The following is a 57,671-nucleotide window of genomic DNA, read 5'->3' as shown; positions in this document are numbered from 1 at the left end:
ACCGACCAGGCGATCGCCTTCGGTGAAGGCAAGGTCATGGCCGCCGATGTGCGAGCGATGCTTGGTACCCTCGACCATGGCCAGGTTTTCGATGTGTTGCAGGCGTTGATCGATGGCGATGCCAAGGCCCTGCTCGAAGCTGTTCGGCATTTGGCCGAACAGGGACCGGACTGGAATGGCGTGTTGTCGGAAATCCTCAATGTGCTGCACCGGGTGGCGATTGCCCAGGCGTTGCCGGAGGGTGTCGACAATGGTCATGGCGACCGTGACCGTGTGTTGGCGCTGGCCCAGGCCCTGCCGGCCGAAGATGTGCAGTTTTATTACCAGATGGGCTTGATCGGCCGACGCGATTTGCCGTTGGCGCCGGACCCGCGAGGCGGTTTCGAAATGGTCCTGCTGCGCATGCTGGCGTTCCGCCCAGCGGACAGCACGGCGCCGCCGAGACCGCCGCTAAAGCCAGTGGGGATCAGCCAGGCCACAGTTGATTCCGCACGGAGCGTGGCTGGCGCAGCTATGTCCGCGCCAGCCACCCCTGTGGCGCCGGTGGTCGCAACCGTTGTCGAGACGCCGGTGGCAGCCCCCGTGCCCGTCGAGGTCGCGCCGTCGCTGGTCGCGCCACCCGCGCCCGTTGTTGCAGCCGTCGCGGTCGCGCCAGTGGCGGCTGTGAGGGTGGCCGAGGTCGCGCCGCCGGCCGCTCCAGTTGCTCCGCTGGTGGATGCCGTGGATCTGCCGTGGAACGATCCGATCGAGACCGAAGAGGTTGTGCAGGAGCCCGCTGCCGCACCGCTGCTGGAAACCGTGGCTGAGCAGCCGGAACTGGCCGCGATGCCACTGCCGACCCCGGACAGTGTGGTCCCGGATGCGCCGGAATGGGTCGCCGCGAGCCTGCCCGAGCCGACGCCCGACCAGGTTGATGCCGCGACACCGGGGCTGGATCCGGACGACGAGCCGCCGCTGGATGAAGACTATATCGAGCCGGACATGGATTCGGCCTACAGCTACCTCGACGAGTTGGCCAGTGAGCACGCCGCCGATCCGGCACCGGAGCCCGAGCCGCAACCGGCTGCGGCACCGGCCACCGGCTTGGCGCTGGAGTGGCTGGAACTGTTCCCGAAACTGCCGGTTTCCGGCATGACCGGCAGCATTGCGGCCAACTGCACGCTGATGGCGGTCAGCGGTGACGACTGGCTGCTGCACCTGGACCCGGCCCACAGCGCCTTGTTCAACGCCACGCAGCAGCGTCGTCTCAACGACGCCTTGAACCAGTATCACGGGCGTCCCCTGAAGCTGACCATCGAGTTGATCAAGCCCGAGCAGGAAACCCCGGCCCAGGCGGCTTCCCGTCGGCGCCACGAGCGTCAGGACGAAGCGGTGGCGTCGATTCATGCCGACCCGCTCATCCAGCAGATGATGCAACAGTTCGGCGCGGTGATCCGTGGCGATACAATCGAACCTGTCGATGCCCTGGTGGTCCAGGGCTAATAACTGAACGATGTCAGGCCCTGGGCCTTGCGTCTCTTTGTACATGTAACTCTTGAGGTGATTCCCATGATGAAAGGTGGCATGGCCGGCCTGATGAAGCAGGCACAGCAGATGCAGGAAAAAATGGCCAAGATGCAGGAAGAGCTGGCCAACGCCGAAGTGACCGGCCAATCCGGCGCCGGCCTGGTGTCCGTGGTGATGACCGGTCGTCACGACGTCAAGCGCGTCAGCATCGACCCGAGCCTGAAGGACGAAGACCTGGAGGTGCTGGAAGACCTGATCGCCGCGGCGTTCAACGACGCTACGCGCAAGATCGAAAGCAACAGCCAGGACAAGATGTCCGGCATGACCGCCGGCATGCAACTGCCGCCAGGTTTCAAGATGCCATTCTAAGGCTTTTTGCGTTTTATCCTGTGGGGCCGGCCTGCATTGCGATGGGATGACAATTCATCGTGGTCATCGCGGTAGGTCGGTACCTGCCAGTTTCAGTGTTCCAGCGTTCCCCCTGGACGTTGGTTGGAGGCGCGGGTATAAACCGCGTCTCGTGTTCTGTCGGACCCTTTGCCATGAGCTTCAGCCCCCTGATTCGCCAACTGATCGATGCCCTGCGGGTACTCCCGGGCGTCGGCCAGAAAACCGCCCAGCGCATGGCCCTGCAACTGCTCGAGCGTGATCGCAGTGGCGGTTCGCGTCTGGCCCTGGCCCTCGGCCAGGCCATGGAAGGGGTTGGGCATTGTCGCCAGTGCCGTACCCTCACCGAAGACGATCTTTGCCCGCAGTGCGCCGACCCTCGGCGTGATGACAGTCTGTTGTGCGTGGTCGAAGGGCCGATGGATGTCTATGCGGTGGAGCAGACGGGCTACCGTGGCCGCTATTTTGTGCTCAAGGGGCACCTGTCGCCGCTCGATGGCCTCGGCCCGGAAGCCATCGGTATTCCGCAACTACTGGCGCGAATTGAAGCTCAGGGCAGTTTTACCGAGATCATCCTCGCCACCAACCCGACCGTCGAAGGCGAAGCCACGGCTCATTACATTGCCCAGTTGCTGAGCAACAAGGGCCTGATCACCTCGCGTATCGCCCATGGCGTGCCGCTGGGTGGAGAGCTGGAATTGGTGGACGGTGGAACCCTGGCGCATTCGTTTGCCGGACGTAAGCCGATTTCGTTGTAAGCCAGCCAGGCGTTGTCCACAATGCGTGAGGCCTCCTGGTGCCCTGTCGCGTCCCAGCGACGCGACAGGGGGAACGGGGAGGTGTCAGGAGGTCAGCAACAGCAGGATCTGATCCATGCGATTGTTGGCTATCCAGGCCAGGGGCGCGCCGATCACCGCGGCGGCACCGGCCATGTAGGTCAGTCGGCTCTTGATGGATTTGACATCGTTGCGTACCTCGTTCAGGTCGCGGTGGATGTATTCGAAGCGGGTTTCCAGCTCTGTGATTCGGGGTTCCATAGCATCGCCTCCAGGGGTACGGGTCGTCTTGGCCTTGTCATGGCGGGGCGGGAATTGCGGTTTGGCGTCGTGATGGCCCGGCTCGTGGGCCGAAGCGCTCAAGTGCGGTGCCGCGCAGTGCTGTAGCTCGACTTCCATGTGAATATGCTTCCTCGATGGTTCAGGTCCAGAGTGTTATTCGCTCGATAAAAAGAGCTTGAAGAAGTTCGCCTTATTTCGCCTCCGGGTCAATTGAGGCTGTTCTCTGATGGTTATCGGAAAAGTCCTCGGCGTTTGAAGGCTCTGCCCAATCAGGCATCCGGGCTGTCCCAGTAGCGTTTGTACATGCCCAGGTTCTTTTTCAGCCGCCTGGGCAGATGCCGCTCTTGCTGGCTCAGTTTGTAGGCGAGCAGTTTCACCGCGTTGCGCCACAGCGAGCCAGGCCAGGAACGGCCGGGGCCGAGGAACTTTAGTTCCGAAACAACGTAGCGCGGGCCCTCGCCGCCGGCTCCGCCGAACTGCTGGCGAATCCACGGTTCGCGGGCGTGGAAGACGCCGATATCGAAGTAACATCGGAACTCTTCAGCGAGGCTGTCGTTATGGGAATGGCGGCAGCGCGCACTGCCTTCGTAGGCGACCTTCCAGCCGGCCTGGAGCATTTTCGCCGCGACAGGTGTTTCAGGTCTTGCTGGTTTCGGCGGGAGCCCGCCCATAAATGTCGTTGAACCGGACGATATCGTCTTCGCTGAGGTACTCGCCGCTCTGAACTTCGATCATCACCAGATCGATCACCCCGGGGTTGGCCAGCCGGTGTGGTTTTCCCGGTTTGATAAAGGTCGACTCATTGGTGTCGAGCATGAATTCATTGTCGCCGTTGGTGACCTGCGCCATACCGCTGACCACGATCCAGTGTTCGCTGCGGTGGTGGTGCATCTGCAGCGACAGCGAGGCGTTGGGCTGGACCACGATGCGCTTGATCTTGAAGTGCTTGCCTTCCTCGAGCACGGTGTAGGTGCCCCACGGACGGCTTACGGTGCGGTGCAGGCGATAGGCATCGTGGCCCTGGCGCTTGAGTTCCTGGGCGATCAACCTGACATCCTGGCTGCGCTTGCCGTCGGCGATCAGCAGGGCGTCCGGGGTGTCGATGATGATCAGGTCGTTGAGACCGACCCCGCCAACCAGGCGCTTTGGCGAATCAATGTAGCAGTTGCTAACGTCGTGCAGCACGGTCTCGCCGTTGCACTGGTTGCCCTGGGCATCGGCAGGTGTCAGTTCACGCACCGCCTGCCACGAGCCGATATCGCTCCAACCGAGTTGGCAGGGCACCACCGCGACTTTGCGCGAGCGCTCCATCAGCGCGTAGTCGATGGAAATGTCCGGCACCCGGGCCAGGCTCTTGCCATCCAGTTCCAGTTGCAGCTCCTGGCTGCCTTCGCGGCTGTGGCTGTGGGCCAGGCACTCGGTCATGGCGTCGAGGACGTCCGGGGCGTGTTCGCGCAGTTCGCTCAGCACGGCGTCGGCCCGCAGGCAGAACATGCCGGCGTTCCACAGGTGCTGGCCACCGTCGAGGTATTGCTGTGCGGTCTTCGCATCGGGTTTCTCGACAAAGCGCGCGACCTGGAAACCGTCGCTGCCCAGGGCTTGGCCTTTTTCGATATAACCGAAGCCGGTCTCGGGCTGGGTCGGCACCAGGCCGAAGGTCACCAGCCAGCCCCGGTCGGCCAGGAGTCGGGCGCTGTCGACCGCCTTGGCGAAGGCGTCCAGGTCCTTGATCAGGTGATCGGCCGGCAGCACCAGCAGCTGTGCGTCGTCGCCGTAGAGCCTGGCTACATGCAGGGCCGCCACGGCGATGGCCGGGGCGGTGTTGCGGCCAAAGGGTTCGAGGATGAAGTCCAGCGCTGCTTCGCGCTTGTTCAGCGGGCGGTAGTCATCGAGGGTACGAAAGAACACCTCGCGATTGGTCACCGTCAGCACCCGCTGGACATCGGCCAACCCGGTGGCCCGGCTGAAGGTCTTCTGCAGCAGGCTTTCGCCATCGGGCAGGCGCATGAAGGGTTTCGGCATGGCCTCGCGTGAGACCGGCCACAGACGGGTGCCGGCGCCACCGGCGATGATGCAGGGAATGAGGATTCTCATTCAGAAGGCCTCGCGGGTCATGAGCACTGCCGGAACAGTGCGGAACAGGATGTAGAGGTCGAACCAGATCGACCAGTTTTCGATGTACTCCAGGTCGAACTCGACACGTTTCTCGATTTTTTCCAGGGTATCGGTTTCACCTCGGTAGCTGTTGATCTGTGCCAGCCCGGTGATTCCTGGCTTGACCCGGTGGCGCGAGGTGTATTCCTTGACGACCTCTTCGAACAGGATACCCGCCGCTTTGGTGGCCGTGGTGTGGGGCACGGGCCGACCATCGACATGCTACCGATGAAGACATTGAACAGTTGTGGCCGTTCGTCGAGGCTGGTCTTGCGGATAAAACGTCCGACCCGGGTGATCCGGGGATCACCACGGGTGGTTTGTGTTGCGGCGGTGGCATCGCTCTGGCGCTGGTGCATCGAGCGGAATTTGAAGACTTCGATCAGGCGGTTGTTATAGCCGTAACGCTTCTGGCGGAACGGCACCGGGCCCGGCGAGTTGATTTTGATCGCCAGGGGGGGTCAACCTCCTTCAAGGCCATTTTTAAGAGAAATAGGTCCCATGAGCGAGCGCAAGGCGTGATTGATTCTGCATGACAAGTAAACCCTCGACGAAGAAGTGCTGGCCGCCGTCGCAGGCAAGCGGGCCAAGGGCTCGCCGCGGCTCAGTCGTCGAGGCTGATGATGTGCTCGCGCACCGCGAACAGCACCAGGCCGGCGACGTCGAAGATCTGTAAGCGCTTCATGATCTGCGAGCGGTGGGTTTCCACGGTCTTGATGCTCAGCCCCAAGCCATTGGCGATTTCCCGGGTCGACTTGCCGCGCACGATCAGTCGCAGGATCTCCAACTGACGTCCGGTCAGGTTATGGGTCTCGGCCCGTTCGGCCGGCAGGTTGCGCTGGACCTGGGTCAGGGCCTGGTTGATCACCGTGTGGGCGATGGCCGGGCTCAGGTAGCGTTCGTTGCTGCGCAGGGCATCGAGGGCCTGGGCCAGTTCGGTGGCCGTGGTGTCCTTGAGCAGGTAGCCGTGGGCGCCGATTTCCAGGGCCTGCATGATCAACTGCGGGTCGGTGTGCATCGACAGGATCAGCACCTTGCTCTGGGGGCGCACGGCCTTGAGTTTGCGCAACGCATCCAGGCCACCGGTTTCGCGCATGGACAGGTCGAGCAGGATGATGTCCGGGTTCAGCCGTTCCACGGCGTCGAGCAACTGCGCGCCATCGCTGGCTTCGCCGATCACGGTGTAACCCGGGATATCCAGTACCAGGGCGCGGACACCGGCCCGGATCAGTGAGTGGTCATCCACCAGAAGTAGGGTGCAGGTCATGGAGCCTTATTCTTGCTGGCGCGTTCCAGGGCGCGCGGCGCCCAGGGCAGCAGTGCTTCGATCTGCGTACCTTTGCCGGGTCCGCTGGTGACTGTCAATGTTCCGCCCGCCTGTTCGATGCGCTCAGCCATGCCGGCCATGCCGCGTTGGCCGGCCGCGCCGGGATTGCCGAGCGGCGAAAAGCCCTGGCCGTCGTCGACGATATGCAGGGACAGACCTTCGGGCAAGCGCTCGATACGTACCAGCAGGTTACGCGCCTGGGCATGGCGCAGCATGTTGGTGACGGCTTCCTGGGTCACGCGGAACGCGGTCAGCGCCATCTCTTCGGGGATGCCGGTCAGCCGCTGGTGGCACTCCAGGCTCCAGAGCACGTTGGCGTTTTCCAGGGTTTTGAGCAAATGCGCGCGCAGGCTGGCTTCCAGGCCAAGGCTGGTCAACTGGCGGGGATTGAGAATGGCCGAGACGTTGCGGACCTTGGCCAGGGTTTCGTCGAGGGTGTTGTCCAGGGTCTTGAAGTGGCTTTGCAGGTCGTCGGGCAGGCGCCGTTGCAACCACTGGGCCTGGAGTTTGGCCGCCGTGAGCAACTGGCCGATGTCGTCATGCAGTTCGCGGCTGAGGCGATGCCGTTCGTTCTCCTGCACCTGGAGCAGACGATCGGCCAGCTCCTGCGGCTGGAACTGGATGGAGGTGCTGGAGTTACGGTGCTGGAGCCAGACGCTGGCCAGTGCGGCCAGGTTGAGGATCAGCAACCCCGAAGGGAAGGCGGCGCCGGTGCTGTAGATGAACAGGCTGGCAATGGCCGAGCCGATGCACAGCACGGCGGTCAGCCGGCGGGCATTTTTGCGAGAGGGGAGCCAAGGCTTGAATGACTTGAGGCTGGCGTACATAGCGTATGGAGCCAATGAATGTTCGCTACGGGTAGACCGTCAGGACAACCGACAGGCCAAGTTTGAAAAACAGGTACGGTTTAATGGGTGCGTTCGAGGTGAAACAGTGTCAGGGTGAGAAACTTTGCGCAATGATGTCATTTTGATATCTATTGGTAAAATTACTAAGCCGTACAAGTACATATGCGAATCGCAGGCATAGTAGCACGCCATCTGGGGCTGGTCGCTCTCGGCTGATATATGTCCGAGCGGTCAACTTTTTTCGTACGTTTGTTCCATAAAGCGCTGTTAAGCCTGCCTACTCTAACTGAAGTCAGAACGCTGTTCCGGTACTTTGGTCGCGTAGACACTAGTTATTCTTTTCGCATTAAAAAACCACAGCCTGGAACCGGAAAGTTCGAGGTGAGTTGTTATTGTCGTTTTTGGCTATGAAGAGGGCGGATCGAAGGTGCGAGGTTGGCGAGCGGTTCAAGCGGACCGTTCAGGGAAGGTGATCAGGGTGAAGGCCTTCGCTCCGGTGGCTGATCCGTATTGGCCGGTCTGGATCGCGAGAGCGGTGATCAATTCGGACTCTTCGTCGTCGTCCAGGCCCAGTTGGCCGGTCTGCGGGTCGATCAGTTCGACCTGCCAGGCCAGCAGCGTCAGGCAGTTGCGCAAGGCCAGCAAGGCGTCTTCATGCAGGTTGAGCGGGTCCTGGGGCTGGCTCAGGAGGGCGTGGATCTGTCGCGAGAACCGGGCCATGCAGCGCACGCCCAGGCCTTGCGCGCAATTGGCCAGGGTGTGCAGCGAGACGAGGAGGCAATCAATGGCATCCTTGTCGTTGCGGATCAGTTCCAGGTGTTGGCAGCACTCCTGCATCTTCGTTTGCAGGGCCTGGGCCTCCACCAGGAATTCCGGCAGGTTGGCTTGCCACTCTTTACCGTTCAGCATGCTTTATCTCCTTGATTGCATAGGCAGGCGATAGAAGGTCGCGCGGGGCGAACGGTTTTGAAGTTAATGCCGACAGGCCGTGTGTGTCTGTAGTCTGTTTCTGATTGTTTCGAATTGCCGTTATTGCATTTCGTTCTCAAATGCAGGCTTGCGGGCGCCAAAAGGCCTTGCGGGCAGGCTCGCAGAAAATCACCGAAAGTGGCGGTCCAGAGGGCTTGAGCATGGTCGGTGAAGGTTTTCACCTGGCTGGCTGGCCGTGGTCCTGCGATCAAAGGCAAAAGCCTGACTCCATTCATGCAATGAGAATGGCGTCACATTAATGGCTATTGGATATCGCGAATATCAGGTTGGGCCTGATTGTCACTAGGGGATTCCCCTACTATGGGGAACTATAGCTGAAATCCGTGGTCGCGCTTGGCGTTGCCTGGCGACGGCGAGGGGGTGAACTGAGTAAAGCATGATGCTAATGTGACATCAATGCTTTTGGCAGGCATTTGGTCGGAGGGTCAAGGTCCGATGTTTTCCGCCGATAACCTATTCAATGTCACTTTCAGCAGCAAGCCCAGGAGTCATTAATGGCCGGCATTCTCGACACAGTAGATCAACGTACGCAACTGGTGGGTGAGAACCGGCTGGAAATTCTCATGTTTCGCCTGGCGGGGCGCCAACTGTTTGCGATCAACGTGTTCAAGGTCCAGGAAGTGCTGCAACTGCCCAAGTTGACCTTGATGCCCCAGCGCCATCCGTTCGTCTGCGGGGTGGTCAACCTGCGCGGTCAGACGTTGCCGGTGATCGACCTGTCCCAGGCGATCGGCATGCGCCCACTGGTGCCGGGGCCTGACAGCACCATTATCGTCACCGAGTACAACCGTTCGGTGCAGGCGTTCCTGGTCGGTGGCGTGGACCGCATCGTCAACATGAACTGGGAAGCCATCCTGCCGCCGCCGACCAGCGCCGGTCGCCAGCATTACCTGACCGCCATCAGCAAGGTGGACGATCAGTTGGTGGAAATCATCGACGTGGAGAAGGTCCTGGCCGAGATTGTGCCGTACAACGCCAAGGTGTCCCGCGAAAAACTCGACGATCCGATCATGGAGCAGGCCCGTGGTCGCGAGGTGTTGCTGGTCGACGACTCCAATGTGGCCCTGTCCCAGCTGCGCGATACCCTCGGGCAACTGGGGGTGAAAATGCATATCGCCAGCGACGGCTTGAAGGCCTTGAACATGCTCAAGGGCTGGGCGGATGGCGGCGCGGTCATGACCGATAAATTGCTGATGGTCTTCACCGATGCGGAAATGCCGGAAATGGACGGTTATCGCCTGACCACCGAAATTCGCAACGACCCTCGCTTGCGCGGGTTGTATGTGGTCCTGCACACCTCGTTGTCCGGCAGTTTCAACGATGCCATGGTGAAGAAGGTCGGTTGCGACAACTTCCTCTCCAAGTTCCAGCCGGACAAACTGGTGGACGTGGTGCGCCAGCGCTTGATGCTGGATATCACCTGATCCCCGTACAAGCTGGCTTGTTGGACGCTGCATCGCCGCGCTGAGGCCCGTGAGCCTTGCTTGACCTTGCGGGCGCCATCGCCGGCAAGCCGGTTCCCACAAAACCGCGTTCCAGCACAAAATACCGTCGTGCCCACCCTGCTGTAGAATCGCTGTTTTGATTCTTCAGGAGCTGGGCATGTTGCGTCTGAGCGCGCTGTATCGATATCCGTTGAAGTCCGCCCGGGGCGAGGCCTTGCGCCAGAGCCCAGTGGATGAACTGGGCCTGGCCGGTGATCGGCGCTGGATGTTGGTGGACGAGGCCAGCGGGCGCTTTCTGACCCAGCGCGCGGTGGGCAAGATGAGCCAGTTGTCGGCGCTGTGGAATCTCGCCGGTGGCCTGACCCTGAGTGCTCCTGGCTATTCGGCGCTGGACGTGGCCTTGCCCGGGAAGGGCGATATCCTGCGTGGTGTGACCATCTGGAGCGACACCTTGCGCGTGCCGGATGCCGGTGACGAGGCGGCGGCCTGGCTCGGCGAATTTATCGGCAAGCCGACGCGCCTGGTACATGTGCCGCTGGAGCGAGCTCGCCTCACCGAGGCTGGCTACGGCAAGGAAGAGGATCGCGTGGCGTTTGCCGATGGCTTCCCCCTGCTGCTGATCGGCCAGGCTTCCCTGGATGACTTGTCGCAGAAGGTCGGGCGTGAGCTGGAAATGCTGCGCTTTCGACCAAACCTGGTGATCGAGGGCGGCGATGCCTTTGCCGAAGACAGCTGGAAGCGTATTCGTATCGGCGATGTCGAGTTTCGGGTAGTGAAACCCTGTTCCCGCTGCGTCCTGACCACCCTCGATCCGCAGACCGGTGAGCGCAGTGCCGACCGTGAGCCGTTGACGACCCTCAAGACCTACCGCGAGCAGGATGGCGATGTGATGTTCGGGCAGAACCTGGTCAATGATGGCCTGGGGCTGCTGGAGGTCGGGATGGCGGTAACGGTGCTCGAATAGCGGGGCTTCACAGTCTTGACCTTATCACTCGGTCACTGTGGGAGCCGGCTTGTCGGCGATGAGGCCCTGGAGTCTTGCATTGATCTCGCGGACGCCATCGCCGGCAAGCCGGCCCCACACAAAGCCAATCATTGGTCGTCGAAATAGCGCTCGTGCCAATCCACCAGTGGTTGCGGCACATTGAGCTTCTGGCCGTAGATCACCGAGTACGACAATACGTTCTGCACATACTGGCGGGTTTCGTCGAACGGAATACTTTCCACCCAGACGTCGAAGCCCAGGTGGTTGGCGCCCTTGAGCCACTGCCTGACACGGCTGGGGCCGGCGTTGTAGGCGGCCGTCGCGAGCACGCGGTTGCCATTGAACTGCCCATGCACCTGGCTCAGGTAGGCCGCGCCCAGCTCTATGTTCTTGTCCGGGTCCAGGACTTGCTGCGGCGAGGCCAACGGAATGCTGAACTTGCGTGCGGTTTCCTTGGCCGTCCCCGGCATCAGTTGCATCAGGCCGCTGGCGCCTACGCCTGAGCGGGCATCATCCATGAACGCGCTTTCCTGGCGGGTGATGGCGAATACCCAGCTCGAATGCAGCCCGCGTACCTTGGCTTCGCGCACCAGGGTGTCGCGGTGGGCCATGGGGAAGCGGATATCCAGGTCGTCCCAGTATTGCGCCTGGCTGATGGTGCGAATGGCTGGGAAATACCATTGCAGGTCATAGGCCAGCCGCGCCTGGGCGACCATTTCATCACGGCTGAACAGGCGGCTGGCGTGGTACCACTCGCGGCGCCCGTCGACGATCTGGCCGCGCTCATGTAACTCCAACGCACGGCGTATGCCGGGGGTGTTACGGACCTTGTTCATTATTTGCGGGCTGAGCACCAACGGGCGGTTGGCCAGTTGGTAGGGGGACTGGGAGCGGTCGGCTGCCAGGAAACCGTAGAAGTCACGCTCGCGGGCGACGTTCTTCAGCAGGACCATGGCTTGCGGGTTCTGCGGCTCTGCCAGCTCCAGGCTGCGGGCCTGCCAGTAGCGCCAGCGATTGGTGGTCGCCAGATCCTGTGGCAGCCGGCGTGTCAGTTGGTAGGCATCCTCCCAGCGGGCCAGGCGCAGCAACAGGCGCAGGCGCCATTCGGTCACGGTGTTGTCCCGCAGTTCCGGATCGTACTGGGTCATGATGTCCAGTGCGCGGCCGTCGTAGCGACGGGCCAGGGTCAGGCTGATTTCGCGGGCGATCGCAACCTTTTCGTCACGGGAGAAGTGCATGCTCGCGGCATAGCTGTCAAGCAGCGGCATGGCCCTGTCCGGGTCCTGGCGGGCCAGGCGGCGCAGGCCGAGGCCGACCACGTCGGACATGGCCTCGTCCGCCGGAAGGAAGCGGGAGGGCTGGCTCAGCAGGTCAGGTTTCTGGGCAACCTCGATCAGCAGTCGGCCGGGTACGGCGAGGGTGGTCAAGCCGCTGACCAGGCTGCTGGCCAGGCCATAGTTGCGTGCATCGGCCGCCAGTTTCAGGCGCTGCCAGCGTTTCTGTTCGGTCAGTTGGCCGTCGGCGGCCCAGCTGCCGAACAGGGCGTCGCAGGCACTCGGTTGGGTCTTGCCGGTCAGCCAGAGTTTTTCCGCCGTGGCATAACCCTCGGCACGCAGGTTGTGGCTGAGCTGGTACTGGCCGTTGAGGCAGTCCAGTTCGGTGAAGTTCAGCTTGGGGTCGTAGTACTTGACGAAGGGCTGCCAGTCGCCGCGCTCGGCCAGCCAGCGCAACCAGCGCAACTTCATCCAGTTGGCCTGGGGCAGGTCGCCATGTTCGGCGAGGAATTGCTCGATCTCGGCGTTGCTCGCGGTTTTCAGACGCGCGGTCAACTCGTCGTAGGCCAGGTAGGGCTCCAGCGGATAGTCCCGCAGGGCGTCCTGATAACGGAAATAGGGCCCCGAGTCACCTTTGGCAAGCGCACGCTTGGCTTCATCGTAAAACTGGCGTTGCTGGGAGAGCTCTACCGCCTGGGCAGCATGGACAGCGCAGGTAGAAAGAAGCAGGCACGATAAAAAATTGAACAGACGGCTGCGCATGGGAGTTCCGAAAAAATAAAACCTGACAAACCGTGGAAAATTCCGCGGCTGATTACTACTAGCTTAGCTGTTTGCCCACTCTGGGAGAACGTTTTAGCGGCCGCTGTACGCAACTTGATACTAATTGTCATCTTGAACCGAGGTGTCGATAAAAATGCCGGCCGCCTCCTGGCCCAAGTCAGGTAGAATGCGCGCCCGGTTTTTGGAGAAGCTCATGACCCTGCTCAAATTCAGCGATGTGTCCCTTGCCTTCGGCGCCATGCCGTTGTTGGACAAGGTGTCGTGGCAGATCGCCCGTGGTGAGCGGGTGTGCATCATCGGCCGCAACGGCACAGGCAAGTCCAGCATGTTGAAGCTGGTCAAGGGCATACAGAAGCCCGATGACGGCTCCGTCTGGCGTGCCCCCGGACTCAAGATCGGCGAGTTGCCGCAAGAGTTGCCGCTGGCCGACGACCGCACCGTGTTCGATGTGGTTGCCGAAGGCCTGGACGGTGTCGGCGCGTTGCTCGCCGAGTACCATCACCTGAGCCAGAACATCGTCACCGATGCCGACCTGGACAAGCTCATGCACGTCCAGCACGACCTCGAAGCCCGCGATGGCTGGCGTTTGCAGACCCTGGTCGACAGCACCCTGAGCCGCCTGCAACTGCCGGCCGACAAGACCCTCGCCGAGTTGTCCGGCGGTTGGCGTCGGCGGGTCCTGCTGGCCCAGGCACTGGTTTCCGAACCGGACCTGCTGCTGCTCGACGAACCGACCAACCACCTGGACATCGGTGCAATCGCCTGGCTGGAAGAAGCCTTGAAGGATTTCCAGGGCGCGGTGTTGTTCATCACCCACGACCGTTCCTTCCTGCAGAACCTGGCAACGCGCATCCTGGAACTGGATCGCGGCGGCCTGATCGACTGGAATGGCGACTACGCCAGCTTCCTGGTGCACAAGGAAGCCACGCTGGCCGCCGAGGAAACCGCCAACGCGCTGTTCGACAAGCGCCTGGCCCAGGAAGAAGTCTGGATCCGCCAGGGCATCAAGGCCCGCCGTACCCGTAACGAAGGCCGTGTACGGGCGTTGAAAGCCCTGCGCGTGGAGCGTAGCGAGCGTCGCGAGCGTACCGGTAAGGCGAATATCCTGCTCGACACCGCCGACAAGTCCGGCAAGCAGGTGATGGTGCTGGAAAACGTCAGCTTCGCGCACCCGGGTGGCCCGTTCCTGATCAAGGACTTCTCCATGGTCCTGCAGCGTGGCGATCGGATCGGCTTGCTTGGGGCCAACGGTACCGGCAAGACCACCTTGCTCAAGCTGATGCTCAATGGTTTGCAGCCGACCAGCGGCACGGTGGAAGAGGGCACGCGGATCGATGTGGCCTACTTCGACCAGTTGCGCCATCAGTTGGACCTGGAAAAGACCGTGATCGACAACGTCGCCGAAGGTCGCGACTTTATCGACATCGATGGCCAGAGCCGTCACGTGCTGAGCTACCTGGGCGACTTCCTGTTCAGCCCGCAGCGCGCCCGTACGCCGGTCAAGGCCTTGTCCGGTGGTGAGCGCGCGCGCCTGCTGCTGGCCAAGCTGTTCAGCAAGCCGTCCAACCTGCTGGTGCTCGACGAACCGACCAACGACCTCGATGTGGAAACCCTCGAGTTGCTGGAAGAAGTGTTGCTGACGTTCAGCGGTACCGTACTGATGGTCAGCCACGACCGGGCCTTCCTCGACAACGTGGTCACCAGCACCCTGGTCTTTGAAGGCGAGGGCAAGGTGCGCGAGTACGTCGGTGGTTACCAGGACTGGCTGCGCCAGGGCGGTTCGCCGCGTTTGCTCGGTGTGACCGAGAACAAATCCGGCAAGGCCGAGCTCAACTCCGCGGTAGTGGCGGCGCCGGCACCGGCGGCAGCTGTCGAGCAGCCTGTGGCGAAGAAAAAGCTCAGCTACAAGTTGCAGCGCGAGTTGGAAGCGTTGCCGGGCGAGATCGAGGCCAAGGAACAGCAGATTGCCGCTGTCGAGGCGGAAATGGCCGAGGCGGGGTTCTATCAGCGCCCTGCGGCGGAGACCGCCGCAGTCATTGCTGGGCTGGAAAAGCTCCAGGCCGAGCTGGATGTGATGGTGGAACGTTGGGCCGAGCTGGACGCCTGAGCGATCGCTGAGTAACGAAAAGCCCGGCCCCAACTTGTGTGGGTGCCGGGCTTTTCATTGGTGTCGGCGATATTTTATGGCGTGCACGAATACCTGTAGGAGCTGGCTTGCCAGCGATGACGATGTTGGATTCACCGCCGCTATCGCTGGCAAGCCAGCTCCTACAGGTGCGTGTTCCAGGATCAGTTCGGGCGTTTGACCAGGTGCACCGCCAGTACATCGCAGGGCGCGCCGTGGAGGACGTCATTGGCGGTGGAGCCCAGCAGCAGCGCCAGGCCGTGGCGACCATGGCTGCCGACCACGATCAGGTCGCAATGCTGCTCCTTGGCCAGGTGGTGGATTTCCTGGCGCGGCTGGCCGTAGGTCAGGTGGCAGTTGTCTTTCGAGAGTTCCGGGTACTTGACGATCAGGCGATCAAGGCGCTCCTTGGCCTGGTCGAATTGCTGTTGTTGCAACTGCGAAAGGTCCATGGGCACGTCGCCACCGAAGGCCATGGCCATGGGTTCGACGATATGCACCAGTGATAGCCTGGCTTCGCTGCTGACCGACAGTTCGCGTGCGCGTTTGATGACCGGGTCGCATTCTTCTGTCAGGTCGACAGCTACCAGAATGTGTTCGTAGCTCATGAAAGGCACTCCTGAGGATCGCGATAGCGTTAAGTATGGCTGGTTTCAAGCGGATTGGCTCATTGGCGGGCCAATCGCTCATCAAGAATCGAGAGAGTTAGAGATATGACGGTATGGATAGTGGTGTCAATCCTGGCGCTGGTCTTGAGCCCTTTGGCCTGGTTGCGTCCTTCGCGCCGCCAGAGCGGGATGATGGCTGTGCGCATGGAGGCGCGGCGCATTGGCCTGGGCATGCAGCTGGCGCCCCAGGAGTGGCCGCACTGGCTGCCTCATGAGCCACCAAGCCCCTGTGCGCAATACCACCGGCCACGTCTGCGTGCCGACAGCCCTTGTTGGTGCTACTGGCAAACCGCCCCCGGAGTCTGGGCCAACCAATGGCGGGAAACCTTGACCGACGACAAGCTGCTGATGCATCTGCGGACATTGCCGGACAACGCCTACAAGATCGAGGCGGACAAGCAGATGATCGCCGTGTATTGGGGCGAGCGCGGCGATGCCCAGGCCTTGCCGGCCATCGCGGCAGTGCTCAAGGCCCTGGCCTGACGCAGGATCGGCCGCCCGCCGCTACACTATTGATTCGCTGAATGGGTAACTATGAACCTTGGCGCCCAGGCGCTTTAACGCCCGGAATATGACCGGGAAGTCGCTTTTTCAGTAACGTTTTCGGCAATTGACAATTGCTGCGAATTCCGTGAAGGTGTCCACACCCAAATCAAACGGGCGTATGAATTGAGCGTTTGTCTGATCAGACGGCTCCAAACAGAATCCCGACTATCGCGTTGGCGGGTGTGCCTGGCGGCTTGGCGTAGCATCGACGGTAACGTCAGTGTCGTACCATCCGCTCGCGTCCGACGTGTACTGTTCAGCTTCCATATCGTGGAGATCAGTTGATGATTTACGAAGGTAAAGCCATCACGGTTAAGGCTCTTGAAAGTGGCATCGTCGAACTGAAGTTCGACCTCAAGGGTGAGTCCGTCAACAAGTTCAACCGTCTAACCCTGAGCGAATTGCGCCAGGCCGTGGACACCCTCAAGGCTGATGCGTCCGTCAAGGGCGTTATCGTCAGCAGCGGCAAGGACGTCTTTATCGTTGGCGCCGACATCACCGAATTTGTCGACAACTTCAAGTTGCCGGATGCCGAGTTGGTGGCCGCCAACCTCGAAGCCAACAAGATTTTCAGCGATTTCGAAGACCTGGCCGTGCCGACTGTCGCCGCGATCAATGGCATCGCCTTGGGCGGCGGTCTGGAAATGTGCCTGGCCGCGGATTTCCGCGTCATGTCCAGCAGCGCCAAGATCGGTCTGCCGGAAGTCAAGTTGGGTATCTACCCGGGCTTCGGCGGCACCGTCCGTCTGCCGCGCCTGATCGGTGCGGACAATGCCATCGAGTGGATTGCCGCGGGTAAAGAGAACCGCGCCGAAGACGCCCTGAAAGTCGGCGCCGTCGATGCCGTGGTCGCTCCGGAAAAACTCCAGGAAGCGGCTCTGGAACTGCTCAAGCGCGCTATCTCCGGCGAGCTCGATCACAAGGCCAAGCGCCAGCCGAAGCTGGACAAGCTCAAGCTCAACGCCATCGAGCAGATGATGGCCTTCGAAACCGCCAAGGGTTTTGTTGCCGGTCAAGCCGGTCCGAACTACCCGGCTCCGGTCGAAGCCATCAAGACCATCCAGAAAGCCGCCAACTTCGGTCGCGACAAGGCCCTGGAAATCGAAGCCGCCGGCTTCGTCAAACTGGCCAAGACCTCGGCTGCACAAAGCCTGATCGGCTTGTTCCTGAATGACCAGGAACTGAAGAAAAAGGCCAAGGCCTACGACGAAATCGCCAAGGACGTGAAACAGGCCGCCGTATTGGGCGCCGGTATCATGGGGGGTGGTATCGCTTATCAGTCGGCCTCCAAAGGTACGCCGATCCTGATGAAGGACATCAACGAACACGGCATCGAGCAGGGTCTGGCGGAAGCCGCGAAGTTGCTGGTCGGGCGCGTTGATAAAGGCCGCATGACCGCGGCGAAGATGGCGGAAGTGCTCAACGGCATTCGTCCGACCCTGTCCTACGGTGACTTCGGTCATGTCGACCTGGTGGTCGAGGCGGTCGTCGAGAACCCTAAGGTCAAGCAGGCGGTACTGGCGGAAGTGGAAGCCCAGGTCAAGGAAGATGCCATCCTGGCCTCCAACACCTCGACCATTTCCATCAGCCTGCTGGCCAAGGCCCTCAAGCGTCCGGAAAACTTCGTCGGCATGCACTTCTTCAACCCGGTGCACATGATGCCGCTGGTGGAAGTGATCCGTGGCGAGAAGTCCAGCGAACAAGCGGTCGCCACCACCGTGGCCTACGCCAAGAAAATGGGCAAGAACCCGATCGTGGTCAACGACTGCCCGGGCTTCCTGGTCAACCGTATCCTGTTCCCGTACTTCGGCGGCTTCGCCAAGCTGGTCAGCGCTGGTGTCGACTTCGTCCGTATCGACAAGATCATGGAGAAGTTCGGCTGGCCGATGGGCCCGGCCTACCTGATGGACGTGGTCGGCATCGACACTGGCCACCATGGCCGTGACGTGATGGCCGAAGGTTTCCCGGATCGCATGAAGGACGACCGTCGTTCGGCGGTGGATGCCCTCTACGAAGCCAAGCGCCTGGGCCAGAAGAATGGCAAGGGCTTCTACGCCTACGAGACCGACAAGCGCGGCAAGCAGAAGAAAGTCGCCGATTCGTCGGTGCTGGAAGTGCTCAAGCCGATCATCTACGAGCAGCGTGAAGTGACCGACGAGGACATCATCAACTGGCTGATGGTCCCGCTGTGCCTGGAAACCGTGCGCTGCCTGGAAGACGGGATTGTCGAAACCGCCGCCGAAGCCGACATGGGTCTGGTCTACGGCATTGGCTTCCCTCCCTTCCGTGGCGGTGCGTTGCGCTACATCGATTCCATCGGTGTCGCCGAATTCGTTGCCCTGGCCGATCAGTACGCCGACCTGGGCGCGCTGTACCACCCGACCGCGAAGCTGCGTGAAATGGCCAAGACTGGCCAGCGGTTCTTCGGTTAAGCGCCCACACTAGAGCGAGAGTGAACGATATGAGCTTGAATCCTAGAGACGTCGTGATTGTCGACTTCGGTCGTACTCCGATGGGCCGCTCCAAGGGCGGCATGCACCGCAATACCCGCGCCGAGGACATGTCGGCGCACCTGATCAGCAAACTGCTTGAGCGCAACGTCAAGGTCGACCCGAACGAAGTCGAGGACGTGATCTGGGGCTGCGTGAACCAGACCCTGGAGCAGGGCTGGAACATCGCCCGCATGGCCTCGCTGATGACCCAGATCCCGCACACCGCCGCCGGCCAGACCGTCAGCCGCCTGTGTGGCTCGTCGATGAGCGCGCTGCACACCGCCGCGCAGGCGATCATGACCGGCAACGGTGACGTCTTCGTCGTCGGCGGTGTCGAACATATGGGCCACGTCGGCATGATGCACGGTGTCGATCCGAACCCGCACATGTCGCTGTACGCGGCGAAAGCCTCGGGCATGATGGGCCTGACCGCGGAAATGCTCGGCAAGATGCACGGCATCACCCGCGAGCAGCAGGACGCCTTTGGCGTGCGTTCCCACCAGTTGGCTTACAAGGCCACCGTGGAAGGCAAGTTCAAGGACGAGATCATCCCGATGCAGGGATATGACGAGAACGGCTTCCTCAAGGTCTTCGACTACGACGAAACCATTCGTCCGGAAACCACGCTGGAAAGCCTGGCGGCCTTGAAGCCGGCGTTCAACCCCAAGGGTGGTACCGTGACGGCGGGGACTTCCTCGCAGATCACCGACGGCGCTTCGTGCATGATCGTGATGTCGGCCCAACGTGCCCAGGACCTGGGGATCCAGCCGTTGGCGGTGATCCGTTCCATGGCCGTGGCGGGTGTCGACCCGGCGATCATGGGCTACGGTCCGGTACCGGCGACCCAGAAAGCCCTCAAGCGTGCGGGCCTGGCGATCTCCGACATCGACTTCTTCGAGCTCAACGAAGCCTTCGCCGCACAGGCCCTGCCGGTGCTCAAGGATCTGAAAGTGCTCGACAAGATGAACGAGAAGGTTAACCTGCACGGCGGCGCGATTGCCTTGGGCCACCCTTTCGGTTGTTCCGGTGCGCGGATTTCCGGCACTTTGCTCAATGTGATGAAGCAGAATGGCGGTACCCTCGGGGTAGCCACCATGTGCATTGGCCTCGGCCAGGGCATCAGCACCGTCTTCGAACGCGTCTAAGCGTCTCGTCGAGGGAAGCCGGGGCCTTGTGCCCCGGCTTTTGTTTTTCCGATTTTTTTATTTTTATTTGTAAGGAGCCGATACATGAAATTGGAACCTGGGCTCTATCAGCATTACAAGGGGCCGCAGTACCGTGTTTTCAACGTTGCGCGGCATTCCGAGACCAACGAGGAATTGGTGTTCTACCAAGCCCTGTATGGCGATTACGGCTTTTGGGTACGTCCTTTGAGCATGTTCCTGGAGTCGGTCGAGGTTGACGGCGAACAGGTCCCGCGCTTTGCTTTGGTGCAGGCTGAACCGAGCCTTTTTTCAAGGCCTTGAGGGGAGGGCGCGCAGAACCCTGCGCTTGACCTCACCTTGTAGCCACTATATATAGCGGTGCCGCGTCAGGCGCAGTCCGCCTCTCACTTCTAGCATTCAGGAATTTTCTGATCCATGGGCAAATCGCTGGTCATTGTGGAATCCCCGGCTAAGGCCAAGACCATCAACAAGTACTTGGGTACCCAGTACGTGGTGAAGTCGAGTATCGGCCATATCCGAGACCTGCCCACCAGCGGTTCGGCGAGTGCCACCAAAGAGCCTGCTGCCAAGCGCGGCAAGGCGGCGGTTGGCGAAGCCCCCGTGCTGACGGCGAAGGAAAAGGCGCGCAAGCAGCTGGTCTCGCGCATGGGTGTCGACCCGGACCACGGCTGGAAAGCCCGCTACGAGATCCTTCCCGGCAAGGAGAAGGTGATCGAGGAGCTGCGCCGCCTGGCCAAGGATGCCGACACCATCTATCTCGCAACCGACTTGGACCGCGAGGGGGAAGCCATTGCCTGGCACCTGCGCGAAGCCATCGGTGGCGATGACAGCCGCTACAAGCGCGTGGTGTTCAACGAGATCACCAAAAAAGCCATCCAGGAAGCCTTCTCGGCACCTGGCGAGCTGGACATCGACCGCGTCAATGCCCAGCAGGCCCGCCGTTTCCTCGACCGTGTGGTGGGTTACATGGTCTCGCCGTTGCTCTGGTCGAAGATCGCCCGTGGCCTGTCCGCCGGTCGCGTACAGTCGGTGGCGGTGAAGCTGGTGGTCGAGCGTGAGCGCGAGATCCGTGCCTTCAACCCTGAAGAGTACTGGGAAGTCCACGCCGATCTCGGCACCGCCAAGGGCGCCAAGGTGCGCTTCGAAGTGGCCCGCGAGAAAGGCGAGGCGTTCAAGCCGCTCAATGAGGCCCAGGCCATGGCGGCCCTGGAGAAGCTCAAGGCGTCGGCCTACACCATCGCCAAGCGCGAGGACAAACCGACCAGCAGCAAGCCGTCGGCCCCGTTCATTACCTCCACCCTGCAGCAGGCCGCGAGCAACCGCCTGGGCTTCGGGGTGAAGAAAACCATGATGATGGCTCAACGCTTGTACGAAGCGGGCTACATCACCTATATGCGTACCGACTCCACCAACCTCTCGGCCGATGCCGTGGCGATGGCGCGGACCTATATCGAAGGCGAGTTCGGCGCGAAATACCTGCCGGAAAACGCTAACGTCTACAGCAGCAAGGCCGGCGCGCAGGAAGCTCACGAAGCCATCCGTCCTTCGGATGTGAATACCGACCCGAGCAAGCTGTCGGGCATGGAACGTGATGCCGAGCGTCTCTACGAGCTGATCTGGCGCCAATTCGTGGCCTGCCAGATGCTGCCGGCGCAATACCTGTCGACCACCGTCAGCGTCGCCGCCGGTGACTTCGAGCTGCGTGCCAAAGGCCGTATCCTCAAGTTCGACGGCTACACCCGGGTTCTGCCGCAAATGAGCAAGCCGGGCGACGACGACGTCCTGCCGGACATGGCCCAGGGCGAGGTGATGAAGCTGATCCAGCTCGACCCGACCCAGCACTTCACCAAGCCGCCGGCACGTTACTCCGAAGCCAGTCTGGTCAAGGAAATGGAAAAACGCGGTATCGGTCGTCCTTCGACCTATGCGGCGATCATTTCCACCATCCAGGACCGTGGTTATGTGGCGCTGCACAACCGCCGCTTCTACTCCGAGAAAATGGGCGACATCGTCACCGAGCGCCTGTCGGAAAGCTTCTCCGACCTGATGGACTACGGTTTTACCGCCAGCATGGAGGAGCATCTCGACGACGTGGCCCAGGGTGAGCGCGACTGGAAAAACGTGCTCGACGAGTTCTACGGCGACTTCAAGACAAAGCTCGAAGTGGCGGAAAGCCCTGACAGTGGCATGCGCGCCAACCAGCCGGTGATGACCAATATTCCGTGCCTGACCTGCGGCCGGCCGATGCAGATTCGTACCGCCTCCACTGGCGTGTTCCTCGGCTGCTCGGGCTACAGTCTGCCGCCCAAGGAACGTTGCAAGGCCACCGTCAACCTGGTGCCGGGCGATGAAATCGCCGCCGACGACGAGGGTGAATCGGAGTCCCTGGTACTGCGCGGCAAGCATCGCTGCCCGATCTGCAGCACGGCGATGGACGCCTACCTGCTGGACGAGAAGCGCAAGCTGCATATCTGTGGTAACAATCCGGATTGCGACGGCTACGAGATCGAAGAAGGCAGCTACCGCATCAAGGGCTATGAAGGTCCGAGCCTGGAATGTGACAAGTGCGGCAGCGAGATGCAGCTCAAGACCGGTCGTTTCGGCAAGTTTTTCGGTTGCACCAATGCGACCTGCAAGAACACCCGCAAGCTGCTCAAGAGCGGTGACGCGGCGCCGCCGAAGATGGATCCGGTGAAGATGCCGGAGCTCAAGTGCGAGAAGGTCAACGACACCTATATCCTGCGTGACGGCGCTTCCGGCCTGTTCCTGGCCGCCAGCCAGTTCCCGAAGAACCGTGAAACCCGTGCGCCGCTGGTGATCGAGATCCTGCCCCACAAGGACGAGATCGATCCCAAGTACCACTTCCTGTGTGACGCTCCGCAGAAGGACCCGGACGGACGTCCGGCGGTCATCCGCTACAGCCGCAAGACCAAGGAGCAGTACGTGCAGACCGAAGTGGACGGCAAGCCGACTGGCTGGAAGGCGTTCCACAGCGGCAGCAAGTGGACGGTCGAAGACAAGCGCTCGTAAGCCAGGCGCCTGATGCACTGATCGGCTGTGAACACCAGGAGTGTGGGAGCGGTGCTTGTGTGGGAGCGGAGCTTGCCCGCGAAGCTTTTAGTGGCTTCACCGGCCTCTTCGCGGGCAAGCTCCGCTCCCACAGGTTCTCTGGCGTTTTCAGGCTGTGCTTCCCTCATCAGGGTTTTTACGCGACCTTTTTTTGGGGCTTGCAGTAAACTTGGTCGATCCCTGAAACTGACTGACCTGCCTGTAGCCTTTTTCCATGGAGCGCGCCGTCATGGCCAACGAACTCTATACCCGCACCAACCAGAAGATCTTTTACGCCGGCCTCGCCCTGGAAGCCCTGGGCAAGGCCGAGGCGAGCGGGGCGATGAATGCCCTGGCGCTGATCCAGGCCGAGCGTGAAGCGGCGGTGTTCCATCTGTATGGTGCGCTGCTCGGGCTGTGCCATGAGATTGCCGGTTTCTACCGCTTGCCCCAGGCCGCTGCGCCGCGGGCCGAGTTGTTGCTGACCCGTGAGGTGCTGGAGGCGATCGCCATCCCTGAAATGGCCGAGCTGGTGGAGTTGGCCCATAGCCCGCAAACCTGGCTGGCCCGCTTGATCAGTGCCCATGCCGCGCTGTATCTACCGCCCCAGGCTCCCAGGAAGGTCAAGGGCGACGTGTTGCAGCCGTTGATCGTGGCAGTCAGCCTGGATGAGGACGAGATGCCCGAGCTGGGCCGTGAGGAGCTGGAGAGCTGGCGGCAGAATCTGAAGGCGCTGGCGATCCGTTTCCGCGATGGGCTCAACGAATGCTGAGTGATTGAACGGGCATATGGATGAACAAAGGGCGATTGTTTTGTCGTCTTTTTCTTCGATATAAGTGGTATCCATCTGTCAGATGTTCATCAAGCGGTAAAGAAAGCGCTGCAGTTCCCCTGCGAGGAGCCATCGATGACTGATATAATGATGGCCTTTCGTGGAGAACAGACACTATGCCTACGTCCTTTCTAGAAATTGTCGAGCTGCCGGACGGCCGTATCGAGCTGCGCCGGGCCGAGGACGAAGGTTCTCTGGTGACCCTTAACTTTTCCGAAGATGCCAAGGCATTCCTGCAGGGCCAGCACGTTGAAGTGGCCAAGGCCATGTTGAGCGTGGGCGTGCAGATGGCGGGGCGTTTGGTCGAAGGTGAAATCGAGAAAGACGACGGCGGGCCACGGGTTCTTCACTGAACCGAGGCTCGTCCGGCGCGATAACGTTTCAGATCGGCTTCTCTGTCCTGGAGAGGCCCTGAGGCGGTCGGTGTGTACTATCGGCCCTGACGGCCGTTCAATTCGTCAGCCCAAGCGAATATTCAGACTTTGCGCATCGCCTTGACGAGCCGCGCTGATCAGCTGTTGGCGAGCATGAGCGTTCAGCGGGTTCAGCCAGCTGACCACGGTGTGGCTGCGGCCCAGACGCAAGGCCTCACAGGTCAATTGCTGGGCGTTTTGGGCACTGCTCGGCTGCAGGAGCAGAATCCGTTCGCGGTTGAGTCCGGCATCCCGCAGCCAGGCCTGGGTCAGGCTCGACGGCGGGGCGATCAGGGTCAGCCAGCGGGCTTCCTGGTCCAGGCTCAACTCCCGCAGGATCGGGGCCAGCAGGCTCAGGCAACTCCCGGCAGCGCCCCGCAACGACAGCTCACTGAAAACTTCTGGCTCGGGGCTCCAGGGGGCTTCGACCACCTCTTTGAGCAGGGGCGCGAGGGGTTGCGCCATGAACGCCTCAAACAGGGAAAGCTGTGCGTGTTGTGGGGTTTGCTGGAATTGCATGACGCCTCCTTCAGCGGCGAATGACGCCGACACTCAAACCTTCGATGACGAAGTCCTGATCTTTCAGGTTGACTTCGATGGGGGCGAACTCGGGGTTTTCCGCCAGCAGCCAGACTTTGCTGCCTTCGCGCTTGAAGCGCTTGACGGTGACATCGTCGCCGATCCGCGCCACCACGATCTGGCCATTGCGGGCTTCGCGGCAGGTGTGTACGGCCAGCAGGTCACCGTCGAAAATGCCGACGTCCTTCATGCTCATGCCGTGAACGCGTAACAGATAGTCGGCCCGGGGATGGAAGAAGGTCGGGTTGATGTTGCAAGATTCTTCGACGTGCTGCTGGGCGAGAATCGGTGCACCGGCGGCCACGCGGCCAATGATCGGCAGGGTGGATTCATCGGTCTTGGCTTCGAAGCCGGGGATCCGAATGCCGCGGGACGCGCCCGGGGTCATTTCGATCGCGCCCTTGCGGGCCAGAGCCTTGAGGTGCTCCTCAGCCGCGTTCGGTGACTTGAAGCCCAGCTCCAGGGCAATTTCCGCGCGGGTCGGCGGATAGCCATTGTCATCCAGGCAACGTTTGATAAAGGCCAGAATCTCAGCTTGGCGTGGCGTCAGTTTTATCATTTTGAGCGCTCTGTCTTTTTATACAGTGACTGGGATTATATACAGTGCAAGGCGCTTGGCAATCCTCCTTTTTCTCGCGCCCGCCGGACGGTCACCGGGCTGCACTGTCCGAGCCGGATCGGAGGGATGGCTACAGGCCAGGGTTTGTATGATTTAATGCTTGACCAGCGGGCCACAAATGGACCGCCAGACTTGACATTCGCGAGGCTGAAACGTATGTTTCAAACAAGTGTTTGTCAGGCGGAGTAACCATGGCCCAGTCGGAAACCGTTGAACGCATTCTCGATGCTGCCGAGCAATTGTTCGCGGAAAAAGGTTTCGCCGAGACCTCATTGCGGTTGATTACCAGCAAGGCGGGAGTCAATCTCGCGGCGGTGAACTATCACTTCGGCTCGAAGAAGGCCCTGATCCAGGCGGTGTTCTCGCGTTTCCTCGGACCGTTCTGTATCAGTCTCGACCGTGAGCTGGAGCGACGCCAGGCCAAGCCCGAGGTCAAGCCCGGGCTGGAAGAACTGTTGGAGATCCTGGTCGAGCAGGCGATGGTGGTGCAACCACGCAGCGGCAACGACCTGTCGATCTTCATGCGTTTGCTGGGGCTGGCCTTCAGCCAGAGCCAGGGTCACCTGCGACGTTACCTGGAAGACATGTACGGCAAGGTGTTCCGCCGCTACATGTTGCTGGTCAACGATGCCGCGCCACGGATTCCACCGATAGAGTTGTTCTGGCGCGTGCACTTCATGCTCGGCGCGGCGGCGTTCAGCATGTCGGGTATCAAGGCATTGCGCGCGATTGCCGAGACCGACTTCGGGGTCAACACCTCCATCGAGCAGGTCATGCGCCTGATGGTGCCGTTCCTCGCGGCCGGTATGCGCGCCGACAGCGGTGTCACCGATGCCTCCATGGCGGCGGCGCAGTTGCGCCCACGCAGCAAGTCGACGCCGGTGCCGGCGGTAGCCAAGGTTTAATCTGTTACGGGTGGGCGCGCCGGCTTTGTTCCGCTAAGCTGCCGCCCATGCCTGATTTTTTTCTGTTCCAAGTCCCGCTTGTCCGTTCCCGCTTGCCTGGCGTCGCCCATGGCAAGGCGTTGCCGTGCCTGTCTGTCGACGGCTGGCGCGGTGGTTCGGGAGGGCAATGGGCACTTTTGTCCAAGGATTCCCTATGAGTACTGCCCTGCAAGGCTCCCTGATGGTGGACGTCGCCGGTACCTGGCTGACGGCTGAAGATCGCCAGTTGTTGCGCCAGCCGCAAGTCGGCGGGTTGATCATCTTTGCGCGCAATATCGAGCACCCGCGTCAGGTCCGCGAGCTGAGCGCGGCCATTCGCGCCGTGCGCCCGGACCTGTTGCTGGCGGTCGACCAGGAAGGCGGGCGGGTGCAGCGCTTGCGCCAGGGCTTTGTGCGCTTGCCTGCGATGCGCGCTCTTGCCGACAGTCCGGACGCCGAATACCTGGCTGAGCAGTGCGGCTGGTTGATGGCGACCGAGGTGCTGGCGGCGGGCCTGGACCTCAGTTTCGCGCCGGTCCTGGACCTCGACTACCAACGCAGTGCCGTGGTCGGCAGCCGTGCCTTCGAGGGTGATCCCGAACGTGCGGCGTTGCTCGCCGGAGCATTTATCCGTGGTATGAACAGCGCCGGCATGGCCGCCACCGGCAAGCATTTTCCCGGTCATGGCTGGGCCGAAGCCGACTCCCACGTGGCGATTCCCACGGACGAGCGCAGCCTGGATGAAATCCGCGCCAATGACCTGTTGCCTTTCGCCCGCCTGAGCCGGCAGCTCGCCGCGGTGATGCCGGCCCATGTGATTTATCCACAGGTCGATGCGCAACCCGCCGGCTTCTCGCGTCGTTGGCTGCAGGAAATCCTGCGTGGCGAATTGCAATTTGACGGGGTTATCTTCAGCGATGACCTGTCGATGGCCGGTGCCCATGTGGTCGGCGATGCCGCCAGCCGGATCGAAGCGGCCTTATCCGCGGGTTGTGACATGGGCCTGGTGTGCAACGACCGGGCCGCCGCCGAGCTGGCCCTGAGTGCCGCCCAGCGCTTGAAGGTCCGGCCGTCGCCGCGCATTGCGCGGATGCGCGGCCAGGGGTTCGCCCGCACCGATTATCGCCAGGACCCGCGTTGGCTGACGGCGCTCATGGCGCTCAAAGACGCTCAACTGATTGACTGAGGAAGCTTGCATGACGGTTTACGCAATTATCGGTGGCACGGGCCTGACCCAGCTTGAAGGCTTGAGCATTCGTCAGTCCCTGGCGCTGGACACGCCCTACGGTGCCCCATCGGCAGAGATCCAGATCGGCGAATACGCCGGGCGTGAAGTGCTGTTCCTGGCACGTCATGGGCATCCGCACCGTTTTCCGCCGCATCAGGTGAACTACCGGGCCAACCTCTGGGCGCTGAAACAGGCGGGCGCCGAGGCGATCCTGGCGGTCAACGCGGTGGGCGGGATTCATGCGGCGATGGGCACCGGGCATTTTTGCGTGCCGCATCAGTTGATCGATTACACCAGCGGTCGTCAGCACACCTACTTTGCCGATGATCTGGAGCAGGTCACCCATATCGATTTCAGCTATCCCTACAGTGAAGGCCTGCGCGAGCGGCTGATTGCGGCATTGGCCGCCGAGGGTTGTGCCTATAGCAGCCATGGCGTCTATGCCTGCACCCAGGGGCCGCGCCTGGAGACGGTGGCCGAGATCGCCCGGTTGGAACGTGATGGCTGCGATATCGTTGGCATGACCGGCATGCCGGAAGCCGCGTTGGCTCGCGAGCTGGAACTGGACTATGCCTGCCTGGCATTGGTGGTGAACCCGGCGGCGGGCAAGTCGACGGCAGTGATCACCATGGCCGAGATCGAGCAGGCCTTGCATGATGGCATGGGCCAGGTGAAGTCGACCCTGGCGCGGGTCCTGTCGGGGCTCTAAAGGCAGACCGGGATCCCTGTAGGAGCTGGCTTGCCAGCGATGAGGCCCTCAAGTCGTGCATCGTTCTCGCGGGCGCCATCGCTGGCAAGCCAGCTCCTACATGGGTTCGGTGTTCTAAGGTGAAATAGCGTTGGGCTCAGGCGCGTTCAACGACCTGCTTTCTTGTCCGGCAGCGGCGCGAACAGGGCTTCGATGTCGTCGTTCTGCAGTTGCCAGTCGCCGGTCTGGCGACCGTCGAGCACGCCGGCGGCCAGGTCCGATTTTTCCTGTTGCAGGTGCTGGATCTTTTCCTCCACCGTGCCGCGGGCAATCATCTTGTAGACGAACACCGGCTTCTCCTGGCCGATCCGGTAGGCGCGGTCGGTGGCCTGGTGTTCGGCGGCCGGGTTCCACCACGGATCGTAGTGGATCACTGTGTCGGCCTCGGTGAGGTTCAGCCCCACGCCGCCGGCCTTGAGGCTGATCAGGAAAATCTGCAACTTGCCGCTCTGGAAGTCCTTGACCGGTGTGCGCCGGTCGCGGGTCTGTCCGGTCAGCAGGGCATAAGCCACCCCGCGCTTGTGCAATTCGACCTCGATCAGCGACAGCATCGAGGTGAACTGCGAGAACAACAGGATCCGCCGACCTTCGTCGAACAACTCTTCGAGCATTTCCATCAGGCTGTCGAGCTTGCCAGAGGTGCTGCCGCGTGCGGGTAGGGGCGCGTCGTTGACCAGGCGCAGGTCGCAGCAGACCTGGCGCAGCTTGAGCAGCGCCTCGAGGATAATGATCTGGCTGCGGGCCACGCCCTTGCGGGTAATCTCGGCGCGGACCTTCTTATCCATGGCCAGACGCATGGTCTCGTAGACATCGCGCTGGGCCTCGTTGAGTTCGACCCAGTGGATGATCTCGGTCTTGGGTGGCAACTCGGTAGCCACCTGTTCCTTGGTGCGCCGCAGCAGGAAGGGTTTGATCCGGCCATTGAGGTGCAGCAGGCGGACTTCGCTGGCGTGTTTTTCGATCGGCGTGCGGTAATCGCGGTTGAAACTCTTCACGTCCCCCAGCCAGCCCGGCAGCAGGAAGTGAAACAGCGACCAGAGCTCGCCCAGATGGTTTTCCAGCGGGGTGCCGCTCAGGCACAGGCGTTGCCGCGCGTCCAGTTCACGGGCGGCCTGGGCGGCCTTGCTGCCGGGATTCTTGATGTACTGCGCCTCGTCGAGTACCAGCACGTGCAGCGGCTGGGCCTTGAGCTGTTCGATATCCTTGGGCAGCAGGGCGTAGGTGGTGAGCAGCAGGTCGTAATCCTGCAACTGCTCGAAATGCTTCTTGCGTCCGGCCCCGTAGAGCGCCAGTACCTTGAGCTGCGGGGTGAAATGCGCGGCTTCGTCCTGCCAGTTGGGAATCAGGCTGGTGGGCATCACTACCATGCAGGGGCGATCCAGGCGCCCGGCGAGCTTTTCGCTGAGGATATGCGCCAGGGTCTGCAAGGTTTTGCCCAAGCCCATGTCATCGGCGAGGATACCACCGACTTCCAGTTGCCTGAGCGATTGCATCCAGCTCAGACCCTCGTGCTGGTAAGGGCGCAATGTGGCGTTGAGGCCTTCGGGGATCGCCGCGCTGTAATCGCGGATATCCCGCAGCCGCTGGGCGAAGCCACGGACCTGTTCGCCACCTTCCCACAGCAACGACAGCTCATCCAGCGGATTGAGCCGGGTCGCATCGGCATGGCGCAGGCGCAGACGGGTGGTGCCGGGTTCTTGGAGGTAGAACTCACCCAGGGTGTTGAGCACCGGTCGCAGGCGTCCATAGGGCAAGGCGACCTGGAGCGGCCCGTGGTTGCCACCGGGGGAGGCTGGGATATTCACCAGGATCAGTTCGTCGTCGCGGCGCCGGGCCAGGCGTTCGGGGTTGAGCAGTTCGGTATGCGAACGCACCAGATTCAGCAGGATCGGCAGCAGGCTCAGCCGCTCGCCATTGACGATGATCCCAAGCTCCAGGTCGAACCAGTCGCGCCCGGGGGCTTCGTCGACCGTGGCGTACCAGTCTTGCACGGGGCTGAGGTCGAAACCGAAGTCCTCCTCGATCTGCAGTTGCCAGCCCTGGGCGCGCAGGCCGGGCAGTTCGTTGAGGGTGAAGTTCAGCCAGGCGCTGTCATTGACCATTTCGAACAGCTCGCCAGCACTTTCCGGCAGGGCCTTGCTCTGGCGCGTGGCGATTTTGAACCCGAGCAGGCGCAGCTGTTCGCGGCAGGCCTTTTCCGCTTCGAGCTGGCGCTTGATACGCAGGCTCTGGTGTTCCTGGCGCAGGATGATGTCGGCGTTTTTCTGCCCGCTGACATATTCGCCCAGGTAGTCGAAGGACAGGGCCGCGCGGTGCTGGATATAGCGCTGCATGCGCCCGTTGCGCGGCTCGAAGGCGCTGAATTCGATGCTTGCCAGCCACAGTCGCGGCACTGGCATCAGGTCGTCGATACGCTGTTGCGGCAAGGGCGCCGGCGTGCGCGCATCGAGCACGGCCTGGAGTTTTTGCAGCAGCTCGGCGTCCTTTTCCGCGGCAGGGTAGGCCAGGGTTTCCTGGACTTGCAGCAGCACTGCGGCGGTGTGCTTGCAGCAGTTGCGCACCGGGCAGGTGCAAGTGGCGTCGATCACCAACAGCGTGCCTTTGGCAGACTCGCGCAGGTGAATGGTCTGACGGTAGGTATTACCGCCGGAGCCTTCGCAACTGGCGGTAATGGTGCTGTCACCGGCCTGGACGATCCTCACGCGGTTTTCCAGGGCGTAGCGCCGGCCCCGTTCCAGGCTCTGTTCCTTGAAGCGACTGACCCAGGACGCGGCGAGCGGTTTCGTCAGGGTGGGCGTCAGGGACGAGGGCATCGGACGTTCACTGGTCGAGATTCTGTGACGGCGCTTCGCGTTTCGATGCGGCGAGTGAGGTCACCTTGAGCAGCAGGGCGAGATGGCCGGCATCAAGGAAATTCAGTTGGCCGTTCTTGGTCTGGCTGGTCTGGTTCAGGCGTTCGCTGGCGCTGACCACGCCGTTGTTGTCGAACTGGTTGACCCAGAACTGCGCCTGCACGTCGGTGAAGCGCTTGAGGGTGAGACTCAGCGTGCCCTGCACCGGGAACTGGCCGAACTGTTCCTGGCCTTCGGTGATCGACACCATGCTCGGCTGGTCGCCCAGGGTCTGTTGCCAGGCCTTGTGCAGCAGCACCTCGTAGTTGCCGCTGGCGCCGAGCTTGGCAGTCATGTCGTTGAGGCTGGGGGTGCGCTCCTGGTCGGCGGTGAGCGGTTTGGCCCCCTTGGCCCAATCCTCGGGCGCCGGCTGGCTCTGGAAGGGTTGCTCGAGGTTCTGCCGGATCAGGATCATTTCGACCTGATACAACTCGTCGGCCAGTGCCGCGGGAGCGATCAGGACCAACAACAAGGCCAGCGAGGGTATCAGGCGCATACGGCGTCCTTCAGGCAGTTTTCGGGGCGAGGCGCTCGAACAGCGCCTCCAGTGTATTAAAGCGTTCTTCCGCACGTTCCATCGGTACCATGAACTTGAACAGGGTGGCGCCTTCGAATTTGTAGCGGTTGGGTTGGCCCTGGATCAACTTGATCAGCGCCAGCGGATCGACCGGGGTGTCCGCGGCGAACTCGATGCGCCCGCCTTGCGGACCACCGTCGACCTTCTTGATCCCAAGCTGCTCGGCCTGCAGTTTGAGCAGGGTCAGGCGCACCAGGTTCTTGGTCGGTTCCGGCAGCAGGCCGAAACGGTCGATCATCTCCACTTGCAGGTCCTTGAGGCCCTCTTCGTCGGTTGCCGAGGCGATGCGTTTGTAGAGGATCAGCCGGGCGTGCACGTCGGGCAGATAGTCTTCGGGAATCAGCGCCGGCAGGCGCAGGTTGATTTCCGGACCACCGCCCAGGGGCTGGTCGAGGTTGGGTTGCTCGCCCTTGCGAATGGCTTTGACCGCGCGCTCGAGCATTTCCATGTAGAGGGTGAAACCCACCGCCTGGATCTGTCCGCTCTGGCCGTCGCCCAACAGTTCGCCGGCCCCGCGGATTTCCAGGTCGTTGGTGGCGAGCACGAAGCCGGCACCGAGGTCCTGGGTATTGGCGATGGCTTCCAGGCGCTTTTCCGCGTCGGGAGTGATCTGCTGGCGCCCCGGGGTTAACAGGTAGGCATAGGCTTGGTGGTGACTGCGCCCGACCCGGCCGCGCAACTGGTGCAACTGGGCCAGGCCGAACTTGTCGGCGCGCTCGATGATGATGGTATTGGCGCTCGGCACGTCGATGCCGGTCTCGATGATGGTCGAGGCGATCAGCACGTTGAAGCGCTTGTGGTAGAAGTCGCTCATCACCTGTTCGAGGTCGCGCTCGCGCATCTGCCCGTGGCCGATGCCGATACGCGCTTCCGGCACCAGTTCGGCGAGGTCGGCGGCGCATTTCTCGATGGTCTTCACATCGTTGTGCAGGTAGTAGACCTGGCCGCCGCGCAGCAGCTCGCGGAGCAAGGCTTCCTTGACCGTGCTCTTGTTCTGCTCCATGACGAAGGTGCGCACCGACAGCCGGCGCGCCGGCGGGGTGGCGATGATTGAGAGGTCGCGCATGCCCGACACGGCCATGTTCAGCGTGCGCGGAATCGGCGTGGCGGTCAGGGTGAGGATGTCGACTTCGCTGCGCAGGGCCTTGAGCTGTTCTTTCTGGCGCACGCCGAAACGGTGCTCTTCGTCGATGATCACCAGGCCCAGGTTCTTGATCTTCACATCGTCCTGCAGCAGCTTGTGGGTGCCGATGACGATATCGATCTTGCCCTCGGCGAGGTCCGCCACCGCGGCGTTGACTTCCTTGGTGGACTTGAAGCGACTCATTACTTCGACCGTCACCGGCCAGTCGGCGAAGCGGTCGCGAAAGCTGTTGTAGTGTTGCTGGGCGAGCAGGGTGGTGGGTACCAGGATCGCCACCTGTTTGCCGCCATGCACGGCGATAAAGGCCGCGCGCATGGCCACCTCGGTCTTGCCGAAGCCAACGTCGCCGCAGACCAGGCGGTCCATCGGCTTGGGCGCCAGCATGTCGGCGCGCACCGCTTCGATGGTGGTCTGCTGGTCCGGGGTTTCCTCGAACGGAAAGCCGGCACTGAAGGTCGCGTAGTCGGCCTTCGGATCGGCGAACGCATAACCTTCGCGGGCGGCGCGACGGGCATAGATGTCGAGCAGTTCGGCGGCGACGTCGCGCACCTGTTCGGCGGCTTTTCGCTTGGCCTTCTGCCAGATTTCCGAACCCAGGCGATGCAGCGGGGCGAGGGCGTCGTCGCTGCCGGTGTAGCGGGCGATCAGGTGCAGGTTGGCCACCGGCACGTAGAGCTTGGCGCCCTCGGCGTAGGCCAGGGTGAGGAATTCGGCGACCTGGTTGTCGATCTCCAGGGTCGCCAGGCCCAGGTAGCGGCCGACACCGTGGTCGATATGCACCACCGGCGCGCCTTCGCGCAGTTCGGTGAGGTTCTTGATCACCGCGTCGTTGTTGGCGTCGGCGCGTTTTTCCCGGCGCCGGCGCTGCATCACACGCTGACCGAACAGCGGGCTTTCAGCAATCAGCGCCAGGGCCGGATCGTCCAGCACCAGGCCTTCGTCCAGCGGCGCGATGGTGATCGCCAGGCGCTCCTGGCCAGCGGCGAAGTCCGGCCAGCTGTCGACGGTCTTGGGCCGCAGCTTCAGGCGTTCGAGCAGTTCCAGCAGGACTTCCCGGCGCCCGGCGGATTCGGCGGTGAACAGCACGCGGCCAGGAAACTCATCGAGGAACGCGGAGAGTGCCGCCAGCGGCTGGTTGGCCTTGGCCTCGATGGCCAGGTTCGGCAGTTCGCGGGCGGCGAAGCGTTCACGGCCGATGCCGGTTTCCACGTCCTGCTGGCTGGCGACCACCCGCGGCCAGCTTTTCAGGCGGGCGAAGCAGTCTTCCACCGGCAGGAACAGTTCGGCCGGTGGCAGCAGCGGTCTTGTCGGGTCGACGCGGCGCTCTTCGTAGCGGTTGCGCACATCGTTCCAGAAGTTTTCCGCCGCCTGCTCGATACCCGGCAGGGAGAACACCTGGGTGTCCTGGGGCAGGTAGTCGAACAGGGTCGAGGTTTCCTCGAAGAACAGCGGCAGGTAGTACTCGATACCGGCGGGGGTAATCCCGCTGTTCAGGTCCTGGAAGATCGGGCAGCGGCGGAAGTCGACATCGAAACGCTCGCGAAAACGCGACTTGAAACGGGTCACCGCCTCTTTCTGCAGCGGGAACTCCTTGGCCGGCAGCAGGCGCACGGACTCGACCTTGTCGATGGAACGCTGGTTTTCCGGATCGAAGGTACGCAGTGTCTCGATTTCGTCGTCGAACAGGTCGATGCGGTATGGCAGCTTGCTGCCCATCGGGAACAGGTCGATCAGGGCGCCGCGCACGGCGAACTCGCCATGCTCGTAGACCGTGTCGACGCAACGATAACCCGTGGCCTCCAGCCGTGTGCGCATCTGCTCCACATCGAGCTTCTGGCCGATGTCCAGGACCAGGCTGCTGCCCAGCAGGAACTTGGTCGGAGCCAGGCGGTGCAGGGCGGTGGTGATCGGCACCACCAGCACGCCATGCGCCAGTTCCGGCAGCCGGTAAAGGCTGGCGATACGCTGGGAGATGATGTCCTGGTGCGGCGAAAACAGGTCGTAGGGCAGGGTCTCCCAGTCCGGGAAATGCAGCACCGGCAAGTCGGGGGCGAAGAAACTCAGCTCCTGTTCCAGGCGCTCGGCGCTTTGGCTGTCGGCGGTCAGCAGCAGGGTGAAGCGCTTGGCAGCGCTGGCAGCCTCGGCAATCGCCAGGCTCAGGGCGGCACCGGGGAGATTGCCCCAGTGCTGTTTACCTGCCGCGGCAGGGAGAAGCGGTAGACGCAGAACGGGCACGGAAGGTTGAGCTCCAAGCGTTGCGACAAAGTCGGTAATTGTAACGGTCCCGGGTGCCGCCTGTCAGTTGCAGACTGTTTCTATTACGCATTGAGGGAAATGTAGTGGCTATGACAATAAATAGCGCTTTTCGAGCCATTATGTAGTGCCGTATTGGGTGTATGTTTTGGAGGGTTACGGACAAGTCGCCAATGAGCGCTCATTCCGTGCCCTGCTGCAAGCCGCGTATTTGCTGGGCTGGCGCGGGGGGCGTTTTTTTCAAATGGTTTTTTCTTGGCCTGTGCACGACAGGCGCGCATTGCTCGCAGGGCCACTCGGCGGCATAATGTAGCCCCTTTTTTCAGCCCCTACATGTGGAAGGTTCCCGTGACTCAGAAGCCCGACCAGTGTCTTGGTGAGTGGATTGATCGTGAAGCGCTTGCAGAAGCGATGATCCCGCTTATCGGTCAGCTCTACCGCAATAACAATGTGGTGAGTTCGATCTATGGCCGCAGCCTGATCAACCAGTCTGTCATCGCGATTCTCAAGGCTCACCGCTTTGCTCGCCATCGTCAGTGCGATGATGTCGAACTGTCCGTCCACGAGACTTTCCCGCTGCTCAAGGCGATGAGCGAGCTCAAACTGGGTGCCGCTTCGGTGGACCTGGGCAAGCTGGCCGTGAAATTCAAGGCGCAAGGCAATGGCCGTAGCGCCGAGCAGTTCGTTCGCGAAGAACTCGCCGATGTGGTGGGTCAGCAGAACGTTTCCGGTCGCAAGGGCACCGACGTGGTGCTGTACGGTTTCGGTCGTATCGGTCGCCTGTTGGCCCGTATCCTGATCGAGAAAACCGGTGGCGGCGACGGCCTGCGCCTGCGTGCCATCGTCGTGCGCAAGGGCGCCGAGAACGACCTGACCAAGCGCGCCAGCCTGCTGCGTCGCGACTCGGTGCACGGTTCCTTCAACGGCACCATCACCATCGACGAAGAAAACAACACCATCACCGCCAACGGTAACCTGATCCAGGTCATCTACGCGAAGAACCCGACCGAGGTGGATTACACCCAGTACGGCATCAAGCATGCCCTGCTGGTGGACAACACCGGTGTCTGGCGTGACGCCGACGGCCTGGGTCAGCACCTGGCCTGCCCGGGTATCGACCGCGTGGTCCTGACCGCGCCGGGCAAGGGCAAGCTGAAGAACATCGTGCACGGTATCAACCATGGCGAAATCACCGCCGACGACAAGATCGTTTCCGCGGCGTCCTGCACCACCAACGCCATCGTGCCGGTGCTCAAGGCCGTCAACGACAAGTTCGGGATCATCAACGGTCACGTTGAAACGGTTCACTCGTACACCAACGACCAGAACCTGATCGACAACTTCCACAAGGGCGATCGCCGTGGCCGTAGCGCCGCGCTGAACATGGTGATCACCGAGACCGGTGCCGCCACCGCTGCTGCCAAGGCCCTGCCTGAGCTGGCCGGCAAGCTGACCGGCAACGCCATCCGTGTGCCGACGCCGAACGTGTCGATGGCCATTCTCAACCTGAACCTCGAGAAAGCCACCACTCGCGAAGAGATGAACGAGTACCTGCGTTACATGGCGCTGCACTCGGATCTGCACAAGCAGATCGACTTCGTCAATTCCCAGGAAGTGGTTTCCACCGACTTCGTCGGTTCGCGCCACGCCGGCGTGGTCGATGCCGAAGCCACCATCTGCAACGATAACCGTGTTGTCCTGTATGTCTGGTACGACAACGAATTCGGTTACAGCTGCCAGGTGGTGCGCGTGATGGAAGACATGGCCGGGGTCAACCCACCTGCGTTCCCGCGCTAAGCACTCGCCGCACATGAAAACGCCCCGACTTGTCGGGGCGTTTTTTTATTGGCGAAGTGTGTGACAGAGGGCGCGCGAGGGCTGTTTCGATGTGCTGAATGAGGCGGTGATTTATATCGCTTTCATCTGGTAAGTTGTTGGGTTGAAACGATATTAATATAGAAGGATTTTTAATTTTATTTTTCGATGAATTAAAAAGTCTAGAAAGAATAATTACTTGCGGGTCGCTTGTTGAGAGTGGCCATCTAATGGATCCATTTTTTTGAGGCGCTATATAATTGGCGTCATTAAATTGTTCGCACTTTGGCGCTTGACACTGAAAAGGACTGAACTTAGTGTCGCCTCTGACAACGCCCAAGCTTTCCAAGCGATAGCTATCAAAATGCCTGCGTTTAGCCATCAGGCAAGGGTGAAGTTGTTAGATTCCTTTCGGTAATAAACAGGCAACATAAATAGTGGATAAGTGGTCACTATGAGCGCATGCCAACTTCCAAAAAGACAGGAATATCATTCCTGCTCACAACACTAAGAAACCAACTAAGTCAGGTGGGTCAAGTAGTGGCCTGATGATGGGACATCTTTGCTGGTAACACTGCTTTATGCCTTTCACGATAACGTGCGGCTATTGGCTGCTTGTCGAGAATGAATGTCTTCATGTCCTATCGGGAGAACCTGACATGACCGAAGAGCGCAAAAGGCACTTTCCATTGTCCCTGTTACCCCGTCTGGTGGGTGTGGGCATCCTGGTCTTTATCCTCTGGTTGCTGCTGTCGACCTTGTTCATGCCGTTGCTATCGACGTCGGCCACTCGGGCCATTCTCAATGCGCCGGTGATTTTGCTGACGACCCCCATCGATGGTGTCGTGAGTTCCCTCGACATCAAGTCGGGAACCTCCTTTGTCCAGGGACAGAAGGTGGCCGTGGTGGAAAACCCCCGGGCTAATCAAGACACCTTGCTGACCTTGCAAACCCGGCGCTTGAGCCTGGAGCAGGAGCTGTCGTCTTCCCTCAGCCAGTTCGAACACGACCAGCAGTACTACCTGGCGCTGGAGAAAAGCAGCCAGCAATACCAGTCGGCTTTCCGTACCCGCCAGTTGTTCGGCCAGAAAGCCCTGCGCGCCGAAAATTTCGCCGCCAACGCGCGTTTGAAAGAGGCTGAGGAAACGGTGGAGCGCAATCTCGAGTTGTTCCGCCAGGGCGCGGTGAGCAATGCCTTGGTCGACTCGTCGAAAGCCCAGTTGGCCTCGTTGCAGGGCGCTGCGGAGACAGTCAGGTCGCAGTTGGGTATCAGTAATGGCGATCTGAGCGCGGCCAATCAGCAGGTCTACCTGGACCCTGACCAGTTGCGTATGTTCGACCTCAGCTCGCATCTGGTCACCTTGAAGCTGAGCCTGGACAATCAGGAGCGCAACCGCTCCACGGTGCAGCAGGAACTGCAAAAGCTCGACGGGTTGATCGAGGCGGAAAACAGCCGGATCAAGCTGATGTCCGGCTATGACGTGGTGGCTTATTCCGCCGGGACGGTCCAGGAGGTGGTGGCGCCCCAAGGTACGCTGGTGCGCGCCGGCTCGACCCTGGTACGCGCGACCAATTGTGAGCAAAGTTACGTCATCGCGGTGTTTCCCGAGCGTGTGGCGAGCAAAATCGATCGTGACACGGTGCTGAAGGTGAGCATCCGTGGCCTGGACGAGCCGCTGATTGCCAAGGTCGAGCAACTGTTGTCCCACTCATCCGACCTGCAGCCGGGAACGTACAGCGTGCCTTTCCCCTACGCCGAGCAGAACTCGGTGTATGTGGTCGCCACCTTTGCCGCGAGTCTCAGTGACAGGCAACGAAGCATGGTGTGCAAGCCCGGGCTCTGGGCTTCCGCCGAGGTTGTGGGGAAATGAGCCGCGGGCGCGGCGTGGCCTGGGCGCTCGGCGGGTTGCTGCTGGGCGTCGGGCCGTTGGCCTGGGCGGTGCCGGCTCGGGTGCAACTGGCGACGGACACCTGTGCGGCATTGGAGCAGGCGACACGGGCCTATCCGGGGACCGACCCGGTGCTGCTGGCCAGCTATCCGGCCCTGGACGGACAGCCTCCGGCAATACTGGCCCTGCGGGGGGTGGCCTTCACCTATGACAACGCTCTGGCCAGCATCGCCTTGTTTGCCTGTGGCAAGGCGCAGTCCGCTCGCCGGCTGGCCGATGCCCTGGCGTTCGCCGTGGAGCATGACCCCGAGTACGGCGACGGGCGCTTGCGCAATGCCTATGCGGCCGGTCCCATCAAGGGCCAGGCCATGGGCTTGTCGGGGTATTGGAGTGCCGAGCGCAACGCCTGGAGTCAGGATGCCTATCAGGTCAGCAGTGCCACCGGCAATCAGGCCTGGGGGGCGCTGGCGCTGCTCGAGGCGTTCCGCCAGACCGCCGAGCCGGCTTATCTTGCAGCGGCACGCCGGGTGCTGCACTGGGTCCAGCAGAACACCTACGACACCCAGGTACCCCTGGGCTTCAGCGGTGGCGTCTATGGCTACCTCAACCGGCAGGTTCGGCAAGGCTGGAAGTCCACCGAGCACAATGTCGATCTGATGGCCGCCTGGACCGCACTCGACCGCCTGGCGGCGGACCCGGATGCCCGGCTGCAGGCGCAGGTTGCCCTGCGCTTCGTGCAAAGCCAGTGGGATGACCGTGAGGGGCGCTTCCTGATTGGTACGGGCGAAGACGGCCGGACGTCGGATCGCCAGCGCTCAGGGCTGGATGCGCAGCTCTGGCCGTTGCTGGCGGTTCCCGATCCACCGCAGGACTGGCGTCGGGTATTTGCCTTTATCGATCAAAGCCACCGTTTCGCCGACGGCTATGGGTTCAACCGCAATCCCGACGGCGTCTGGACCGAGGGCACCGCCCAGGCCGCGGCGGTGGCGCGCCTGAGTGGCCTGCCCGACCGGGCCCAACCCTTGTGGCAGGTGTTACTGGCGTTGCAGGCCAGCCACGGTTGGCTCTTCGCGACGCCGCAGGCGCAAATCAGCACCGGGCTGGCCATCGGCCCGGACTCGCCGCGCAACGATTTTTTCTACTACCACCTGCCTCATCTGGGCGCCACGGCATGGGCCGCTATTGCGGCCACCGGCGTCAACCCTTTTACCGGCGCCCAGGAGGCGAACTGACATGCAGGCACTGGACTCGTTGCAACTGCTGCAAATCAATTTCTGGACCCTGGCGGTGGTCATTCTTTTCAGTTGCCTGACCCGGCGTGAGCAATGGGGGGCCCGAGCTGGTTTTGGTGCCATCACCGCCTTGCTGCTGATCAATTACGCCGCTTGGCGCATCCGCGATACCTTGCCCGACGGGCATGGCGGATTTGCCACGGTATGGGCCTACAGCTTTCTGTTTTTCGAGCTGATGGCCATTGGTTACACGCTGTTTTCCATTATCGTCATGCTCGGTCGTAGCGATCATCGGGCCAGTGCCGATGCTGGCGAGCGCCGTTTACGGGCGGCCGGGCACGACGTGCCGGCGGTGGATGTGTTTATCGCCACCTACAACGAAGGCCTGGAGATCCTCGAGAAGACCATTATTGCCGCCCAGGCCATCGATTACCCCAATTTCACCGTCTGGGTGCTGGACGATACCCGGCGCGACTGGTTGCGAGAGTATTGCGCCGAGGCCGGGGTGCAGTATGCCCGGCGTGCGGACAATACCCATGCCAAGGCCGGCAATCTGAACAATGGGCTACGCCAGTCGGCCGCCAGCAGCAATGCGCCGTACATCCTGGTGCTGGACGCCGACTTCGCCGCCCAGCAACCGATCCTGATGCGCATCCTGGGGTTGTTCGATGACCCACGGGTGGGCCTGGTGCAGACGCCGCAGTTCTACTACAACCCGGATCCGATCCAGCACAACCTTGGCTCCTCCGACTGCTGGGTGGACGAGCAGCGAGTCTTCTTCGATGTCTTCCAGCCGGCGAAGGACGGCTGGGACGCGGCGTTTTGCGTAGGCACCTCCTTTGTGGTGCGACGCGACCTGATTACCCGCATCGGCGGTTTTCCCACCGGCTCGGTCTGCGAGGACATCTACACCACCTGCCGCTTGCTGCAACAAGGCTACGTGACCCGCTGGCTCAACGAACGGCTGTCCATTGGCTTGTCGGCGGAGGGCTTGACCGAATACATCAACCAGCGCGCGCGCTGGTGTCTGGGAACCCTGCAGGTCGCGCTGTTGAAGGAGGGGCCGCTGCGTGGCAGTGGCTACCGTCTCAATGATCGCGTGCACTATCTGCACGGCCTGATGCACTGGTTCTCCAAGCCCTTCATCCTGATGCTGCTGGTGTCACCGGTGCTCTACTGGTACTTCGGCATTGCCGGGTTCTATGCCAAACCCGTGGACTTCCTGGCCTTCGGCATGCCGGCACTGATCGCCTTCTGGGGGTATGGCACCTGGGTCACGGCACGTCGAACCTTGCCGGTGTTCACCGAAGTCACGCAGATCGTCGCGTCCCTGGCGGTCACCGCGACGATTGCCAGTGCAATGATTCGTCCGTTCGGCCGCCCCTTCAAGGTGACCGCCAAGGGCCTCGATCGGACCCGTACGCTGATCCACTGGAAGCTGTTCGGGTTCTTTCTGGCGTTGATCCTGTTTTCCCAGGTGGGCGCGTTCACCGCCATTGCCACGGCCGCGGCCTTTGACGGCAACATGCTGTTCAACCTGTGCTGGACCGTGGTCGCGCTGATCTACAACCTGGCGACGCTGGTGGCCTGCGTTGACCGGCCGCGGCTGCATGGCGAAGAACGCTTTCCCTTCGATGAAGCCACTGGCTTGCGCCTGGGGACGAAAACCTTTGCCGGGCGTCTGGTGGATGTTTCGGTCAGCGGGGCGTCCTTGTCTTGCACCTTGGCCGCCTTGATCAAACCAGGTGTGCGTGGCCAATTGTGGATCCGCTCGCTCGGTTGGCTTGAGGTCGAGGTCATGCGCAACCAGGGCAATGAGCGTCTGGGGGTGCGTTTTGTCGACCTCGATGAACGGCTGCGCCAGCGCCTTATCGCCCGGCTGTTCAGTGATGCCAGCGTCAATGTGGCCAGCCAGGCCGAGCCGGCCATGGCCTTTGGCACTTTGTTGCGCCGTTCGCTGCTGGGCGAGCGCCGTTCACGGCCGTCTTTCTCTCGGCCATCCAGGCTACCGTCATATGACGCGCTACCAAGTTATCGAGCGGCTGTGCGTTTGCGCAAACAGCCCCTGTCACGGGTGGCCGGGGCCCGTGGTGGCCTGTGGGATGCCCTGGTTTCACCCTTGCGGGCCTTGTTGGGCATGCGTTGATAGAGGTGGATCATGAACCGTTGCGTACCTTCTACTTGTCTGCTGTCGTTGTTGCTGCTCAGCGCTTGTTCACTGGACCCGTCCTACAAAAAGCCCGATGCGCCGATCGACGAGCAGTGGCCGGCCAGCTCGACAGGCTCCTGCTGTGCGGCCAGGGAGGCGTTCGATCACGATTGGCATGGGTTTATCGTCGATCAGCGGCTGCGTAGCCTGATCGAGCTGGCACTGGAGAACAATCGCGGTCTGCGTCAGTTCGCCGCCAGCGTGGAAGAGGCCCGGGCCGGCTATGCCGGCGCACAGTCAGGGTTGTTTCCCTCGATCGGTATCGATACCTACGCTGGACGCAGCAAGTTGCCGCCGCTGGTGCGCACGCCGGGCGGTGGCGACAGCGCGGGCAGTATCGCCAACACCTTCCAGGCGACAGCCGGCTTCACCTCCTACGAGCTGGATCTGTTCGGGCGCATACGCAGCCAGAGAAGCGCCGCCGGTGCTCGTTTCGAAGCCTCCGAGGCGGACTATCAGACGGCTCGGTTGGCGCTGATCGGCGAGGTTGCCAGCACCTGGTTGAGCCTCAAGGCCAGCCAGAACCTGCTGGATCTGGCCCAAACCACCTACGAGACCCAGAACAACTACGGGCAGTTGCTGCGCAAGAGCTACAACCTGGGTTCCAGCGCGCAGATCGATGTGCATCAGGCCGATGCGCAAACCAATACCGCGGCGGTGCAGATCAATACCTATCGCATGCAAGTGGCGCAGAACATGAACGCACTGCGGGTTCTGGTCGGGCAGCCGGTGCCGGCGGCGTTATTGCCCAGCGGGGTGCTGGGCGAGTCCCTGGCCACCGCCGATGTGCCGGCCGGGCTGCCTTCGTCACTGATGACGCGCCGCCCTGACATCATGGCGGCCGAAGCCTTGCTGCGAGCGGCCAATGCGGACATTGGCGCAGCGCGTAGCGCCTACTTCCCGACCTTTTCCCTGACTTCGGCACTGGGCAGCCTGAGCGGCGATTTTTCCCGCTTGCTCAGCGCCCCGGCGCAGTTCTGGTCGGCCGCCCTGAGTGGTTCCGTGACCCTGATCGATGGCGGTGCCCGACGGGCTCAGGTGGATGGTGCGCACGCGCGATTCGATGGTCGGGCCGCGGCCTATGAAGCGACGGTGCAGAATGCCTTTCGCGAAGCCGCCGATGCGCTCAATGCGCGTCAGGAGATGCTCACCCAGGTGGCGGCGCAGAAGCGTCTGGTGGAGGATTATCAGGAGGCCTATCGCCAGTCGCGATTGCGTTTCGAGGCGGGTATGGACAGCTACTTCTCGACGATGGATGCCCATCGCTCGCTATTCGAGGCGCAGCAGAAATGGTCGCAACTGGAGTTGGCGCGGGAGATCAATCAGGTGAACCTGTACAAAGCTCTGGGAGGGGGGTGGAGCCAGTCCTTGAAGGTCGCCGGTGAGCAGCGGGCGGAACCGCCAAAACCGGGGTCGTGATGGGCGCGGAGAGTCCTTGGCAAACCGCCGCGCGGCGTCCGTGCCGCGCGAGAGGTGACCGGCAAGCGCCTGCATTGCGGGCGTTTGCCGGCGGGTGAAGGCGTCTGCTCAGCCGCGGCTGGACACGGCCATCTGCGCGGTGCGCAGTTCATGCTTGTTGCCACGGAACAACACCAGGGTCGCGATCAACCCGAGTACCGCTGCGGCACTGAGCCAGATGCCGGGTGCCGCCTTGTTGTCCAGTACGTGGATCAGGTAGGTACAGACCGCCGGGGTAAAGCCACCGAAGGTCGCCGTCGCCAGACTGTAGGCCAGGGAGAAACCGGTGGTCCGCACTTCGACCGGCATGATCTCGGTCAGGGCCACCACCATGGCACCGTTGTAGGAGCCGTAGAGGAACGACAGCCACAGCAAGGCAATCAGCAGGTGACTGAAGCTCGGCGCCGATACCAGCCAGGACAACACCGGATACGCAGTAAGGATCGCCAGGATGGTCGCCGCCAGCAGCAGCGGCTTGCGCCCGATTTTGTCAGACAGCGCACCCATGACCGGCAGCCAGAAGAAGTTCGATATACCGATGCACACGGTCACCAGCAGCGCGTCGAAATCCGACAGGTGCAGTTCGGCTTTACCGAAGGTCGGGGTGTAGGCGGTGATCAGGTAGAAGGACACGGTGGTCATGATCACCAGGGCCGTGCCTGCCAGTACCAGACCGAAATTCTGACCGATCGAACGCATTACTTCCGACAGGTTCGGACGATGTTTGCGTGCCTGGAACTCAGGTGTTTCTTCCAGCGAACGGCGAATGATGAAAATCGCCGGAACGATCATGCAGCCCACCAGGAACGGCACGCGCCAGCCCCAGTCACCCATTTGTTCTGGGCTCAGCCAATGGTTGAGGCCCACGCCCAGCAAACCGGCGAAGACCACCGCGGCCTGTTGGCTAGCAGATTGCCAGCTGACGAAGAAGCCCTTGCGACCCGGCGTCGAGATCTCGGCCAGGTACACCGAGACACCGCCCAGTTCCACGCCGGCGGAGAAGCCCTGCAGCAAACGGCCGAGCAGGACCAGCAGCGGTGCCGCGACACCCAGGGTCGCATACCCCGGCACGCAGGCAATCAGTACCGTACCCGCGGCCATCAGGGCCAGGGTGATGATCAGGCCTTGGCGACGGCCGTGACGGTCGATGTAGGCACCGAGGAAGATTGCACCCAGCGGGCGCATCAGGAAGCCGGCACCGAAGGTAGCCAGCGAGAGCATCAGGGACGCAAAAGCGCTGTCGTTGGGGAAAAAGGTTTTAGCGATGGCCGTGGCATAAAAGCCATAAACCATGAAGTCGAACATCTCAAGGAAGTTGCCGCTGACAACGCGAAAAATCGCCTTGCCCTTGCCTGTATTTGAGGCCATTTTTGTCCACTCGCTTTATCTGTCTTATAAGCAATCCGTCGTCTCTGCTCGTCCTCACTGAACCGTTCAGGCATACGCACGCTGGCAGGACAGCTTTGTAACGATATGTGTAATAGCGTCATCAGGCAACAAAAAACCTAGCTTGCTGGCTAAGTGGCATAACCCTTGATCTAGAGGGCTTCCCGCAGGTGTTTGGCAGGGCTGGCCCAGGCTGGTGAGAAGATCGGTAATAAGCCGCTGGTTGTCTGACGCATAATGGCCAATCTCGAAAAGAGCCTTCCCTGAAACTATGCCAAATCTACACGCTAGCGCGTCTTTGTTACGAACCCTGGTGCTGGGTGGTTTTTTGGCCTTGCTCGGCGCTTGCGGCAACGCCGACTCGCTGGAGCAGTTCGGCGGCCCGACCATGGGCAGTACCTATTCCATCCAGTATATCCGGCATGCCGGTGGCCCGGCGGTCGCCGAGGTTCAGCCTGAGGTCGAGGCGATCCTGGCCGAGGTCGACCGGCAGATGTCGACCTATCGCGGTGACTCGCTGATCGCGCGCTTCAACGAGCTGCCGGCCCACAGTTGCCAGGTCATGCCAGCGGCGATCCTGGAATTGGTCCGGGTCGGTGAACAGCTGTCGCAGGACAGCGACGGTGCCTATGATCTGACGGTCGAGCCGTTGATGAACCTCTGGGGTTTTGGCCCGCAGGGGCGCGAAGAGAAGGTGCCGGACGCGGCGCAACTGGCCGAGGTGCGCCAGCGCGTCGGACACCGGTACCTGCGTATCGACGGCGACCAGTTGTGCAAGGATGCCGCGGTGGAGGTGGACTTCAACAGCATCGCGGCGGGTTACACGGTGGACCGTATCGTCGCTCGGTTGAAAGCGATGGGCCTCGACAGCTTTCTCGCCGACGCCACTGGTGAACTGAAGGCCGTGGGCAAGAAGCCCGATGGCAGCCCTTGGCGGATCGCCCTGGAGGTGCCACGGGACGACGAACAAGTGGCGCAACGGATCATCGCCCTGGATGGTTATGGGGTCTCCACCTCGGGCGACTACCGTAATTATTTCGAACAGGGCGGCAAACGCTATTCCCATACCTTCGACGCCCTGACCGGCGCGCCGATTACCCATAATCTGGCGTCGGTCACGGTGATTCATCCGTCGACGCTGATGGCCGACGGCCTCTCGACCCTGCTGCTGATACTGGGTCCCGAGCGCGGCTGGGAGTACGCGGAGAAACACAACATCGGCGCATTTTTTGTGATGCGTGCCGATACAGGTTTCGTGACACGGACAAACCAGGCGTTCGAACGCCTGGTCACGGGTGACGGGCATAACATGTAGTGCAGGCAAAGCTGGCCTACGACGCGACCAAGGGTTAATGTGCGCGGCGTTGAAGCTTCTATAGACTGCACACCGAGATTTGATCCTTCATGTCGCTGGCCGCGACATGATTTAGCCGCAGGTGCCAGAGGGGTGCCTCGGCCTGTTCTGAGGAGTACGCATGGCTGTCTACAACTACGACGTAGTGGTACTGGGTTCCGGCCCGGCTGGTGAAGGCGCGGCAATGAACGCCGCGAAAGCGGGGCGCAAGGTGGCGATGGTCGACAGCCGTCGCCAGGTCGGCGGTAACTGCACCCACCTGGGGACCATCCCGTCCAAGGCCTTGCGTCACTCGGTCCGGCAGATCATGCAGTTCAACACCAACCCGATGTTTCGGGCCATTGGTGAGCCACGCTGGTTTTCCTTTCCGGACGTGCTGAAAAGCGCGGAGAAGGTCATCGCCAAGCAGGTCGCTTCGCGCACCGGCTTTTACGCCCGCAACCGCGTCGACCTGTTCTTCGGCACAGGCAGCTTCGCCGATGAGCAGACCATCGAAGTGGTCTGCTCCAACGGGGTGGTCGAGAAACTGGTGGCCAAGCACATCATCATCGCCACCGGCTCGCGCCCGTATCGTCCGGCCGATATCGATTTCCATCACCCGCGTATCTACGATAGCGACACCATCCTCAGCCTCGGCCACACGCCGCGCAAACTGATCATCTACGGGGCCGGTGTCATCGGTTGCGAATATGCCTCGATCTTCAGTGGTCTCGGGGTGCTGGTGGAATTGGTGGACAACCGCGACCAGTTGCTCAGCTTCCTCGACTCGGAGATTTCCCAGGCGTTGAGCTACCACTTCAGCAACAACAACATCACCGTGCGCCACAACGAGGAGTACGACCGGGTCGAAGGCCTGGACAACGGGGTGATCCTGCACCTCAAGTCCGGCAAGAAGATCAAGGCCGACGCCTTGCTCTGGTGCAACGGCCGTACCGGCAACACCGATAAGCTGGGCATGGAAAATATCGGGGTCAAGGTCAACAGCCGCGGCCAGATCGAAGTCGACGAGAACTATCGTACCTGTGTGCCGAACATCTACGGCGCCGGCGATGTGATCGGTTGGCCGAGCCTGGCCAGTGCCGCCCATGACCAGGGGCGTTCGGCGGCGGGCAGCATTGTCGACAATGGCAGCTGGCGTTTCGTCAATGACGTGCCAACCGGGATCTACACCATTCCGGAGATCAGCTCGATCGGCAAGAACGAACAAGAGTTGACCCGGGCCAAGGTGCCCTACGAAGTGGGCAAGGCGTTCTTCAAGAGCATGGCCCGGGCGCAGATCGCCGGCGAGCCGCAAGGCATGCTGAAGATCCTGTTCCACCGTGAAACCCTGGAAGTGCTGGGTGTGCACTGCTTCGGCTATCAGGCATCGGAGATCGTGCACATCGGTCAGGCGATCATGAACCAGCCGGGCGAGAACAACACCCTGAAGTACTTCGTCAACACCACGTTCAACTACCCGACCATGGCCGAAGCCTATCGGGTAGCTGCTTACGATGGTCTCAACCGGCTTTTTTGAGCGGCTCCGGCCGGTGGCCTGAGCCGGCCGGGGAGACCGATTTCAGCCTTTCCCAAGTGTGGCCGTGGCCAAACCGGGAAAGTCTGTAATCAGGCTATCGACGCCGAAGTCGGCGAGCCTGCGCATCAGCGCGGGTTCGTTGACCGTCCACACCGACACATGCAGACCCTGGCGCTGGGCCTTGATCAGGCGTTCCGGGGTGCAGAGTGTCCAGTTCAATGCCAGGATCTCGCAGCCATAACTCTGGGCGACCTTCAACGGGTCGAGCCAGGCGTATTCGGCTACCAGCCCGCGTGACAGGTCCGGGGTCAGTTCCAGGGCCGCCTTGAGCACTTCCCGCGAGCTGGAGGTGACGGTGACCTTGTCCAGCAGGCCGAAACGTTGGGCCATTTCGCGGATCGCGAGCACGGTGGTCGCTGCTCGGGTGCGCGAGGCGCTCTTGACTTCCAGTTGCCAATGCTCGAAATCGCACTGTTCGAACAACTCGTCCAGACGTGGAATCGGGCAAGGCTTGATCCAGCCCGGACCGCCCTGGCGCGCGTCATAGGTCACCAGTTCGGCGGCGGAATGCTCGACCACCTTGCCACGGCGGTCGGTGGTGCGCTTGAGGGTTGGGTCATGGATGACCATCAACTCACCGTCCATGGACAGGTGCAGGTCCAGTTCGCAACGGCGTACGCCGTGCTTGAGACATTCCTGGAAACTGGTCAGGGTGTTTTCCGGTGCTTCACCTTTGGCGCCACGATGGCCATAAATCAGAGTCACGACTGCTCCTTCAGGGGGAAAATGTTGTTGCAAGGTTAAGACGGTAGGGTGGTTTCAGTCGCCGGCTTCAAGTGGCCTCGGGGCCGTTCTGTTCCCGGGCCAGGCGTCGCTCCTGCGCCTGTTTCTGCAAGATATGCCGCGCCAGCAACTGGCGTTGGGCATCGGTCAATGCTTCGAACTCGGCGCCGATGTCGAAGGTGCCGAAGTGGCGGGGCGCGCAATGGGTCACCTGAGCCCGCAGCAACAGCCCGAGCGCCTGGGGCATCAATACCATCTTGACCGCCAGGTGGCTGCCGGCGGGGTAGGCGATATGATGCTCGAACTCCAGGCCACCTTCGGACAGGGTCACTCGTTGCGGTTCGCCGAACTCGCCCAGGACCGAATAGGCCATCACCTGGCTCAGCAGGTCGATACGCTTGTTCTGGGCCTTGAGGAAGGCCGTCAGGGTTCGATCGCGCTCGCTGACCTGGCGCAGCAGGTGCTGGGACTCGAATTCGCTCAGGTGCAGTTCGCTCAGCAGGTTGAAGAGCGGCGAAGCATCTTGTAACACTTCCTTGTTCGCCGCGTCGGGGGCGGACAAGGGGCTGATTTCCAGTGCGATCGTGTCCTCGATACGGTAGTATTCGCGGCGATCTTCTTCATCTAATGTCGACATGGCGAACCCAGGGCAGAGGTGATGGTCTGAGTGTAAAGCTGCTGACCCTACCTCGCCACAAGGACGTCTTCTTTTCCTCCGAACAAGCCCCGACATGTTCAGACCACTCTTCGTATTTATCGGCACGCGTTATACCCGTGCAAAGCGTCGCAATCATTTTGTCTCTTTCATTTCCCTGACTTCGATGATCGGACTCGCGCTTGGCGTGGTCGTGATGATCGTGGTGCTCTCGGTGATGAACGGTTTCGATCATGAGATGCGCACCCGCGTGCTGGGCATGGTGCCCCACGCGACCATCGAGTCCGACGAGCCGATCAGCAATTGGCCGGCGCTGGCCGACAAGGTCCTGAAGAACCCGAAAGTGCTGGCGGTCGCGCCGTTCACCCAGATGCAGGGCTTGTTGACCAACAACGGCCAGGTGCAGAAGGTGATCCTCAATGCCATCGATCCGGCGCAGGAGCGCAAGGTCTCGATCATTGACCAGTTCATGCAGCAGGGCCAGCTCGACGGGTTGACCCCAGGCAGTTTTGGCATCGTCATCGGCGACAAGGCCGCGACCAAGCTGGGCGTCGGACTCGGCGACAAGCTGACCTTCGTCGCCCCGGAAGTCACGGTGACCCCGGCGGGCATGTTTCCGCGGATGAAGCGCTTTACCGTGGTCGGTATCTTCCATGTTGGCGCCGGTGAGCTGGACGGCTACCTGGGCCTGACCAACCTCGACGACCTGGCGCGCCTGCACCGCTGGAAGCCGGACCAGGTCCAGGGCCTGCGCCTGAAGTTCGACGACCTGTTCCAGGCACCACGCACGGCCTGGGAAATTGCCCAGCAACTGGGCGATGGTCATTACTACGCCCGTGACTGGACCCGCACCCACGGCAACCTGTACCAGGCGATCAAGATGGAAAAGGCCATGATCGGCCTGTTGTTGTTGCTGATCGTGGCAGTGGCGGCGTTCAACATCATCTCGACCCTGGTGATGGTGGTGAACGACAAGAAGGGTGATATCGCCATTCTGCGCACCCTGGGCTCCACGCCCGGACAGATCATGGCGATCTTCATGGTCCAGGGCACTGTGATCGGGGTGATCGGTACGCTGATCGGCGCGGTGGTCGGGATTCTTGCGGCGCTGAACGTCAGCGCCGCGATTGCCGTCCTCGAGCGCCTGATCGGGCACAAGTTTCTCAATGCCGACGTGTACTTCATCGACTACCTGCCGTCCCAATTGATGGCCGAGGATGTGTTGATGGTCTGCGGCGCGGCATTGCTCCTGAGTTTCCTCGCCACCTTGTATCCAGCCTGGCGTGCGGCGCGCACCCAGCCTGCGGAGGCGCTACGTTATGAGTGAGTTGGGCATGAGTGAAAAAGCAGTGCTGAGTTGCCGCAACCTGGGCAAGTCCTACGAGGAAGGCCCGGAATCGGTGGTGGTCCTGTCGGGACTGCAACTGGAGCTGCACGCCGGTGAGCGGGTGGCGATCGTCGGTAGCTCGGGTTCGGGCAAAAGTACCTTGCTCAACCTCCTCGGCGGCCTCGATACACCGTCCCAGGGCAGCGTCTGGCTGGCCGGCGAGGAGCTTTCCGCCCTTGGCGAGAAAGCCCGTGGCCTGCTGCGCAACCGCTCGCTGGGCTTCGTCTATCAGTTCCACCACCTGCTGCCCGAATTCACCGCGCTGGAGAACGTCTGCATGCCGCTGTTGATCGGACGCACCGCGATTCCCGAGGCGCGTCAGCGCGCCACGGCGTTGCTGGGGCGGGTCGGCCTCGGCCACCGCCTGGAGCACAAACCGGCGGAACTGTCCGGTGGCGAACGCCAACGCGTGGCGATTGCCCGGGCCCTGGTGAACAAGCCGGGACTGGTGATGCTCGACGAACCCACCGGCAACCTCGACCACCACACTGCCCAGGGCATCCAGGACCTGATGCTGGAGCTCAGCACCTCGATGCGCACGGCGTTCCTGGTGGTGACCCATGACATGAGCCTGGCCCGGCAGATGGATCGCGTGTTGCACCTGGAAGACGGGAAACTCGTCGCTATCTGATTCGCCAGGACCTGCACCCGTTGAATTGCGCGGGTGTCGGGTCGATTATTTTTCTACGGTGGCCAGCGAATGTTCAGACCGTTATCGATTTTCATCGGCACGCGCTATACCCGCGCCAAGCGCCGCAACCGTTTTGTCTCTTTTATCTCGATGACCTCGATGATCGGCCTCGCCCTGGGCGTGTTGGCGATGATCGTGGTGTTGTCGGTGATGAACGGTTTCCAGAAGGAAATGAGTTCGCGGATCCTCGGCATGGTGCCCCATGCCACCATCGTCGGCGTCAAGCCTGTCGACGACTGGCAGCCGGTGGCCGCGGCAGCGCTGAAGAATCCTGAAGTGACGGCGGCGGTGCCCTTTACCGAAATGGACGGCATGCTCTCCTACAAGGGTTCGATGCAGCCGATCCAGATCAGTGGCGTCGATCCAGCCCTGGAAGGCCAGGTGTCGATTGTGGCCCAGCATATTGTCCAGGGCCGCCTGGAAGATCTGAGGCCGGGTGAGTTCGGGGTGGTGATCGGTGAAATCACCGCGCGGCGCTTCCGGGTGAATGTTGGCGACAAGCTGACCCTGATCGTTCCGGAACCCAGCACCGAGCCTGGCGGTATTACTCCGCGCCTGCAACGCCTGAATGTGGTCGGGGTGTTCAAGGTCGGTGCCGAGCTGGATGGTTCCATGGCGCTGATTCATATGAGCGACGCGGCGGATATCCAGCATTGGCAGCCGAACCAGGTGCAGAGCGTGCGGCTGGCGATGAAGGACCTGTATGCGGCGCCGCAGGTGTCCGCGGATATCGCCGCGAGCCTGGGCAGCGATTTCAAGGCCGATGACTGGACCCACACCCAGGGCAGTCTGTTCAGTGCCATGAAGATGGAAAAGACCATGATCGGCTTGTTGTTGCTGATGATCGTCGCGGTGGCGGCGTTCAATATCATCGCGACCCTGATCATGGTGGTGAACGACAAGGGCGCGGACATCGCGATTCTGCGCACCATCGGCGCCACGCCACGGCAGATCATGGCGATCTTCATGGTTCAGGGCACGGTGATCGGGATTGTCGGGACCTTGATCGGTGGCGTGCTGGGGGTGATCGCGGCGTTGAATGTCAGCCAGATGGTGGGCTGGATCGAGCGCGTCAGCGGGCAGCATATCTTCAGTTCCGACGTGTATTTCGTCAGTAATCTGCCATCGCAGTTGCAGGCGGGGGATGTGCTCTTGATCTGTTCGGCCGGGTTTATTCTCAGCTTTCTGGCAACGCTGTACCCGGCGTATCGGGCGGCGAAGATCGAGCCGGCGCACGCTCTGCGCTATTCGTAGTCGGGGATGGCCCCTTCGCGGGCAAGCTCCGCTCCCACAGGTCCTGTGCCGTACACAAAATCCAGGCCTGACTCAGAAACAGTGTGGGAGCGGAGCTTGCCCGCGAAGGCCGCGACGTGGTCTTAAGCCTGACGCGGTAACTCGATCACAAACCGTGTCCAGCCCGCCTCTGACTCACAACGAATCTGCCCGCCATGGGCACGAATGATCGACTGGGTAATCGCCAGTCCCAACCCCGCATGTTCACTGCTGCCTTCGCGGCGTGCCGGATCGGCCCGATAAAATCGGTCGAACAGCTGCGGCAACAATTCCTGCGCAATACCTTCCCCGGTATTCTCGACGCTGACCCGCAAGCCCTGCGGCACATTCTCCAGCCTGACCGTGATCTCGCCCTCTTCCGGGGTGAAGCGCAAGGCATTGTCCAGCAGATTGGACAGAGCGCGGCGCAGCATGCCGCGATCTCCCGCCAAGCTCGCCTTGCCATCGCGCTTGAGTCGCACCCGATTCTCTTCCGCCAGCGGCGTAAAGAACTCCAGCAGGGCGTCCACCTCATCGGCCAGTTCTAGCGCTTCGCGGCGCGGCGTCAGCAGGCCGTGATCGGCCTTGGCCAGGTACAACATGTCGTTGACCAACTGCGCCATCCACTGCAGCTCCTCAAGATTGCTGTGCAGGGCTTCGCGATAGTCCTCCAGCGGCCGGGGCCGGGTCAGGGTGACCTGGGTGTGGGTCAACAGGTTCGACAGCGGCGTGCGCAGTTCGTGGGCGATATCGGCGGAGAACGCCGAGAGTCTTTGGAACGAGTCATCCAGGCGCGCGAGCATGGCATTGAACGACTGCGCCAGTTCGGCCAGTTCCGGCGGCATCTGTTCCTCGGGCAGGCGTTGGGTCAGCGAGCTGGCCGAGACCCCGGCGGCGATTTCGCTCATGCGCCGCAACGGCCGCAAGCCGCTGCGCGCGGCCCAGGCGCCGAGCAGGGCGGTGGCCAGGGCCGAGAGGCTGACCGTCAGCCAGATCAGGTGCTGCATGCGTTGCAGGAAGTGCTGGTGGTGGGTGATATCGAGGATCAGGGTCAGTTGCGGCGAGTCGGCCAGGTTCGGCTCCAGCGGGGCATTGAAGACCCGATAGGCAGTGCCCTCGATCCACAGGCTGGTGAGCCCCGTTTGTGTCGGCAAGTCGCCGGGCAGGGCATTCGCTGTATTGAACCAGCGCTGGCCATCGGTGCCGCTGACGCGCAAGGCCAGATCCGGGCTGAGGTTGATTTCGGCAGGCAGCCGTTCGCGGCGCTGCTGGAAGTCGTCGAGGTTCTTGACTCCCGCGAGTGTGCTGCGCAGCGCTAGCAGGCGGGCGTCGAGCAGTTGCTGGTCAAGTTCGATGAAGTGCGACTCGCTGGCGCGGTTGAACAGCACCCCCGCGCTCAACGACACCACGGCGGTGCAGGCGGCGAACAGCAAGGCCAGGCGGCTGCCCAGGGACAGGCGGCGCATCAGGTGTTGCGCTCTTCGAGGACATAACCCATGCCGCGCACGGTATGGATCAGTTTGTGGCTGTGAGCGTCGTCGATCTTCAGGCGCAGGCGGCGGATAGCCACTTCGATGACATTGGTGTCGCTGTCGAAATTCATGTCCCAGACCTGCGACGCGATCAAGGATTTCGGCAGTACCTCGCCCTGGCGGCGCAGGAGCATTTCCAGCAGGGCGAACTCCTTGGCGGTCAGGTCGATGCGTTGTCCGGCCCGCTCGACCCGGCGGCGAATCAGATCCAGGCGCAGGTCGGCCAGTTGCAGCTGGGTTTCCTGGGTGGCGGCGCTGCCTCGGCGCAGCAGGCTGCGGACTCGGGCCAGCAGTTCGGAAAAGGCGAACGGCTTGACCAGGTAGTCGTCGGCCCCCAGTTCCAGGCCATGGACCCGGTCCTCGACGGCGTCGCGGGCGGTCAGGAACAGCACCGGGATGTCCAGGCCGGCGCTGCGCACGGCCTGGAGGATTTGCCAGCCATCGCGACCGGGCAACATGACGTCGAGGATCAGCAGCGCGTAATCGCCGGTCAGGGCGAGGTGTTGGCCGGTGGTGCCGTCGGCCACCAGTTCGGTGTTGAAGCCGGCCTCGCTCAGGCCCTGGCGCAGGTATTGGCCGGTTTTTGGTTGGTCTTCGACGATCAGCAGTTTCATGGATGACTCGTGGTAAATGGAACGGTGCGTTATACCGAGCACGCGGTGGACGAGGGGCAAACTGACAAAGTTGTAATCTGCGGGTCAGCTCAATGCCAGCGACCTGGCCTTACAGTTTCACACAATCTGGAGCCCATCGAAGTTGGAGTGTGACTATGTTTTTGCGTAACAGCTTGCTGCTTGTCGGTTTGCTGGTCCTGAGCTTGCCAGTCTGGGCCTCGCCTGCGGGCAGCTACGACTTCGGCCAGCCGGCACCGGCGAGCAAGGCCACGCGCACTATTGAAGTGACCATGACCGATATTGCCTTCAGTGCCAAGGAGCTGGATGTGAAGGCCGGTGAAACCGTGCGTTTCGTGCTGATCAATAAAGGCCATCTGCTGCATGAATTCAACCTGGGGCATGCGGCGGCCCATGCCGAGCACCAGCAGGAGATGCTCAAGATGCAGCAGGGTGGCCAATTGACGGCCACCGGCATGCAGATGAACGATATGAATATGGCCGGTATGGATCACGCGTCCATGGGGCACGAAATGAAGCATGACGATCCCAATAGTGTGCTGGTGGAACCGGGCAAGACCGCCGAGTTGACCTGGACCTTCAGTCAGGCCGAGAACCTGCAGTTTGCTTGCAATATTCCCGGGCATTACCAGGCGGGGATGGTCGGGACGTTGAAGATCGAACCTTGAAGTGACCTGGCTGGACCGAGGGCTTTCGTGCGAGTGGGTGATTTGCGCTAGACTGGCGGGGTTTATTCAGTCAGGTTTTTGTCATGCATCCCGCCGCCGAACACTCGCCACTGGGCAAGTCCAGTGAGTACATCGCCACCTATACACCCTCCTTGTTGTTCCCGATTCCACGGGCGGCCAAATGGGCCGAGCTGGGCCTGAGCGCCGAGACCTTGCCGTATGTCGGCGTGGACTTCTGGAACTGCTTCGAGTTGTCCTGGTTGCTGCCGTCCGGCAAGCCGGTGGTGGCGATCGGCGAGTTCAGTATCCCGGCGGATTCGCCGAATATCATCGAATCCAAGTCCTTCAAGCTGTACCTCAATTCCCTGAACCAGACGCCGTTCGTCGACACCGCCAGCCTGGAAGCGGTGCTGCGTGCCGATCTATCGGCGGCGGCCGGCAAGCCGGTGGGCGTGCGGGTCCGCCGTTTGAGCGAGGTACAGGCCGAGGGCGTAGTCGCCTTGCCGGGGGTGTGCATCGACGATCTGGAGATCAGCGTCAGCGACTACGCCCATCCGCGTCCGGAACTGCTGCGTTGCGACGCATCGCGGCGGGTCGAGGAGGTGGTGCACAGCCATTTGCTCAAGTCCAATTGCCCGGTGACCAGCCAGCCGGACTGGGGCAGTGTGGTGGTGGAGTATCGCGGTGCGGCGCTGGATCACGCGAGCTTGCTGGCGTACCTGGTGAGCTTCCGCCAGCACTCGGACTTCCACGAGCAATGTGTGGAACGGATCTTCCTCGACCTGCAGCGCTTGCTGAAACCGGAGAAATTGACCGTGTATGCGCGTTATGTGCGGCGGGGCGGGTTGGATATCAATCCGTATCGCAGTACCGAGAAGGCCGAGTTTCAGAACCTGCGGTTGGTTCGGCAGTAAGGTTGAACGCTAACCTTGTGGGAGCTGGCTTGCCGGCGATGGCGATTGAAAGGACGATGCAAAACTCAAGGGCCTCATCGCCGGCAAGCCGGCTCCCACAGGTTTATAGCGTTTTCAAGGTCCTATTTCCCTGGGTAAAAATCAGGTTTCTGCTGACATAAAAAAGCCCCGACTAATCGGGGCTTTTTCTATTGCGCGTAGAGCTTAGGCTTGAACGACCGGGATCTTGGCGTTCGCCGCGGCTTCACGGAACTCGGCGATCTGGTCGAAGCTGAGGTAGCGGTAAACGTCGGCAGCCATGCTGTCGATCTTACCGGCGTACTCCATGTATTCCTCGACGGTCGGCAGGCGACCCAGGATCGAAGCCACGGACGCCAGCTCGGCCGAAGCCAGGTAGACGTTCGCGCCGTCGCCCAGACGGTTCGGAAAGTTACGGGTCGAAGTCGAAACCACGGTGGCGTTCGGTTCTACCCGTGCCTGGTTACCCATGCACAGCGAGCAGCCCGGCATTTCCATACGGGCGCCAGCTTTGCCGTAGATGCCGTAGTAGCCTTCTTCGGTCAGCTGATGAGCGTCCATCTTGGTCGGCGGCGACAGCCACAGACGGGTTGGCAACTGGCCTTTGACCTGTTCCAGCAACTTGCCCGCAGCGCGGAAGTGGCCGATGTTGGTCATGCAGGAGCCGATGAACACTTCGTCGATCTTCTCGCCAGCAACGCTGGAGAGCAGGCGCGCATCGTCCGGGTCGTTCGGCGCGCAGAGCACAGGCTCCTTGACGTCGGCCAGGTCGATTTCGATGATTTCCGCGTACTCGGCGTCCTTGTCGGCTTCCAGCAGCTCTGGGTTGGCTACCCAGGCTTCCATCGCCTGAGCACGACGCTCCAGGGTGCGGGCATCGCCGTAGCCTTCGCCGATCATCCAGCGCAGCAGGGTGATGTTCGACTTCAGGTATTCGGCGATCGATTCTTTCGACAGTTTGATGGTGCAACCGGCGGCGGAACGTTCGGCCGAGGCGTCGGACAGTTCGAAAGCCTGTTCGACGGTCAGGGTTTCCAGGCCTTCGATTTCCAGGATGCGGCCAGAGAAGGCGTTCTTCTTGCCTTTCTTCTCAACGGTCAGCAGGCCTTTCTGGATGGCGTAGTAAGGGATGGCATGAACCAGGTCACGCAGGGTGACACCGGGTTGCAGCTTGCCCTTGAAACGCACCAGGATCGATTCCGGCATGTCCAGCGGCATGACGCCAGTGGCGGCGGCGAAAGCCACCAGACC

The 57,671-nt window shown here is 61.7% G+C and carries 46 protein-coding genes and 2 pseudogenes (2 of these 48 cut by a window edge); 28 read left to right on the top strand and 20 right to left on the bottom strand.

Going from position 1 to position 57,671, the window contains the following annotated elements; genetic code table 11:
• The 3 genes from dnaX to recR all read left to right on the top strand — a co-directional run.
• Positions 1-1,482: the 3' portion of a DNA polymerase III subunit gamma/tau gene (dnaX, locus tag AC07VG_RS20325; RefSeq protein ID WP_495021758.1), read on the top strand. 660 nt of this gene lie to the left of the window's left edge; the window shows 1,482 of its 2,142 coding nt (coding positions 661-2,142); its start codon lies beyond the left edge, outside the window; its stop codon occupies positions 1,480-1,482.
• A 66-nt stretch (positions 1,483-1,548) separates the two neighbouring features.
• Positions 1,549-1,875 carry a YbaB/EbfC family nucleoid-associated protein gene (locus AC07VG_RS20320; protein ID WP_100939147.1) on the top strand — a complete coding sequence of 109 codons (327 nt, stop codon included), beginning with the start codon at positions 1,549-1,551 and terminating at the stop codon, positions 1,873-1,875.
• Between the two features lie 173 nt (positions 1,876-2,048).
• Positions 2,049-2,651: a recombination mediator RecR gene (gene recR / locus AC07VG_RS20315; RefSeq protein ID WP_495004101.1), complete on the top strand. Its 603-nt coding sequence runs from the start codon at positions 2,049-2,051 to the stop codon at positions 2,649-2,651.
• A gap of 84 nt (positions 2,652-2,735) precedes the next feature.
• Here recR and AC07VG_RS20310 read toward each other — a convergent pair whose 3' ends face one another.
• The 7 genes and pseudogenes from AC07VG_RS20310 to AC07VG_RS20280 all read right to left on the bottom strand — a co-directional run bounded on the left by AC07VG_RS20310 (position 2,736) and on the right by AC07VG_RS20280 (position 8,189).
• Positions 2,736-3,068 (bottom strand): hypothetical protein, encoded by a 333-nt coding sequence (locus AC07VG_RS20310; protein WP_495004100.1) that lies wholly within the window; start codon positions 3,066-3,068, stop codon positions 2,736-2,738.
• A gap of 152 nt (positions 3,069-3,220) precedes the next feature.
• Positions 3,221-3,580: pseudogene (locus AC07VG_RS20305) on the bottom strand (rhamnosyltransferase); the annotation flags it as partial.
• 7 nt (positions 3,581-3,587) lie between these two features.
• Entirely contained in the window at positions 3,588-5,045 is a 1,458-nt protein-coding gene (locus AC07VG_RS20300) for a mannose-1-phosphate guanylyltransferase/mannose-6-phosphate isomerase (RefSeq protein ID WP_495004099.1), read from the bottom strand.
• Positions 5,046-5,560 (bottom strand): annotated as a pseudogene (locus tag AC07VG_RS20295) (sugar transferase); the annotation flags it as partial. It lies immediately after the preceding gene.
• Positions 5,561-5,709: 149 nt separating this feature from the next.
• On the bottom strand, positions 5,710-6,372 hold the full coding sequence (locus AC07VG_RS20290) for a response regulator (protein WP_495004098.1): 663 nt from the start codon (positions 6,370-6,372) through the stop codon (positions 5,710-5,712).
• The gene (locus AC07VG_RS20285) at positions 6,369-7,259 is read right to left on the bottom strand and encodes a sensor histidine kinase (RefSeq protein WP_495004139.1); all 891 of its coding nucleotides are present in this window, start codon (positions 7,257-7,259) and stop codon (positions 6,369-6,371) included. Before AC07VG_RS20285 ends, AC07VG_RS20290 begins: the two co-directional genes overlap by 4 nt.
• A gap of 468 nt (positions 7,260-7,727) precedes the next feature.
• Positions 7,728-8,189 carry a hypothetical protein gene (locus AC07VG_RS20280; RefSeq protein ID WP_495004097.1) on the bottom strand — a complete coding sequence of 154 codons (462 nt, stop codon included), beginning with the start codon at positions 8,187-8,189 and terminating at the stop codon, positions 7,728-7,730.
• Between the two features lie 575 nt (positions 8,190-8,764).
• On the opposite strand from AC07VG_RS20280, the gene AC07VG_RS20275 reads away from it, so the two are divergent.
• Both AC07VG_RS20275 and AC07VG_RS20270 read left to right on the top strand, forming a co-directional pair.
• The gene (locus AC07VG_RS20275; protein ID WP_248800536.1) at positions 8,765-9,694 is read left to right on the top strand and encodes a chemotaxis protein CheV; all 930 of its coding nucleotides are present in this window, start codon (positions 8,765-8,767) and stop codon (positions 9,692-9,694) included.
• A 178-nt stretch (positions 9,695-9,872) separates the two neighbouring features.
• A complete protein-coding gene (locus tag AC07VG_RS20270) occupies positions 9,873-10,679 on the top strand; it encodes an MOSC domain-containing protein (protein WP_495021757.1) in 807 nt (268 codons plus the stop codon).
• Between the two features lie 128 nt (positions 10,680-10,807).
• On the opposite strand, the gene AC07VG_RS20265 is transcribed toward AC07VG_RS20270, so the two are convergent.
• Positions 10,808-12,736 (bottom strand): transglycosylase SLT domain-containing protein, encoded by a 1,929-nt coding sequence (locus AC07VG_RS20265; protein ID WP_495021756.1) that lies wholly within the window; start codon positions 12,734-12,736, stop codon positions 10,808-10,810.
• Between the two features lie 214 nt (positions 12,737-12,950).
• On the opposite strand from AC07VG_RS20265, the gene AC07VG_RS20260 reads away from it, so the two are divergent.
• Positions 12,951-14,864: an ATP-binding cassette domain-containing protein gene (locus AC07VG_RS20260; RefSeq protein WP_495004094.1), complete on the top strand. Its 1,914-nt coding sequence runs from the start codon at positions 12,951-12,953 to the stop codon at positions 14,862-14,864.
• Positions 14,865-15,046: 182 nt separating this feature from the next.
• Here the strand turns inward: AC07VG_RS20260 and AC07VG_RS20255 are convergent, their stop codons facing one another.
• Positions 15,047-15,490 carry a universal stress protein gene (locus tag AC07VG_RS20255; protein WP_495004093.1) on the bottom strand — a complete coding sequence of 148 codons (444 nt, stop codon included), beginning with the start codon at positions 15,488-15,490 and terminating at the stop codon, positions 15,047-15,049.
• Between the two features lie 105 nt (positions 15,491-15,595).
• Between AC07VG_RS20255 and AC07VG_RS20250 the strand changes: the two genes are divergently transcribed.
• The 7 genes from AC07VG_RS20250 (at position 15,596) to AC07VG_RS20220 (ending at position 23,987) form a co-directional block, all read left to right on the top strand.
• On the top strand, positions 15,596-16,033 hold the full coding sequence (locus tag AC07VG_RS20250; RefSeq protein ID WP_495004092.1) for a hypothetical protein: 438 nt from the start codon (positions 15,596-15,598) through the stop codon (positions 16,031-16,033).
• 347 nt (positions 16,034-16,380) lie between these two features.
• Positions 16,381-18,528, top strand: coding sequence for a fatty acid oxidation complex subunit alpha FadB (fadB, locus tag AC07VG_RS20245; protein WP_495004091.1), 2,148 nt, complete (start codon positions 16,381-16,383; stop codon positions 18,526-18,528).
• Positions 18,529-18,557: 29 nt separating this feature from the next.
• Entirely contained in the window at positions 18,558-19,733 is a 1,176-nt protein-coding gene (gene fadA, locus AC07VG_RS20240) for an acetyl-CoA C-acyltransferase FadA (RefSeq protein ID WP_495004090.1), read from the top strand.
• A gap of 84 nt (positions 19,734-19,817) precedes the next feature.
• On the top strand, positions 19,818-20,054 hold the full coding sequence (locus AC07VG_RS20235) for a DUF1653 domain-containing protein (RefSeq protein ID WP_040063192.1): 237 nt from the start codon (positions 19,818-19,820) through the stop codon (positions 20,052-20,054).
• A 114-nt stretch (positions 20,055-20,168) separates the two neighbouring features.
• Positions 20,169-22,784: a type I DNA topoisomerase gene (topA, locus tag AC07VG_RS20230; RefSeq protein ID WP_495021755.1), complete on the top strand. Its 2,616-nt coding sequence runs from the start codon at positions 20,169-20,171 to the stop codon at positions 22,782-22,784.
• A gap of 268 nt (positions 22,785-23,052) precedes the next feature.
• The gene (locus tag AC07VG_RS20225; RefSeq protein WP_495002732.1) at positions 23,053-23,574 is read left to right on the top strand and encodes a DUF6586 family protein; all 522 of its coding nucleotides are present in this window, start codon (positions 23,053-23,055) and stop codon (positions 23,572-23,574) included.
• Between the two features lie 176 nt (positions 23,575-23,750).
• Positions 23,751-23,987, top strand: coding sequence for a hypothetical protein (locus tag AC07VG_RS20220; RefSeq protein ID WP_040063188.1), 237 nt, complete (start codon positions 23,751-23,753; stop codon positions 23,985-23,987).
• 105 nt (positions 23,988-24,092) lie between these two features.
• On the opposite strand, the gene sulA is transcribed toward AC07VG_RS20220, so the two are convergent.
• Both sulA and lexA read right to left on the bottom strand, forming a co-directional pair.
• Entirely contained in the window at positions 24,093-24,566 is a 474-nt protein-coding gene (gene sulA, locus AC07VG_RS20215; protein WP_495002731.1) for an SOS-induced cell division inhibitor SulA, read from the bottom strand.
• Between the two features lie 10 nt (positions 24,567-24,576).
• The gene (gene lexA / locus AC07VG_RS20210) at positions 24,577-25,185 is read right to left on the bottom strand and encodes a transcriptional repressor LexA (protein ID WP_248800523.1); all 609 of its coding nucleotides are present in this window, start codon (positions 25,183-25,185) and stop codon (positions 24,577-24,579) included.
• A gap of 251 nt (positions 25,186-25,436) precedes the next feature.
• On the opposite strand from lexA, the gene AC07VG_RS20205 reads away from it, so the two are divergent.
• From AC07VG_RS20205 to AC07VG_RS20195, 3 genes are all read left to right on the top strand, one after another.
• On the top strand, positions 25,437-26,150 hold the full coding sequence (locus AC07VG_RS20205; protein WP_495002730.1) for a TetR/AcrR family transcriptional regulator: 714 nt from the start codon (positions 25,437-25,439) through the stop codon (positions 26,148-26,150).
• A 205-nt stretch (positions 26,151-26,355) separates the two neighbouring features.
• Positions 26,356-27,354: a beta-N-acetylhexosaminidase gene (nagZ, locus tag AC07VG_RS20200; RefSeq protein WP_495002737.1), complete on the top strand. Its 999-nt coding sequence runs from the start codon at positions 26,356-26,358 to the stop codon at positions 27,352-27,354.
• A gap of 10 nt (positions 27,355-27,364) precedes the next feature.
• Positions 27,365-28,105 carry an S-methyl-5'-thioinosine phosphorylase gene (locus AC07VG_RS20195; protein ID WP_495002729.1) on the top strand — a complete coding sequence of 247 codons (741 nt, stop codon included), beginning with the start codon at positions 27,365-27,367 and terminating at the stop codon, positions 28,103-28,105.
• Between the two features lie 146 nt (positions 28,106-28,251).
• On the opposite strand, the gene AC07VG_RS20190 is transcribed toward AC07VG_RS20195, so the two are convergent.
• Genes AC07VG_RS20190 through mfd form a run of 3 tightly spaced genes read right to left on the bottom strand, consistent with a single transcriptional unit; the run spans position 28,252 to position 34,991 of the window.
• Positions 28,252-30,945 (bottom strand): SNF2-related protein, encoded by a 2,694-nt coding sequence (locus tag AC07VG_RS20190; protein ID WP_495002736.1) that lies wholly within the window; start codon positions 30,943-30,945, stop codon positions 28,252-28,254.
• Between the two features lie 19 nt (positions 30,946-30,964).
• Positions 30,965-31,531 carry a CsiV family protein gene (locus AC07VG_RS20185; protein WP_495002728.1) on the bottom strand — a complete coding sequence of 189 codons (567 nt, stop codon included), beginning with the start codon at positions 31,529-31,531 and terminating at the stop codon, positions 30,965-30,967.
• A 10-nt stretch (positions 31,532-31,541) separates the two neighbouring features.
• Positions 31,542-34,991, bottom strand: coding sequence for a transcription-repair coupling factor (mfd, locus tag AC07VG_RS20180; RefSeq protein ID WP_495002727.1), 3,450 nt, complete (start codon positions 34,989-34,991; stop codon positions 31,542-31,544).
• 351 nt (positions 34,992-35,342) lie between these two features.
• Between mfd and AC07VG_RS20175 the strand changes: the two genes are divergently transcribed.
• From AC07VG_RS20175 to AC07VG_RS20155, 5 genes are all read left to right on the top strand, one after another.
• Positions 35,343-36,806 carry a glyceraldehyde-3-phosphate dehydrogenase gene (locus tag AC07VG_RS20175; protein ID WP_495002726.1) on the top strand — a complete coding sequence of 488 codons (1,464 nt, stop codon included), beginning with the start codon at positions 35,343-35,345 and terminating at the stop codon, positions 36,804-36,806.
• Positions 36,807-37,483: 677 nt separating this feature from the next.
• Positions 37,484-38,695, top strand: coding sequence for an HlyD family secretion protein (locus tag AC07VG_RS20170; RefSeq protein ID WP_495021754.1), 1,212 nt, complete (start codon positions 37,484-37,486; stop codon positions 38,693-38,695).
• A complete protein-coding gene (locus tag AC07VG_RS20165) occupies positions 38,692-39,945 on the top strand; it encodes a hypothetical protein (protein WP_495021753.1) in 1,254 nt (417 codons plus the stop codon). The genes AC07VG_RS20170 and AC07VG_RS20165 overlap by 4 nt, the downstream gene beginning before the upstream one ends.
• Position 39,946: 1 nt before the next feature.
• On the top strand, positions 39,947-42,091 hold the full coding sequence (locus tag AC07VG_RS20160) for a glycosyltransferase family 2 protein (RefSeq protein ID WP_495021752.1): 2,145 nt from the start codon (positions 39,947-39,949) through the stop codon (positions 42,089-42,091).
• Positions 42,092-42,103: 12 nt separating this feature from the next.
• Positions 42,104-43,573: an efflux transporter outer membrane subunit gene (locus AC07VG_RS20155; RefSeq protein WP_495002722.1), complete on the top strand. Its 1,470-nt coding sequence runs from the start codon at positions 42,104-42,106 to the stop codon at positions 43,571-43,573.
• Positions 43,574-43,681: 108 nt separating this feature from the next.
• On the opposite strand, the gene AC07VG_RS20150 is transcribed toward AC07VG_RS20155, so the two are convergent.
• Positions 43,682-44,980: an MFS transporter gene (locus AC07VG_RS20150; protein ID WP_495002721.1), complete on the bottom strand. Its 1,299-nt coding sequence runs from the start codon at positions 44,978-44,980 to the stop codon at positions 43,682-43,684.
• 289 nt (positions 44,981-45,269) lie between these two features.
• Here AC07VG_RS20150 and AC07VG_RS20145 point away from each other — a divergent pair, with 289 nt between their 5' ends.
• Positions 45,270-46,313, top strand: a complete 1,044-nt coding sequence (locus tag AC07VG_RS20145) for an FAD:protein FMN transferase (protein ID WP_495021751.1) — start codon at positions 45,270-45,272, stop codon at positions 46,311-46,313.
• A gap of 160 nt (positions 46,314-46,473) precedes the next feature.
• Entirely contained in the window at positions 46,474-47,868 is a 1,395-nt protein-coding gene (sthA, locus tag AC07VG_RS20140; protein WP_495021750.1) for a Si-specific NAD(P)(+) transhydrogenase, read from the top strand.
• A 42-nt stretch (positions 47,869-47,910) separates the two neighbouring features.
• On the opposite strand, the gene AC07VG_RS20135 is transcribed toward sthA, so the two are convergent.
• Both AC07VG_RS20135 and AC07VG_RS20130 read right to left on the bottom strand, forming a co-directional pair.
• Entirely contained in the window at positions 47,911-48,633 is a 723-nt protein-coding gene (locus AC07VG_RS20135; RefSeq protein WP_495002718.1) for a glycerophosphodiester phosphodiesterase, read from the bottom strand.
• Positions 48,634-48,700: 67 nt separating this feature from the next.
• Positions 48,701-49,288, bottom strand: coding sequence for a PilZ domain-containing protein (locus tag AC07VG_RS20130; RefSeq protein WP_495021749.1), 588 nt, complete (start codon positions 49,286-49,288; stop codon positions 48,701-48,703).
• Between the two features lie 94 nt (positions 49,289-49,382).
• Between AC07VG_RS20130 and AC07VG_RS20125 the strand changes: the two genes are divergently transcribed.
• The 3 genes from AC07VG_RS20125 to AC07VG_RS20115 all read left to right on the top strand — a co-directional run bounded on the left by AC07VG_RS20125 (position 49,383) and on the right by AC07VG_RS20115 (position 52,638).
• Positions 49,383-50,633 (top strand): lipoprotein-releasing ABC transporter permease subunit, encoded by a 1,251-nt coding sequence (locus AC07VG_RS20125; protein ID WP_495021748.1) that lies wholly within the window; start codon positions 49,383-49,385, stop codon positions 50,631-50,633.
• A 7-nt stretch (positions 50,634-50,640) separates the two neighbouring features.
• Positions 50,641-51,324: a lipoprotein-releasing ABC transporter ATP-binding protein LolD gene (gene lolD / locus AC07VG_RS20120; protein ID WP_495002715.1), complete on the top strand. Its 684-nt coding sequence runs from the start codon at positions 50,641-50,643 to the stop codon at positions 51,322-51,324.
• 69 nt (positions 51,325-51,393) lie between these two features.
• Complete coding sequence (locus tag AC07VG_RS20115) at positions 51,394-52,638, top strand: lipoprotein-releasing ABC transporter permease subunit (protein WP_495002714.1); 1,245 nt, start codon at positions 51,394-51,396, stop codon at positions 52,636-52,638.
• A gap of 122 nt (positions 52,639-52,760) precedes the next feature.
• On the opposite strand, the gene AC07VG_RS20110 is transcribed toward AC07VG_RS20115, so the two are convergent.
• On the bottom strand, positions 52,761-54,122 hold the full coding sequence (locus AC07VG_RS20110) for a heavy metal sensor histidine kinase (protein WP_495002713.1): 1,362 nt from the start codon (positions 54,120-54,122) through the stop codon (positions 52,761-52,763).
• Entirely contained in the window at positions 54,122-54,802 is a 681-nt protein-coding gene (locus AC07VG_RS20105; RefSeq protein WP_495002712.1) for a heavy metal response regulator transcription factor, read from the bottom strand. Before AC07VG_RS20105 ends, AC07VG_RS20110 begins: the two co-directional genes overlap by 1 nt.
• Positions 54,803-54,957: 155 nt before the next feature.
• Between AC07VG_RS20105 and copI the strand changes: the two genes are divergently transcribed.
• A complete protein-coding gene (gene copI / locus AC07VG_RS20100) occupies positions 54,958-55,488 on the top strand; it encodes a copper-resistant cuproprotein CopI (RefSeq protein ID WP_495002711.1) in 531 nt (176 codons plus the stop codon).
• Between the two features lie 83 nt (positions 55,489-55,571).
• Complete coding sequence (queF, locus tag AC07VG_RS20095) at positions 55,572-56,402, top strand: NADPH-dependent 7-cyano-7-deazaguanine reductase QueF (RefSeq protein WP_495002710.1); 831 nt, start codon at positions 55,572-55,574, stop codon at positions 56,400-56,402.
• A gap of 204 nt (positions 56,403-56,606) precedes the next feature.
• On the opposite strand, the gene acnB is transcribed toward queF, so the two are convergent.
• Positions 56,607-57,671, bottom strand: the 3' portion of a protein-coding gene (gene acnB, locus AC07VG_RS20090; RefSeq protein WP_495002735.1) for a bifunctional aconitate hydratase 2/2-methylisocitrate dehydratase. 1,536 nt of this gene lie beyond the right edge of the window; the window shows 1,065 of its 2,601 coding nt (coding positions 1,537-2,601); its start codon lies off the right edge, out of view; its stop codon occupies positions 56,607-56,609.

The organism is Pseudomonas sp. GW821-FHT03C07 (genome assembly GCF_059420925.1).
Note: the sequence above shows the minus strand (reverse complement) of the source record. Positions and strands in the feature narration are given on the sequence as shown.

Bases quoted from the DNA above. Each gene is read 5' to 3' on its own strand.
- AC07VG_RS20320 (WP_100939147.1), top strand. From the start codon at position 1,549: ATGATGAAAGGTGGCATGGCCGGCCTGATGAAGCAGGCACAGCAGATG.
- recR (WP_495004101.1), top strand. From the start codon at position 2,049: ATGAGCTTCAGCCCCCTGATTCGCCAACTGATCGATGCCCTGCGGGTA.
- AC07VG_RS20310 (WP_495004100.1), bottom strand. From the start codon at position 3,068: ATGGAAGTCGAGCTACAGCACTGCGCGGCACCGCACTTGAGCGCTTCG.
- AC07VG_RS20300 (WP_495004099.1), bottom strand. From the start codon at position 5,045: ATGAGAATCCTCATTCCCTGCATCATCGCCGGTGGCGCCGGCACCCGT.
- AC07VG_RS20290 (WP_495004098.1), bottom strand. From the start codon at position 6,372: ATGACCTGCACCCTACTTCTGGTGGATGACCACTCACTGATCCGGGCC.
- AC07VG_RS20285 (WP_495004139.1), bottom strand. From the start codon at position 7,259: ATGTACGCCAGCCTCAAGTCATTCAAGCCTTGGCTCCCCTCTCGCAAA.
- AC07VG_RS20280 (WP_495004097.1), bottom strand. From the start codon at position 8,189: ATGCTGAACGGTAAAGAGTGGCAAGCCAACCTGCCGGAATTCCTGGTG.
- AC07VG_RS20275 (WP_248800536.1), top strand. From the start codon at position 8,765: ATGGCCGGCATTCTCGACACAGTAGATCAACGTACGCAACTGGTGGGT.
- AC07VG_RS20270 (WP_495021757.1), top strand. From the start codon at position 9,873: ATGTTGCGTCTGAGCGCGCTGTATCGATATCCGTTGAAGTCCGCCCGG.
- AC07VG_RS20265 (WP_495021756.1), bottom strand. From the start codon at position 12,736: ATGCGCAGCCGTCTGTTCAATTTTTTATCGTGCCTGCTTCTTTCTACC.
- AC07VG_RS20260 (WP_495004094.1), top strand. From the start codon at position 12,951: ATGACCCTGCTCAAATTCAGCGATGTGTCCCTTGCCTTCGGCGCCATG.
- AC07VG_RS20255 (WP_495004093.1), bottom strand. From the start codon at position 15,490: ATGAGCTACGAACACATTCTGGTAGCTGTCGACCTGACAGAAGAATGC.
- AC07VG_RS20250 (WP_495004092.1), top strand. From the start codon at position 15,596: ATGACGGTATGGATAGTGGTGTCAATCCTGGCGCTGGTCTTGAGCCCT.
- fadB (WP_495004091.1), top strand. From the start codon at position 16,381: ATGATTTACGAAGGTAAAGCCATCACGGTTAAGGCTCTTGAAAGTGGC.
- fadA (WP_495004090.1), top strand. From the start codon at position 18,558: ATGAGCTTGAATCCTAGAGACGTCGTGATTGTCGACTTCGGTCGTACT.
- AC07VG_RS20235 (WP_040063192.1), top strand. From the start codon at position 19,818: ATGAAATTGGAACCTGGGCTCTATCAGCATTACAAGGGGCCGCAGTAC.
- topA (WP_495021755.1), top strand. From the start codon at position 20,169: ATGGGCAAATCGCTGGTCATTGTGGAATCCCCGGCTAAGGCCAAGACC.
- AC07VG_RS20225 (WP_495002732.1), top strand. From the start codon at position 23,053: ATGGCCAACGAACTCTATACCCGCACCAACCAGAAGATCTTTTACGCC.
- AC07VG_RS20220 (WP_040063188.1), top strand. From the start codon at position 23,751: ATGCCTACGTCCTTTCTAGAAATTGTCGAGCTGCCGGACGGCCGTATC.
- sulA (WP_495002731.1), bottom strand. From the start codon at position 24,566: ATGCAATTCCAGCAAACCCCACAACACGCACAGCTTTCCCTGTTTGAG.
- lexA (WP_248800523.1), bottom strand. From the start codon at position 25,185: ATGATAAAACTGACGCCACGCCAAGCTGAGATTCTGGCCTTTATCAAA.
- AC07VG_RS20205 (WP_495002730.1), top strand. From the start codon at position 25,437: ATGGCCCAGTCGGAAACCGTTGAACGCATTCTCGATGCTGCCGAGCAA.
- AC07VG_RS20195 (WP_495002729.1), top strand. From the start codon at position 27,365: ATGACGGTTTACGCAATTATCGGTGGCACGGGCCTGACCCAGCTTGAA.
- AC07VG_RS20185 (WP_495002728.1), bottom strand. From the start codon at position 31,531: ATGCGCCTGATACCCTCGCTGGCCTTGTTGTTGGTCCTGATCGCTCCC.
- AC07VG_RS20175 (WP_495002726.1), top strand. From the start codon at position 35,343: ATGTGGAAGGTTCCCGTGACTCAGAAGCCCGACCAGTGTCTTGGTGAG.
- AC07VG_RS20170 (WP_495021754.1), top strand. From the start codon at position 37,484: ATGACCGAAGAGCGCAAAAGGCACTTTCCATTGTCCCTGTTACCCCGT.
- AC07VG_RS20165 (WP_495021753.1), top strand. From the start codon at position 38,692: ATGAGCCGCGGGCGCGGCGTGGCCTGGGCGCTCGGCGGGTTGCTGCTG.
- AC07VG_RS20160 (WP_495021752.1), top strand. From the start codon at position 39,947: ATGCAGGCACTGGACTCGTTGCAACTGCTGCAAATCAATTTCTGGACC.
- AC07VG_RS20155 (WP_495002722.1), top strand. From the start codon at position 42,104: ATGAACCGTTGCGTACCTTCTACTTGTCTGCTGTCGTTGTTGCTGCTC.
- AC07VG_RS20150 (WP_495002721.1), bottom strand. From the start codon at position 44,980: ATGGCCTCAAATACAGGCAAGGGCAAGGCGATTTTTCGCGTTGTCAGC.
- AC07VG_RS20145 (WP_495021751.1), top strand. From the start codon at position 45,270: ATGCCAAATCTACACGCTAGCGCGTCTTTGTTACGAACCCTGGTGCTG.
- sthA (WP_495021750.1), top strand. From the start codon at position 46,474: ATGGCTGTCTACAACTACGACGTAGTGGTACTGGGTTCCGGCCCGGCT.
- AC07VG_RS20130 (WP_495021749.1), bottom strand. From the start codon at position 49,288: ATGTCGACATTAGATGAAGAAGATCGCCGCGAATACTACCGTATCGAG.
- AC07VG_RS20125 (WP_495021748.1), top strand. From the start codon at position 49,383: ATGTTCAGACCACTCTTCGTATTTATCGGCACGCGTTATACCCGTGCA.
- lolD (WP_495002715.1), top strand. From the start codon at position 50,641: ATGAGTGAAAAAGCAGTGCTGAGTTGCCGCAACCTGGGCAAGTCCTAC.
- AC07VG_RS20115 (WP_495002714.1), top strand. From the start codon at position 51,394: ATGTTCAGACCGTTATCGATTTTCATCGGCACGCGCTATACCCGCGCC.
- AC07VG_RS20110 (WP_495002713.1), bottom strand. From the start codon at position 54,122: ATGCGCCGCCTGTCCCTGGGCAGCCGCCTGGCCTTGCTGTTCGCCGCC.
- AC07VG_RS20105 (WP_495002712.1), bottom strand. From the start codon at position 54,802: ATGAAACTGCTGATCGTCGAAGACCAACCAAAAACCGGCCAATACCTG.
- copI (WP_495002711.1), top strand. From the start codon at position 54,958: ATGTTTTTGCGTAACAGCTTGCTGCTTGTCGGTTTGCTGGTCCTGAGC.
- queF (WP_495002710.1), top strand. From the start codon at position 55,572: ATGCATCCCGCCGCCGAACACTCGCCACTGGGCAAGTCCAGTGAGTAC.